41 protein-coding genes, 1 tRNA gene and 1 pseudogene are annotated in these 49702 nt (G+C 60.6%); 18 read left to right on the forward strand and 25 right to left on the reverse strand.

The annotated features are described in order from the left end of the window. Positions 1 to 76 precede the first annotated feature (76 nt). The 12 genes and pseudogenes from CFR80_RS19805 to CFR80_RS09515 all read right to left on the reverse strand — a co-directional run bounded on the left by CFR80_RS19805 (position 77) and on the right by CFR80_RS09515 (position 12674). On the reverse strand, positions 77 to 415 hold the full coding sequence (locus CFR80_RS19805) for a transposase (protein ID WP_258367759.1): 339 nt from the start codon (positions 413 to 415) through the stop codon (positions 77 to 79). Between the two features lie 225 nt (positions 416 to 640). Beyond that, a pseudogene (locus CFR80_RS09465) lies at positions 641 to 1391 on the reverse strand (IS5 family transposase). Positions 1392 to 1556: 165 nt separating this feature from the next. Continuing rightward, positions 1557 to 2693 (reverse strand): WavE lipopolysaccharide synthesis family protein, encoded by a 1137-nt coding sequence (locus CFR80_RS09470; RefSeq protein WP_146221627.1) that lies wholly within the window; start codon positions 2691 to 2693, stop codon positions 1557 to 1559. A gap of 27 nt (positions 2694 to 2720) precedes the next feature. Next, positions 2721 to 3476, reverse strand: a complete 756-nt coding sequence (locus tag CFR80_RS09475; RefSeq protein ID WP_010515219.1) for a glycosyltransferase family protein — start codon at positions 3474 to 3476, stop codon at positions 2721 to 2723. Then, positions 3473 to 5092, reverse strand: a complete 1620-nt coding sequence (locus tag CFR80_RS09480) for a capsular polysaccharide biosynthesis protein (protein WP_010515218.1) — start codon at positions 5090 to 5092, stop codon at positions 3473 to 3475. The genes CFR80_RS09475 and CFR80_RS09480 overlap by 4 nt, the downstream gene beginning before the upstream one ends. Then, entirely contained in the window at positions 5092 to 5493 is a 402-nt protein-coding gene (locus tag CFR80_RS09485) for an HAD-IIIC family phosphatase (RefSeq protein WP_010515217.1), read from the reverse strand. Before CFR80_RS09485 ends, CFR80_RS09480 begins: the two co-directional genes overlap by 1 nt. 143 nt (positions 5494 to 5636) lie before the next feature. Continuing rightward, entirely contained in the window at positions 5637 to 6890 is a 1254-nt protein-coding gene (locus CFR80_RS09490; protein ID WP_242405376.1) for a polysaccharide biosynthesis/export family protein, read from the reverse strand. A gap of 437 nt (positions 6891 to 7327) precedes the next feature. Next, positions 7328 to 8314 (reverse strand): UDP-glucose 4-epimerase GalE, encoded by a 987-nt coding sequence (gene galE, locus CFR80_RS09495; protein ID WP_010515215.1) that lies wholly within the window; start codon positions 8312 to 8314, stop codon positions 7328 to 7330. A 241-nt stretch (positions 8315 to 8555) separates the two neighbouring features. Further along, positions 8556 to 9611, reverse strand: a complete 1056-nt coding sequence (locus CFR80_RS09500; protein WP_010515214.1) for a CorA family divalent cation transporter — start codon at positions 9609 to 9611, stop codon at positions 8556 to 8558. A gap of 121 nt (positions 9612 to 9732) precedes the next feature. Beyond that, positions 9733 to 10134: a DUF3597 domain-containing protein gene (locus tag CFR80_RS09505; protein ID WP_010515213.1), complete on the reverse strand. Its 402-nt coding sequence runs from the start codon at positions 10132 to 10134 to the stop codon at positions 9733 to 9735. Between the two features lie 78 nt (positions 10135 to 10212). Beyond that, the gene (gene ahcY, locus CFR80_RS09510) at positions 10213 to 11511 is read right to left on the reverse strand and encodes an adenosylhomocysteinase (protein ID WP_010515212.1); all 1299 of its coding nucleotides are present in this window, start codon (positions 11509 to 11511) and stop codon (positions 10213 to 10215) included. An 80-nt stretch (positions 11512 to 11591) separates the two neighbouring features. Next, the gene (locus CFR80_RS09515; protein ID WP_083819106.1) at positions 11592 to 12674 is read right to left on the reverse strand and encodes a dipeptidase; all 1083 of its coding nucleotides are present in this window, start codon (positions 12672 to 12674) and stop codon (positions 11592 to 11594) included. A gap of 157 nt (positions 12675 to 12831) precedes the next feature. On the opposite strand from CFR80_RS09515, the gene CFR80_RS09520 reads away from it, so the two are divergent. The 4 genes from CFR80_RS09520 to CFR80_RS09535 all read left to right on the forward strand — a co-directional run bounded on the left by CFR80_RS09520 (position 12832) and on the right by CFR80_RS09535 (position 16849). Next, positions 12832 to 13668, forward strand: coding sequence for an aldo/keto reductase (locus tag CFR80_RS09520; RefSeq protein WP_010515210.1), 837 nt, complete (start codon positions 12832 to 12834; stop codon positions 13666 to 13668). Between the two features lie 274 nt (positions 13669 to 13942). Next, positions 13943 to 15070, forward strand: a complete 1128-nt coding sequence (locus CFR80_RS09525; RefSeq protein ID WP_010515209.1) for a lytic transglycosylase domain-containing protein — start codon at positions 13943 to 13945, stop codon at positions 15068 to 15070. A 36-nt stretch (positions 15071 to 15106) separates the two neighbouring features. Then, positions 15107 to 15724 (forward strand): peroxiredoxin, encoded by a 618-nt coding sequence (locus tag CFR80_RS09530; RefSeq protein ID WP_010515208.1) that lies wholly within the window; start codon positions 15107 to 15109, stop codon positions 15722 to 15724. A 390-nt stretch (positions 15725 to 16114) separates the two neighbouring features. Beyond that, on the forward strand, positions 16115 to 16849 hold the full coding sequence (locus tag CFR80_RS09535; protein WP_010515207.1) for a CbtA family protein: 735 nt from the start codon (positions 16115 to 16117) through the stop codon (positions 16847 to 16849). Here the strand turns inward: CFR80_RS09535 and CFR80_RS09540 are convergent. Next, on the reverse strand, positions 16840 to 18012 hold the full coding sequence (locus tag CFR80_RS09540) for an extracellular solute-binding protein (protein ID WP_110507284.1): 1173 nt from the start codon (positions 18010 to 18012) through the stop codon (positions 16840 to 16842). The two genes, CFR80_RS09535 and CFR80_RS09540, sit on opposite strands and share 10 nt — an antisense overlap. A 244-nt stretch (positions 18013 to 18256) precedes the next feature. Here CFR80_RS09540 and CFR80_RS09545 point away from each other — a divergent pair, with 244 nt between their 5' ends. The 4 genes from CFR80_RS09545 (at position 18257) to CFR80_RS09560 (ending at position 24076) form a co-directional block, all read left to right on the forward strand. Continuing rightward, on the forward strand, positions 18257 to 19378 hold the full coding sequence (locus CFR80_RS09545) for a lysophospholipid acyltransferase family protein (protein WP_010515204.1): 1122 nt from the start codon (positions 18257 to 18259) through the stop codon (positions 19376 to 19378). Between the two features lie 118 nt (positions 19379 to 19496). Then, on the forward strand, positions 19497 to 21770 hold the full coding sequence (locus CFR80_RS09550) for an EAL domain-containing protein (RefSeq protein ID WP_258367760.1): 2274 nt from the start codon (positions 19497 to 19499) through the stop codon (positions 21768 to 21770). Between the two features lie 123 nt (positions 21771 to 21893). Further along, entirely contained in the window at positions 21894 to 23621 is a 1728-nt protein-coding gene (locus tag CFR80_RS09555) for a putative bifunctional diguanylate cyclase/phosphodiesterase (RefSeq protein ID WP_010515202.1), read from the forward strand. Beyond that, a complete protein-coding gene (locus CFR80_RS09560) occupies positions 23618 to 24076 on the forward strand; it encodes a hypothetical protein (RefSeq protein WP_010515201.1) in 459 nt (152 codons plus the stop codon). Before CFR80_RS09555 ends, CFR80_RS09560 begins: the two co-directional genes overlap by 4 nt. 107 nt (positions 24077 to 24183) lie before the next feature. Here the strand turns inward: CFR80_RS09560 and CFR80_RS09565 are convergent, their stop codons facing one another. The 7 genes from CFR80_RS09565 to CFR80_RS09595 form a co-directional block, all read right to left on the reverse strand. Beyond that, positions 24184 to 25206: an NAD-dependent epimerase gene (locus CFR80_RS09565; RefSeq protein ID WP_010515200.1), complete on the reverse strand. Its 1023-nt coding sequence runs from the start codon at positions 25204 to 25206 to the stop codon at positions 24184 to 24186. A gap of 189 nt (positions 25207 to 25395) precedes the next feature. Further along, complete coding sequence (locus tag CFR80_RS09570; RefSeq protein ID WP_010515199.1) at positions 25396 to 26721, reverse strand: UDP-glucose dehydrogenase family protein; 1326 nt, start codon at positions 26719 to 26721, stop codon at positions 25396 to 25398. An 84-nt stretch (positions 26722 to 26805) separates the two neighbouring features. Further along, the gene (locus CFR80_RS09575) at positions 26806 to 27975 is read right to left on the reverse strand and encodes an AGE family epimerase/isomerase (protein ID WP_110507285.1); all 1170 of its coding nucleotides are present in this window, start codon (positions 27973 to 27975) and stop codon (positions 26806 to 26808) included. Then, the gene (gene rfaE1 / locus CFR80_RS09580) at positions 27972 to 29432 is read right to left on the reverse strand and encodes a D-glycero-beta-D-manno-heptose-7-phosphate kinase (RefSeq protein ID WP_010515197.1); all 1461 of its coding nucleotides are present in this window, start codon (positions 29430 to 29432) and stop codon (positions 27972 to 27974) included. The genes CFR80_RS09575 and rfaE1 overlap by 4 nt, the downstream gene beginning before the upstream one ends. A gap of 307 nt (positions 29433 to 29739) precedes the next feature. Then, positions 29740 to 29814: transfer RNA gene (locus tag CFR80_RS09585), tRNA-Thr, on the reverse strand. A 98-nt stretch (positions 29815 to 29912) separates the two neighbouring features. Next, complete coding sequence (dksA, locus tag CFR80_RS09590; RefSeq protein ID WP_010515196.1) at positions 29913 to 30326, reverse strand: RNA polymerase-binding protein DksA; 414 nt, start codon at positions 30324 to 30326, stop codon at positions 29913 to 29915. 111 nt (positions 30327 to 30437) lie between these two features. Next, positions 30438 to 32024, reverse strand: a complete 1587-nt coding sequence (locus CFR80_RS09595; protein WP_010515195.1) for an efflux transporter outer membrane subunit — start codon at positions 32022 to 32024, stop codon at positions 30438 to 30440. A 223-nt stretch (positions 32025 to 32247) separates the two neighbouring features. Between CFR80_RS09595 and CFR80_RS09600 the strand changes: the two genes are divergently transcribed. From CFR80_RS09600 to CFR80_RS09610, 3 genes are all read left to right on the forward strand, one after another. Continuing rightward, positions 32248 to 32964, forward strand: a complete 717-nt coding sequence (locus CFR80_RS09600) for a TetR/AcrR family transcriptional regulator (protein ID WP_029329579.1) — start codon at positions 32248 to 32250, stop codon at positions 32962 to 32964. Positions 32965 to 33287: 323 nt separating this feature from the next. Beyond that, complete coding sequence (locus tag CFR80_RS09605) at positions 33288 to 35492, forward strand: TonB-dependent receptor (protein WP_010515192.1); 2205 nt, start codon at positions 33288 to 33290, stop codon at positions 35490 to 35492. Positions 35493 to 35537: 45 nt separating this feature from the next. Further along, positions 35538 to 36071, forward strand: coding sequence for a GNAT family N-acetyltransferase (locus CFR80_RS09610; RefSeq protein ID WP_181418189.1), 534 nt, complete (start codon positions 35538 to 35540; stop codon positions 36069 to 36071). A gap of 212 nt (positions 36072 to 36283) precedes the next feature. Here the strand turns inward: CFR80_RS09610 and CFR80_RS09615 are convergent, their stop codons facing one another. Both CFR80_RS09615 and CFR80_RS09620 read right to left on the reverse strand, forming a co-directional pair. Continuing rightward, positions 36284 to 37663 carry an ammonium transporter gene (locus CFR80_RS09615; RefSeq protein WP_010515190.1) on the reverse strand — a complete coding sequence of 460 codons (1380 nt, stop codon included), beginning with the start codon at positions 37661 to 37663 and terminating at the stop codon, positions 36284 to 36286. Beyond that, the gene (locus CFR80_RS09620) at positions 37660 to 37998 is read right to left on the reverse strand and encodes a P-II family nitrogen regulator (RefSeq protein WP_010515189.1); all 339 of its coding nucleotides are present in this window, start codon (positions 37996 to 37998) and stop codon (positions 37660 to 37662) included. Before CFR80_RS09620 ends, CFR80_RS09615 begins: the two co-directional genes overlap by 4 nt. A 224-nt stretch (positions 37999 to 38222) precedes the next feature. Between CFR80_RS09620 and CFR80_RS09625 the strand changes: the two genes are divergently transcribed. After that, the gene (locus CFR80_RS09625; protein WP_010515188.1) at positions 38223 to 39926 is read left to right on the forward strand and encodes an alginate export family protein; all 1704 of its coding nucleotides are present in this window, start codon (positions 38223 to 38225) and stop codon (positions 39924 to 39926) included. A 103-nt stretch (positions 39927 to 40029) separates the two neighbouring features. Then, positions 40030 to 41304: a chloride channel protein gene (locus CFR80_RS09635; protein WP_042658915.1), complete on the forward strand. Its 1275-nt coding sequence runs from the start codon at positions 40030 to 40032 to the stop codon at positions 41302 to 41304. Between the two features lie 275 nt (positions 41305 to 41579). Here the strand turns inward: CFR80_RS09635 and CFR80_RS19275 are convergent, their stop codons facing one another. Both CFR80_RS19275 and CFR80_RS09640 read right to left on the reverse strand, forming a co-directional pair. Further along, positions 41580 to 41756, reverse strand: coding sequence for a hypothetical protein (locus CFR80_RS19275; protein WP_010515186.1), 177 nt, complete (start codon positions 41754 to 41756; stop codon positions 41580 to 41582). Between the two features lie 114 nt (positions 41757 to 41870). Further along, positions 41871 to 42725: an aromatic ring-hydroxylating oxygenase subunit alpha gene (locus CFR80_RS09640; RefSeq protein WP_010515185.1), complete on the reverse strand. Its 855-nt coding sequence runs from the start codon at positions 42723 to 42725 to the stop codon at positions 41871 to 41873. 178 nt (positions 42726 to 42903) lie between these two features. Between CFR80_RS09640 and CFR80_RS09645 the strand changes: the two genes are divergently transcribed. The 3 genes from CFR80_RS09645 (at position 42904) to CFR80_RS09655 (ending at position 44911) form a co-directional block, all read left to right on the forward strand. Continuing rightward, on the forward strand, positions 42904 to 43566 hold the full coding sequence (locus CFR80_RS09645; protein WP_110507287.1) for a Rieske 2Fe-2S domain-containing protein: 663 nt from the start codon (positions 42904 to 42906) through the stop codon (positions 43564 to 43566). Further along, positions 43563 to 44183 (forward strand): glutathione S-transferase family protein, encoded by a 621-nt coding sequence (locus CFR80_RS09650; protein ID WP_010515183.1) that lies wholly within the window; start codon positions 43563 to 43565, stop codon positions 44181 to 44183. Before CFR80_RS09645 ends, CFR80_RS09650 begins: the two co-directional genes overlap by 4 nt. Positions 44184 to 44305: 122 nt before the next feature. After that, complete coding sequence (locus CFR80_RS09655) at positions 44306 to 44911, forward strand: hypothetical protein (protein ID WP_010515182.1); 606 nt, start codon at positions 44306 to 44308, stop codon at positions 44909 to 44911. Here the strand turns inward: CFR80_RS09655 and CFR80_RS09660 are convergent. Beyond that, on the reverse strand, positions 44892 to 47048 hold the full coding sequence (locus tag CFR80_RS09660) for an FUSC family protein (RefSeq protein ID WP_010515181.1): 2157 nt from the start codon (positions 47046 to 47048) through the stop codon (positions 44892 to 44894). The two genes, CFR80_RS09655 and CFR80_RS09660, sit on opposite strands and share 20 nt — an antisense overlap. Before the next feature lie 240 nt (positions 47049 to 47288). On the opposite strand from CFR80_RS09660, the gene CFR80_RS09665 reads away from it, so the two are divergent. Next, positions 47289 to 47798, forward strand: coding sequence for a MarR family winged helix-turn-helix transcriptional regulator (locus tag CFR80_RS09665; RefSeq protein WP_232275774.1), 510 nt, complete (start codon positions 47289 to 47291; stop codon positions 47796 to 47798). 241 nt (positions 47799 to 48039) lie between these two features. Continuing rightward, on the forward strand, positions 48040 to 49389 hold the full coding sequence (locus tag CFR80_RS09670; protein WP_010515176.1) for a GntT/GntP/DsdX family permease: 1350 nt from the start codon (positions 48040 to 48042) through the stop codon (positions 49387 to 49389). Positions 49390 to 49702 lie beyond the last annotated feature (313 nt).

Genomic DNA, 49702 nt, shown 5'->3' on the forward strand with positions numbered 1-49702 from the left:
TTCAGCATGAAGGCCATCGTGAACCCGTTTCTCAGAAAGGGGTCGTTTTTGGCTGCCTGTCCCCCTTCCGAAGGGGTCACTTTTCCATGCCGCTTAACAGTATGAACGATGTCCCGCCTTTGGCCTGCGCTTTGGCCCGAGCCTCTCGCCGCCAGCGAAACACCAGACTTGGATGGATCCCATACTGTGCAGCCACCTCCCTTATTGGGCGTCGGCTCTCGTAGGACGCGATGACCACTCGCGCGCGAAATTCAGGGGCGTGCCAGCGGCGGCGATCCGAAACGATCTCGATCCGCGAGGCGTCCGCCAGCCTGTCCCGCTCGCCTGTCTCTCTACCGCTCCTTTGGAGCCTCTCTGCGGTACTACCTGCGACACTCGCAGGTAGTACCGCGTCCCTATCTCTTAAATCGCTCATGCTTCATAGCTGAACAAGACCAGAAGTATTCAGCAAGGCGTCAGTCGCCGGGAGCTTACGCCGAAGGTTCCTCGGCGGTGTCTTGCCCTTAGGACGGACTTCCTCGATCAGTGGTTTCCAGACAGACCAAGCCTGATCAGAAAAGACAGACTGCATCATGCTCATCATAAACAGCTACGCAGTCCGTTCTGTCATTCAAGGCCTAACAGGTCCGAGGCTCAGGACTCATTCTTTGAGATAAAAAATGAAGCTTGCTGCGATCTGGATTGTAGACATGAAGGTGTGACCGCACCGGTCGTATCTGGTCACAACACGTCGCCGGTCTTGCGAACATGTTTTCGATAAGGTGGCGCTTTTTATACAGATGGCAGTTGTAAGGCGGTGTTGATTGCCGGTTCTTTTTGGGGGGAATGCAGGCGGTAATATTCTGTCTGGCGAGAGACCACCTGATCCGGTTGCTGTCATAACTTCGGTTACCGATGGCTTCCGCTGTTTCCTCCGGCAGGTCCATCAGAAAAAACATCTGCCCTTTGAAGTCACTGACCTGTCCAGCAGTCAGATGCAGGCGGACAGGTCGGCTCTGGACATCACACACGGTATGCTGCTTTGAGTTCAGTCCACCTTCTGCTCGTCCGATATGGCAGGAAAAGTCCTTTTTTGAGCAGGGAGACCGCTGTCCGATGCGCTTCGGGATATGTTGCATCGATCATCAGGCATTTTGATCGACCCGTTCTTTCACTCAAAGCTGCAAAGATCCGGTCGAAAAATCAAGACGGCTCCAGCGGACGAATCGGTTATATAAGGTCTTATGCGGACCTGACGCTTCCGGCACATCTTTCCTCTGCAAACCGTTACGAATTACATACACGATTCCATTGAGCACCCGGCGGTCATCCAGGCGCGGCACGCCGAGAGCCAGAGGAAAATACGGTGCAATCCTCTCCCATTTGGCTCCTAAACAGCAAAAACATGTGATTCACAGGCTCATCCCTCACGAGGACCTGTGAACCACGGAACACCGCTCAATTCAATAAATTAATAGATCCTGAACCTAAGAGGTCTTGACGTCTGCTCAAATATAAGAAACCGTTTAATTATTACCGTATTTTCGCAAGAGAAAATTTTATATTATATTTATATTTTAACTGTCTCGATACCAGCGGAGAAAAGAATTGAATGTGTTGCGTCCCCGTCTGAAAAGTGCTGTCCGACGATCATATCCCCAAAACATTCTGTGATCTGAACGTTTTTTCTGTTGGGTGTATATTATATCAATTAAAGATTCTGGAGATTTGATAATTGAATCCAAAATATTTTGACTAATGCACTCGACCCTTGTGTGTTTGCTTATTTTCTTCACAACATGCTGATATTTATTTATGTAGGCCTGAATTTCTGTAAGGTTGGCAACAGTAAAGTTGTCAGCCATCATATATAATGATTCATTTACACTCCGTGTGTCATTATGACGATCCAGTTTAAGAAAAGGAAATTTTTTCTTAAAATACGGAAAATGTATAAATTGTTCTACGGCCAGTCGTATGAGAAATCTTTTTTCTAATACGTTTGTATCCTTCAGAAAGGGATGGTTTTCATAATAAATCGCATCGCAGAAGCTGACGTCCTCGACGTCTTCCCAAAGATTTCTGATGTCTTCAGTGAGTCCAAAATGGAACCAGTCACTGTAATGAAAAGGCATCCTGTACAAAGTTAATGGATTTATTGTAAATATCTCAGGAATTAATATTCTCTGTGTGAAAGAAGCATAATGGCGGCGTACATCATGAGCATGTCTTTTGTAAACATCAATAAATTTTTTGCTCATCAGGCATAGGTCATTCCTTATGCGGAGCGCATATTTCCTTGATGCGTATTTTAGGCCTGCTTTTGCCGATTGTATCTGCAGATTTATGTTATTTAAGCTCTGTGTATCATTTTTTATAGGGGGCAGCGGAAGCGCATCGGGCGCCTTGATAACGATGTCTGCGGTATCGAATAAAACCTTTAAGGCTTCTTTTCGTATCGTATCAATTTTAAAGGCAGCATATGCTACTTCAGGCAGAACATTCTCCCCGGTATTTATTGAAAAGTCTATAAAATCAGAGGATGAAATGGAAACAATGATTTCTGCTTCAGGAAACATCTGGCGCCAATGGCGACATATCAGGGCAGATTCCTGTATGTTCTTTTGCAGCCATGGACCCTGTATGACAATAGAAAGCGGTTCGCCATTTTGATGGATATTATTCAGGTCATTGACGTCAAAATGGTAAACCACTTGCGATTGTCCTATGGGATCTAAATATTATTTGTTCAAATATAAGAATTTTTCTTCAAATTCTTTACCACCATCTTTGGTCAGGGCTTCATATTCGGCTGGCACCCCACAAAAAATGACATTTTCTTTTGGAATGACCGTATAGCGAATGTCTTTTCCGATCTTGATCAGGTGATTGTAAATCGGGGCGACATATAGCTCATTTTTGCTCGGGTTTTTCCGCTCTTCATCCAGTGCCCAGCGGAAGTCGCTGATTGTGGCGAACTGATACAGGCCCGTGCAGCAGAAGTGCGAGATCGGTTCTTTTTCCGTCGTGCGGGTGACCCGGTTCTGGTCGCTTCCGTCGCTTTCGACAAATGACCAGTTATCCCCTTCACCGACAAAGGTTTCCAGATACCCATCTCCCTGTGCGGCTTTTGGCGGGAATGTAAAGCCAGGGCGGAAGGTATCGATATTGAAAATGGTCATGCCTGTGGGACCGGCCTCTGTAACGCCATCCAGTCCCCGTTCAACCGTTTCCGCCTGCCCTGCTGTCATCTCGTCCAGAATGACGAGACGCGCGTTGGTGACGCCAAGAGCTGCCAGACGCTGACGGACAAAGTCAGGCGTATCGAACTCCTTGCGCATGATAAAAGTAAAGGTGTCCTGCCGACCTGCCTTCAGGAAGCCCATGACTGAATAGTCAAAGCAGGTGTAGTTGCCAAGCGGCAGCATATATTTGGGTCTGTCATAACCGGCTTCACGGAAACGGCGGCTCATCCCAACCATTGGAAATATAATCATGAACAGGACTCCATCATATTCTTCAGTCGGAATGTGTTGGCAAGTATCGCCTTCTGCCGCCGCTTGTCTGTTGTGTGCAGGGGAAGCATGCTCAAAAATAGCAGGGCCGTCATGGCAATGGCGGAACGATCCATGCAGGCATAGTTGCCTGCCTTCCGGCTTTTATAGATATCCAGAAGGCGTTGACGTGTGGGACCTATATCAAACGAGAGATCCAGATCGTAATCCGCAGATGTGAGATCAAACCTGTCCGCGATCAGGAAATCATAAAGCCCAAAGACCGAATGCCCCAGCTTGGAGATATCATACCGGGCATCGCCAAACATGGTGATGCGTCCGTTTGATAGCATACCGCGCGGATCGACAACGCTGACGCGCTTGGAGCGGAAATTATAGAAGATGTTCCCAAAATGGAAATCGCCATGCCACATGGTGATATCATCAAGTGAGGTCGGCACGATGGCCGAGATCAGTTCTTCCCCCAGCGTCCGTAACGATGGTGCCAGTTTCCCGCCGTAACGCCATTCCTTTGTCAGCGAAATATCATTATCCCGCGCAAAGGTTTCCAGACGATGCGCCGTCTTGCCCTTGATCATGTCATTGAAAAACAGGGAAGGATAGTCATCCCCGATTTCATAGTTCCGGGGGCGGATGCCCTGCATTTTTTCAAGGAAATCTAGGCAGCTATCCATCATGATTTCCCAAATATGCCCCGGCAGGTTGCCAAAGCAGTACAGTTCGGACATCAGAGGAAAGAACAGGTATTCCAGTTCATAGGAATATGTTTCTTTTTCGCCGGCATCAATGAAATGCGGGGTATAAGGCCGCAATTGCGGTGGAAGATGCTGAAACCACTCGGCTTCCGCAAAGATCTTGCGCTGGGGCAGACCTGTCTTGACAACAGAACGGCCGTCACTGGTTATGCTGTTGAACGACCGTGCCAGCAGTTCCTGACATCGGGACTGGTGATAGGTGTACAGATGACCGAAATCCAGCCAGGTAATGTCATATACCGGTTCCATGGTATATGACGCTGAATATGCATTCAGGGCCTCTATGAAGCCTTGGCCGTTTTCCAGGGTCGTATTGACGATTTTCTTGAAGTGCCCTGCTTCGTGGAAATTGAACAGGCCTGCCACGATATCGGTGGTCCGTTCCGCATCCCGCTGATATTCATGGAATACGTATCGTCCATCAATGACTTCGCATTCACTCCATCGTGCCAGGTGATGGGTGCTGCCGACTGCAAAACCGTTGGCTGGCCAGGTTGATTGCGTATCAATCAATGTATCGCCAAACAGGATATATACGTTGTCGCCAGCTTTTATGGAATTGAGGCCCTGCGCAATACTCTGCAGCACGGATGCCGTGGCTGGCACGCGTTCAATCAGGATATTCGCAGCCTTGATACGCTCGACATCATAATGTGGCAGTACATAGCTTTCGGGCAGCACCATGATGGGTTGCGCATCCATCGCCGCGGCCATCTTCAGTTGGTCTTCGTACAGACGACGACCCCCATTGGGCAGGAAAGCAGGCGGCAGATTTCCGAATTCGGCAATCAGTTCCGGGCAGATGTAAGCGCCGCTTAGAATAATGAAATAAGCGCCTGACATTATACCTGCTCGCGTTCAAGAAGACTGACGATCTGATCGTAGCTCAACGTACGGAATTCAGATGGACGGATGGCCTTGTCATCAATGTAGAAGCCATCGTGACCACACCACGGTTTACCGACGATAATCGAATCATACGGAACATCGTGCCGATCCAGCCATTCGGTAATGACCGGCAGCGTATGTTTCACAATGGCGGAAATGTCACCCTTGTACGTACGCATGTTGCGGCTGGTATGAATGGTAATATGAAATCCGTTCTTTTTATATTCGCGGATTTTCTCAATGATTTCCATGACAGGCGTTGCGTTGCTGTATTTTTTCACGGGATCACTGGATTGATCTTCGTTTTCATATGGCCTGCAGATCGTATGATCCAGGTCGATTACAAGATTCTTCATTTTGCCTCCATGTTTACTATGAGAACGATCCTGTCTGGGGCTGGTTGATAATGTTATCCCCATCATTGTATTCATGGAGAATAAATTGATTATGAATCAATTTTTCCATTATATTTCGCCAGAGAGATATCTTTACGGAATGTCTATCTGGCAAGGCCCCCCATGGATGTTCCTGGGGACAGAATGGTCGTAATCAGACCAAAGAATTTATAAAACTTATTACTTGCCGAGTTGGCAATGTAGATAAGATCTTGGTCCCGCATCATGAATTTATCCGCCAGGAAGTAACTGGCGGGGTTCATCATGTCCAGCTGATAGACCACCGGCGCCGTCGTGGCCTTATCATCGATCGGCATGCCAAGGCGGCGGACGATATCGGCATTTTCAAAACGGAACAGATAAACGGCGTTGGGATCGGCGCGTGAATCCTGCGGGCCGCCATTACGCGCGATGGCTTCTGCCATGGTCAGGGTCGGCATGGTGAACTGGGTCTGGCTGACATGGCCACTGGCCCCGAAAACCGTATAGCTGCGGGGCTTGAAGGTCAGCTGTACCCGGTCCCCCGGTTGCATCAGGATGTTCTGCGCAGGCGTATTCTCGATGGTCTTGAGCGGCAGTTCAGCAATCTTGCCATTGCGCGTCAGACGGACCAGATAATCCTCATCTGGCTGGTGGGACTGGCTTGCGCCACCGGCAAGGGCGATGACATCCAGAATGCGTTCCCTGTTGGGGGTCAGGGCCACGCGGCTTGGCCGGCGTACACCGCCATAGACCATGACCGAATTGGCGATATCGGCCGCGATGCGTACCAGTACCTGCGGCGAGAGGGACTGCTGCTTCAGCCGGGCCTTGATGGCTTCCGCCACCTCTATGGTGGTCATGCCGGCAACATGGATTTCCCCGGCATAAGGCACCCGGATATTGCCGCTGGCATCAACGCTGAGCGGGGGCAGGTTCGATCCCGTAGACGTGCTGGGCATTGTGCTGGCGCCACCGGATGATGTCGTCGAGGCCATCATGCTTGCGCCGCTCAGGCTGAACAGTGCGCTGCCGACTTCATATATCGAAACCTGCAGGATGTCGCCCGGGCCAACCCTGTCATTATGGGTGTAACTGACTGGCGTATTATCCGCATCCAGACTGCTGAACAGCGGTGGATCCTCACTGGCGAGCAGGGTAATGAGGTCCGGGCTGACCTGCACGATCGCATAGCCTACCGTATTGCGCTTGGGGTCACGCTGGGCATGGTTGACCTGTGCTTCCGTCGGGCCGCTATACGGTAACGAATCGCAGCCTGTCAGTAGCAGAAGGGCTCCACCAACCGCCGCAAAATGCCGACCTTTTCGAACTCGCCGTAGAACTGAATCCAGATTTTTCGGAAGACAGGAAATGGTCAAGGCAACACCGCGACTGGAGGTTGAGTGAAGGCGGAGAACAGGGCTGAAGGTATCTACCATGCATTGTGCATGTCTGACGTGTTCGGTCGGCAAATATCTATGGAAAGGCTTTTTATCACGTCATATTTTAACTGGCTACGCTAATTAGTTGAGGTGGTTGCCGCCCTGTAGATAGCAGAAAACCGCGCGAACAGACAGTCTGCCACCCATGTCTGGCAACAGGATGGCAATTCCGGAATCTGTTATGGGAATTGAAGAAATTCTGTCCCGGGCCACAGGGATTACGGCTGGACCAGCTTTGTGCATGGCGGTCTGCAACAGCAATGTAGATAATATTTTAAGTGGGTAACAGGTATGCAGGAAGCGTGGTGTCAGCAGGGCAGGACGCGTGGCGTACAGGATCAGGACATCCCTTCTGCCGGAACCGGCCTGTTCTGCTAACCATCATATCCGTGGGGGTGCCTTTTGCGCCAGTTCAGGGCCGTTCCGACGATGGAATCAATATGCCGGTATCTGGGCTGCCACCCCGTATCCATGCGGATCCGCGATGAATCGGCCACCAGAATGGCCGGGTCTCCCGGGCGGGGCGGGGCCCATTCCCATGGTATCCTGCATCCGCTTACACGTTCCACGCTCTCGATGACTTCAAGGTTGGTCAATCCCCGCCCATTGCCCAGATTGTAGGCGACCGATCTCGTGTCCAACTGGTCGATCACGCGGATATGCGCATCCGCCAGATCGGTCACATGGACATAGTCCCGGATGCACGTGCCATCCCGTGTACTGTAATTGCTGCCAAATATTTGCAGGGAGGACTGCAACCCCAGCGCCGTATCGATGGCAAGGGGTATGAGGTGGGTTTCCGGGCGATGATCTTCTCCCAGCCGTCCCTTCGGGTCGGCGCCGGCAGCGTTGAAATACCGCAGGCAGGCAGTGCGCATTCCATAAACACGGTCAGCCCACAGCAGGGCGCGTTCGATGAAGAACTTGCTGTCACCATAGGGGGACGCCGGGTTAACCGGCGCATCATCCATAATCCGCGACAGATCACGTTCATTACTGAACAGCGCCGCCGTGGAAGAAAAGACAAAGCGTTTTACCTGATGGGATGTACATGCCTCGATCAGGTTCAGGGAACTCATGATATTGTGCCGCAAATAGTGGAACGGCTCCGTAATGGAGCACCCGACCGATGACAGGGCGGCAAAGTGGAACACCACGTCCCAGCTATCCTGCGTTACGGCGTCATGTGTCGCCTGCGCATTGCTCAGGTCGACATGCCGGAACCGGACCCCATCGGGGATGGCAGCACGATGACCCGTGCTGAGGTCATCCAGCACGACAACGTCATGCCCTGCATCCAGCAGGCTTATGACCACATGGCTCCCGACATACCCCGCCCCACCTGTAACAAGACATTTCATGGTCGGGGTCGGTTTCCCTGTCAGGCCGGAATGTAGGGAGGGTAGAAAGAGCCGTAAAACCTACAGGATATGGCCATTGGCAGCAATGTACGGCCTTATGCCTGTCCTGCGCGATAATGACGGACTGGCACAAACGGGGCCCAGTCCCGCGCATGGTTTGCGCGACGGGCTCCGTATCCGTATCTGCCAGCCGGGGTATCATGTCCGCGATGGTCCGATGCGGGCCGGAAACAGGTGGAGCCTACAGCAGCTTCATGATTTTCAGCAGCAGCCACGTGATCATCATGAACACGAAGCAGATGCCACCCGCCTCGACTGTTCCCAGTGAGCCGGCAGCAAGGAACATGCCACCCGTGTTCATGCCGAAAAAACCGGTCACGAATGTTGCGGGCAGCATGAGGGTGGTCACGATGGACACGGTGTACAGGCGGCGGTTGGTTTCTTCCGCCTGTCCGGACGCCAGTTCGTCCTGCAGCGATCGCGCACGGTCCTGCAGGGCCAGAAGGTCATCAAGGGCTGCATGGATCTGGCGCTGCGAACGGTCGCGGATGTCATCTTCCGCCCATTCGGGCAGTTCCAGGTCCTCGTTATGGAAAATGCGGTCCACGGGCGAGATCACGCGCCGCAATTCGGTCGAACGACGCCGGACACGTCCGATCAGCCCGCTTATGCGGCCGAAATCGGTATGCTGGTCCAGCGTCAGCAACAGGTCCTCGGCGCGGTCAAGCTGGTCATCCAGCATGGCGATGTTGCGCCGGACGGTGTCGGCAAATTCCAGCAGGGTATGGTCGACCACTTCGGCAGGGGAGTCGAAGGCCGCCCGCTGCATGGTCCGGTAAATGACCCCCAGGGCCGGAACCGGCTGGCGGCGCGTGGTGATCAGCAGGGTGGGCAGGACCGCGAACCGCCATGCGGACAGGTTCTTGTCATCTTCCGACATGGCATCGTCAAAGCCGGGCAGGGCGCCATAGACGATATCGCCTTCCGCCTCGACATTGGTGCCCCGGTCCGTGCTGCCCAGGGCCAGGCGCACTTCTTCGGGCAGGCAGGGAATGGCCTGGATGTGCGCGCGGCTGGCGGTATGGACAATGTCATAATGCAGCCAGACCCAGGAATCCGGCGTGCCGGGCGGCAGGCCATCCAGCGCGCGGACGATCTGTTCATCCGTCAGGCGCTCGGGCTTCTGGCCCGGCTGGCAGGCAATGGCCCAGACCAGCCCGTTGGAGACAGATGACGCAGAGTCGACAGGCAACCCGGTGGCGTTGTCCATCATGGGGAAATCGGGGACGTTTTCCATCGCGTATCCCTCCGTCATTCTGCCGGTCCGGCCGGTTCTGGTGATCCTGTCTGGCCGATACGAAACGGGCGGCCGGTGGCCGTTGGCCACACGCCCGCCCGTCCGTTACGCCAGCTGCGTCTTATTTCATCAGGTCAGGGGAGACCTTGCCGCCATTTGCCGCCAGCTTCTGCATAACCTGCTTGAGCAACCACACATTCATGGACGCGGAATCGTTCATGTCACCGGTATAGTGCAGTTCCGTCGCCAGTTCCTTACGCGCGGCAAGCGAGCTGTCGAGGCCCAGCAGCTTCAGCAGATCCACGATGGAGGTCTGCCAGTTCAGCTTTTCGGGGTTCTTGGCCGCCAGCGCGCTCAGCACGGCGTCCACGTCCACAGGCTGTGCCGGGGCGGCGGGCGCTGCAGCCGGAGCCGCTGCGGCAGGGGCTGCTGCGGGCGTGGCTGCCGGCGCAGCTGCCGGGGTCGCGGCTGCTGCGGTGTGGCTGCCGAAGATCTTGGACAGGATTGAACCGAAGATGCTCATGGTATCTTTCTCCATTCACATGATGTGGCCCGGCGGATGCCGGACCAGTCACGCGTATGTTAACGATGTTCGAAGCGCTCAGTAACGATACAGGTCATTCTTGAACGGACCGTTGACCGGCACGTCAATGTAATCCGCCTGCTTCTGGCTCATCTTGGACAGATGCGCGCCAACCTTGGCCAGGTGCAGGAAGGCCACCTTCTCATCCAGCTTCTTGGGCAGGGTGTAGACCTTGTTTTCGTACTTGCCTTCCGGCGCTTCCCACAGTTCGATCTGCGCCAGCGTCTGGTTGGTGAACGACGCGGACATGACGAAGGACGGATGGCCCGTCGCGTTGCCTAGGTTGACCAGACGGCCTTCGGACAGGACGATCAGGCGCTTGCCATCAGGGAAGACGACCTCATCCACCTGCGGCTTGATGTTGTCCCACTTGAAGTTGCGCAGGGCGCCGATCTGGATTTCGGAATCGAAATGCCCGATGTTGCACACGATTGCGCGGTGCTTCATCTCGCGCATGTGGTCCAGCGTGATGATGTCCACATTGCCCGTGGCAGTGACGAAAATGTCGCCGCGCGGCGCGGCCTCTTCCATCGTCACGACCTCATAGCCTTCCATCGCGGCCTGCAGCGCGCAGATGGGATCAACCTCGGTCACCAGCACCCGGCAGCCGGCGTTGCGCAGGGACGCGGCAGACCCCTTGCCCACGTCACCGTAACCGGCAACCACGGCAACCTTGCCGGCCATCATCACGTCCGTGCCACGGCGGATGGCGTCCACCAGGCTTTCGCGACAGCCGTACAGGTTGTCGAACTTGGACTTGGTCACGCTGTCATTGACGTTGATGGCCGGAACCTTCAGCGTGCCCTTCTTTTCCATTTCCCACAGGCGGTGGACACCCGTCGTGGTTTCTTCCGACAGCCCGCGCACGTTTTTCAGCAGTTCGGGATACTTGTCGTGCATGAGGATGGTCAGGTCGCCACCGTCATCAAGGATCATGTTGGGGGTCCAGCCGTCCGGCCCCTTTACGGTCTGCTCGATGCACCAGTTGAACTCGTCTTCCGTCAGGCCCTTCCACGCGAACACGGGCACGCCGGTCGCGGCGATGGCGGCGGCAGCCTGGTCCTGGGTCGAGAAGATGTTGCATGAGGACCAGCGGACCGTAGCCCCCAGCGCCGTCAGGGTCTCGATCAGTACGGCGGTCTGGATCGTCATGTGCAGGCAGCCCGCGATGCGCGCGCCCTTCAGCGGCTGGGATGCGCCGTATTCTTCACGGAGGGCCATAAGCCCTGGCATTTCGCCTTCCGCGATCGAGATTTCCTTGCGGCCCCACTCGGCAAGCGAGATGTCCTTGACCTTGTAATCGGTGCTGGTGGTCATTTCTTATCCTGTATTCGTCAATGCGGCACAGGATATACCCCGTTGGGCGCGCGTGATCCAGAGTGCGCGGGATTCCACGTTCACGCGATCGTGCGGGCGACCTCTTCCGCCTGTTTCAGGATCCGCAGGAAATTTTCTCCCCACAGGGCCGCGATCTGGCTGCGGTCATAGCCGCGGCGCAGCAGTTCTGCCGTCAGGTTGGGCGATTCCGATGCATCGGCCCAGCCGCGTATGCCGCCGCCGCCATCAAAATCGGACGAGATGCCGACATGCTTGATCCCGATTCGCTGCACCGCGTAATCGATATGATCGACAAAGTCCGCCACCGTGACCGGGCGCATGTCACGCACGTCGCGCGGTCGCAGGAAGGCATCCATGGCGGTAATGTGGATCACGCCACCACAGGCCTTCAGCGCGTCAAGCTGCGTGTCATCAAGGTTGCGCGGATGATCGCACAGGGCACGGACACACGAATGGCTGGCAAAGACCGGCGCGCGGGACAGGCCAACGGCCTGCAGCATGGTGTCGCGTGACGTGTGCGAGACATCGACCAGCATGCCCACGCGGTTCATTTCGGCCACCGCATCACGGCCAAGGCCGGACAGTCCGCCATGCAGCGTTTCGGGATCATCCAGGTGATGCATGGGCCGTGCCGAGTCGGCCAGCTGGTTGTGCCCGTTATGGGTCAGCGTCATGTAGCGTGCGCCCAAAGCCCGGAACCGGGCGATCAGCGACAGGTCCTCGCCAATCGTATAGCCGTTTTCCACGGCGGGGATGATGGCGACATCCCCAGCGGCATGGGCCGCGCGTACCGCTGCCGCCGTGTCGCACACCTGCACGCCATCGATCCCGCCCGTCTCTCCGATCACGTGCAGCATCGCTTCCGCCCGGGTGGAGGCCGCCTCGTGCCCCGCCACGTCACGCGCGCCCTGTCCCACATAGGCCACAAGGCATGCGGCACTCAGACTGCCCGCGCGCATGCGCGGCAGGTCCACCCGTCGCGACGGCGCGCCCGTGGCGAAGTCGTCGCGGTCCGGCCACGGAATGTCCACATGGGTATCAATGCTCAGCAGCGAGCGATGCAGTTCGACTGCTTCCGTTGCGGATATGTCGGTTGGTGTATCGGTCATGGGGCCTCCAGCAATGGTGATAATGAACCACATGCAGGCCAGTCCTGAAAACTGGGCATAAACCAAAAGTGGTGACCTGTCGTTAGGGTAGGGACCGGCGACACACGTCCAGCCCCCGGCCCGGTCGCCACCCTGCCGCCTGCGCGCCGGGGCACCATAGCCGCCGGGAGCGCCTGACGAAGGAACGACCATGACAACCTCCATCCCCCTGCTAGAACTGAATGATGGCCACAGGATCCCCGCCATGGGGTTCGGTACCTATCCACTGGATAACCCGCAGGCCGAAAAGGCGGTGCGGGAGGCGCTGGATGCGGGGTATCGCCTGTTTGATACCGCGTCGCGCTACGGGAATGAAAGCGGGGTCGGCACGGGGCTGGTCAGTTCCGATGTGGGGCGCGAGGATATTTTTGTCACCACCAAGCTGCGTGGTGCCGATCAGGGATATGACAGTACGCTGCGCGCGTTCGAGCAGAGCCTTGGACTGCTGAAAATGAGCTATGTTGACCTGTATCTCATCCACTGGCCGCTGCCCGCCAAGGACCAGTATGTCGATAGCTGGAAGGCGATGATCCGCCTGCAGAAGGAAGGCCGCGTGCGCTCGATTGGCGTCTCCAACTTCCTGCCTGAACACCTGCAGCGCCTGATTGATGAAACCGGGGTCACGCCTAGCGTCAACCAGATCGAGATGCATGCCGATTTCGCGCAGTCCGAACTGGTCGCCCTGCACAGGAAGCTGGGCATCCAGACAGAAGCCTGGAGCCCGCTTGGGCGCGGCAAGCTGCTGGATAATCCTGTCGTCAAGCGGGTTGCGGACCGGCATGGCAAATCCACGGCACAGGTGCTGCTGCGCTGGGTGATCGATTACGGCGCGATCCCCATCCCCAAAAGTGCGCATCCCGAGCGCATGCGCGCCAACCTGCATACGTTCGATTTCCAGCTGACGGCGGATGACATGAGCGACCTTGCGACACTCGACAGCCCCCACAACCGCACAGGTGGTGATCCCGCCACCTATGTCGAGGAATAAAAGGCTGGTCTGAAGGAATGGAAGTTTCCGGGTGCCGCCTTTTTTCAAAAGGCGGCATTCTTCGAAGCATCCTGAAAAAAGCGTCACCGAAAACTTTTTCATGACCTGCAGGTGCGCATGAACCTGACCTGCCCGATTACGTCATGGACATGTCGGCGGGTCAGGATTGCACAAGCCGAAGCCACGCTGTTATGGTGCGGCGCCCGTCCCGCCGGGCGGGCCATGTTGGCGCGTCCGCCATGGGATCGGGCATGATCGGGATCATACCACCAGCATGGCACCAGCGCAGGCAGTAGCGGCATCTGACGGACATGGCGGCACGACCGCGCAGGCTTCCCCCACACGCCGGTCGCTGCGATGGCTGGCGCTGGGGTTTGCGGGCATGCTGGCCGCCTGTGCCCATAATGGCTCCCACGAGATGAGTGAGGAGCAGATGATTCAGGAAGCCGATTCCTATCGCGCCCGCGCCCACACCACCTATACCCCGCCGGGACCACCGGAAGATCCGTGGGGGCCTTATATCACCGAGGCCTCCCAGCGTTTCGATGTGCCAAATGTATGGATCCGCGAAGTCATGCAGCGCGAGTCGGGCGGACAGCTGTACCATAATGGCCAGTTCGTGACCTCCATGCCCGGCGCCATGGGGCTGATGCAGCTCATGCCGCCCACCTATGACGAAATGCGTGCGCGCTACAATCTTGGTCCCGATGCCTTTGAACCACATGACAATATCATAGCGGGCACGGCCTATATCCGTGAAATGTACGACATTTACGGCTCGCCCGGTTTCCTTGCCGCCTATAACAGCGGGCCGGGGCGGCTCGATGATTTCCTTGATCGTTACCACACCCTGCCCAAGGAAACGCGCGATTATGTCGCGTCCATCGGGCCGCGGATCGTCAGCAGCAAACCGGTCAACCGGTCACAGGCCGACCTGCTGGTTGAAGCCCGCGCCCTTGCCCGCGCGCAGGCGGCGCAGAATGCGCGGGGCGGCCACAGCCGGGGGCGTCAGCTTCTGGCGTCCGTGCCGAAGGGGACGGCTACCGACACGCCATCGCCCGAAGCCGCCGCCGTGCGCGCAGCATGGAGTGCACGTGAACAGAGCGGCGTGGCCCCCATGGCGTCGGCCGGAACCCGGCCGGGGGTCATCAGCATGGCCGACCGCCATGACTGGGTGGTGCAGGTGGGTGCTTATGGATCGGTCGGGCAGGCGCAACATGCGGCGGGACAGGCCCGGGCCAAGATTGCGTTCAGCGGGGTGCATACGCAGGTCGCAACCGTTGCATCGGCGCATGGTCATGTCTATCGTGCAAGGCTGACCGGCCTGTCGCACGAAGCTGCCCAGCAGGTCTGTCAGCGACTGGGCGGGTCAGGATGCCAGATCCTGCCGCCAACCACATGACGGCATTGATCCTGCCCCGCAGGGTGTGAGGACACATTGAGGTATTTCTACAGGCGTTCGCGCTGGTCCCTGCCGGGGCTGTGCCTGCCGCTGGCCGGTGTCATGGCCTTTGCCGGCTTTGTCTGTTTTTCGCCCGCGCGCGCGGCCCTGCCGGTGGGCAGTCAGGCCCCGATGTTCGATGCGCAGGCCACCAGCAATGGCAGCGAGTTTGATTTCCGGCTGGCCGATGCCCTGCGTCAGGGGCCGGTCGTGCTGTATTTCTACCCCGCCGCCTTCACCCGTGGCTGCACCATGGAGGCGCATGATTTCGCCAACGCCATGGATCAGTACAAGGCGCTGGGGGCTACGGTCATTGGCGTGTCCACAGATGATATGCATACCCTCGACCGTTTTTCCGTCAGCGAAGGTCATGGCCGCTTTCCCGTCGCCACTGACCCGAAGGGCCAGATCGCACGGATGTACGACAGTCACCTGCCGCTGGTGAACCGCGCCAGCCGTACGTCCTATGTCATCGCCCCGGATGGCAAGGTGATCTATGCCTACAGCGCCCTGTCACCCAAGGGGCATGTCAGCGGCACGCTCGATGCCCTGAAGCAGTGGCGTGCGGCACAGGGCAATGCCAGCAAGGTCACGTTGCCCGCCAAGCCCCAGTAAGACCCATTTCAAAATAACCATCTGATAAATATGAAAGTTTTGGGTACCGCCTTTTGTCAAAAAGGTGTCGTTTCTTGAAGCTTTTTGAAAACGGCTTTACCAAAAACTTCCTATGATTTCATAGCATCTGATGGACGGATTTCTGAAACAGTCTCTGCGGCCGCAACGTTGACTTGCGCGCCCCGCGCGGTATTGACTGGCATTTCCGTATCCGTAGGGAGAAGCCGGTGGGATTCCGGCACGGTCGCGCCACTGTACACCGCAGCCCCTGCGGAAGTCAGACCTCCCGGCGGATAAAGCTTCATTCCGTTCCGGGACGCGCTTTCCCGACAGGAGATCTGACCCCATGTCCTTCATTTCTTTCCCCCGGCCACATCGGGATATGCCCTGATGGCCGGACGCCTTCTGCTGCGTGGCATGCTGGCGGGCATCATTGCAGCCGCCCTTGCGTTCATGTTTGCCCGTGTCTTCGGTGAACCGCAGGTCAATCTTGCCATTGCGTTCGAAGCCGCCATGGATGCGGCATCAGGTGAGCCGCCGGAACCCGAACTGGTCAGCCGTGGCGTGCAGTCGTCGCTCGGGCTGCTGACCGCCGCCGTCATGTATGGCGCGGCCTATGGCGGGCTGTTTTCGCTGGTGTTCTCGCTGGCTTACGGGCGGATCGGCCGCTTTTCGCCGCGTATGCTGTCCATGCTGCTGGCGGGGGCCGGATTCCTGTCCGTGGTGCTGGTGCCAGATCTGAAATACCCGGCCAATCCCCCGGCCGTGGGGCAGCCGGAAACCATTGGCCTGCGCACGACCGCCTATTTTGAAATGATCGTCTTTTCGCTGTGCGCGCTGACGCTGGCGGTCCTGTCGGGCCGTGTGCTGGCGGTGCGTCTTGGCAACTGGGGCGCCACGCTATGCGGCGGGGCGGTTTTCGTGGTGCTGGTGGCGCTGCTGCAATGGGCGCTGCCCGACATCAGCGAAGTGCCGGACAACTTCCCCGCCGTCGTGCTGTGGCGCTTTCGTGAAGCTGCCATTGGCATGCAGCTTGTGCTGTGGGGCGGCCTTGGTCTGGTGTTCGGCATAATGGCCGAACGCCTGCTGGGGTACGAGCAGCGTGCGGCCCGCCGTTACGGCTGAGCCGTCTCCCCCCCATTGTCGCCACCGCCGGGCTGATCCGGTGTGGCGGCATCTTTCATGACCTTGTCCCATATCGTGTGCAGCTTGGTGTCCATGGCGTCATCCAGCACGGGGAAGGGGTGGCTGGCTGCGATATAGGCGGGCTGCTGGTCCCAGTGCAGGGCGGCTTTCATATCCGCGTCCAGCGGTGCGCTTGTGCTGGCGGGCATGCCCCAGAAGCATGATGACGTTGCCAGCCGGGCCTGCGCGGCGGGGGTGCGCAGGTACTGCGCGAACGCCAGCGCCAGCGCCTTGCGCTGCGATGCCTCGATGATCGAGATGCCATGCTGCCATCGGATGCCGCCCTGTCGCGGCAGGGTGAATGTCAGTTCCGGGCGCTGCGTGGCTGTATCGGAGTGCGCGGTAGGCGTGCTGACCGTGCCACCTTCGCCCACGCCCGCCGTCGTCCATGCGCCGCCGCCCACGACAATATCAACCACGCCGTCGGCCAGCGCCTGCTGCACGCTGGCGGTATCGCCCACCAGTGTCGCATTGGCGCGCAGGGCCGCCAGTTTGTCCTGCAGCGCAGGCAGGTCGGCATCCGTCAGGTGTGCCGGATCCAGCCCCAGCGCCAGGGCGATGTAGGACATGATGGGCAGGTAGCTGTCATAGATCGCGATATGCCCGTGATAACGCGGTTGCCATATCGCGTTGATGTCCTGCATGTCCTGTGTGCTGACATGGGCCTGGTTGAAGGCCACGGCGTGGAAGCCGTATTTTTCCGGCACGGAATACAGCCGTCCCTGGTAGGACCCGCTGGCTGGACTGGCAATGGCGGCGGGAACGGAGTCCGACGGGAAATCCGCCGGGTCCAGCGGCATCAGCAGTCCTGCCGCCGCCAGCTGCGGGGCGGCCGTTTCTTCCATGATCACCACGTCCCAGTCGCCTGCCTGTGACTGGTGCAGGATGGTGCGCACGGCTGAGGTGCTGTCGATATCCTTGAAATGGACGCGCACCCTGTTGGCCTGTTCAAAGGGGCCCAGCAGTTCGGGATCCTCGTGGTCACACCATGTCAGCACATTCAGCACGTCATCGGCCGCCCGGACCGGGGCGGGCTGGATGGCGGCAAGGATGATGAAGGCGGTCGTGGCGGCAAGGGCGCCGCGACGGCTGCATGCGGACATAAGGGACAACTCCTGCAAGGATGGGAGGGCAACATGGACGGGTATGCGACGCGGGTCCAGTCAGGAAGGGCGATGGGTGAGGCAGACGGGCTGCATGGCATGCATGTTGTATCAATGCACCCATAATATGACCGTATGATGAAAGGGTGGATGCGGGTCTGTCCGTTGCGTGCAGGACACGCCCCCTGTTCCGCACGCCTGCCCCATATTGTCCCCCGGCCAGAGGTGGGGCTATGGATAGCCCATGATCGCCGATTTCATCCGCCGCTTCACCCGGCGTCGCTCCCCATCGTCTGCAGCCCCCCCGTCCACGTCGCGCGCCGCCCGTCCGGTGATCGCGCCCCAGCCCGGTTCGGTCGCGGAGCGGCTTATCGCCGCGACAACGGTCCTGCCGTCAGGGCGGATGCGCGCCTATGCCCGCACCGCACGCGGGGTGGGGCGTCTGGCTGCCATTACCGTGTGGGTGCCGCTGTCGGTCGGGTTCGAGGCGGTGCTGCTGCTGGTGCCCGGCACGGCCAAGATCCGGTGGACGCGCATGGTCTGGGGCGGGCTGTGCCTGCTGCTGTCGCTGCGCATCCGTGTGGTGGGGCGCAGGGCTGGTGGCGTGGGCGGCAGGCGCGCGCGGCAGAATGGCGAACGCCCGGTGATCTATGTGTCCAACCATTCCTCATGGCTGGACGTGCCGGTGCTGGGCACGGTGCTGCCGTCCAATTTCGTAGCCAAGGGCGATATCGAGGGCTGGCCCATCATGGGGCTTGTCTCGCGCATTGGCCGGACCATATTCGTCAGCCGCCAGCGCAGTACGACGGGCCGTGAACGTGACGAAATGCTGCACCGCCTGATGGTGGAAGGCGACAACCTGATCCTGTTCCCCGAGGGCACGTCATCCGACGGGTCGCGGGTGCTGCCGTTCCTGTCGGCCTTTTTCGCCATTGCCAAACCCCCGCGCCTGCCCCCGGGCAGGGGACCGGTGGAACCGGAAAGCGAGGCGGAAGCCATCGCCGCACGTCCGGGCATGACGCCGCTGATCCAGCCGGTATCGGTTGTGTATGACCAGCTGGAAGGCCTGCCGGTCAACCATGCGCGGCGGCCGGTATTTGCCTGGTATGGCGACATGGAACTGGGGCCGCATGTGTGGCAGCTGGTCAAATGGCGGTCGATGCGCGCGACCGTACTACTGCACCCGCCGCTGGACCCCAATGATTTCCCCAGCCGCAAGGCGCTGGCGCAGGCGGCGTGGCGGGCCGTGGCGGCAGGCGCTGCCGAACTGCGCCAGAACCAGCCCCAGCCGGAGGGCGAAAGTGCGTATGCCTGCCGCCCGCTGGCGGGCATGCTGCCGCAGGATCTTGAACGTAGCCGGAACTGAGGGCTTTGTGTCAAGATTGAGGCATGTCATGTTTCCCCGGTCCCGTAATCCGTAGTGTATCCCCCCAATCGACGGTCCCGGTGGTTGTCCGCCGCCGGATAGGGTCGGTCTGCCCGGCATGGTTAACGTGAGCCTGCCCGCGCGATCAGGAAATGTGATCTCACATGGCGCGGCGTATCGTGCCAACGTTCTGGAGTTTACGGTGGATCAGCCGAAGATAAGCGCCGATGTCCTGTTGTCCGCCATGGAGCAGGCCATCGATCCCATGGTCGTGATTGATGAGCATAACTGCATCATCTTCTTCAACGCCGCAGCCGAGAGGATATGGGGCCTGTCGCGCGCGCAGGTCATGGGGCAGAATGTCAGCTGCCTTGTGCCACAGGCGGACCGTGCGCAGCATGACAGCTATATCAACCGTAATCGCGAGACAGGCATAGGCCGCATTGTCGGGACGTCGCGTGAGGTCGAATTCCGCCGCGCCAATGGCGAATATGTCTGCGGTGAACTGTCGATTTCGCGTGTGCAGCTCGATGAAACGGACGGGATCTACTATATCGCCGTCATGAAGGACGTGACGGAGCAGAGCCGTCAGCGCAAGATCCTGATCCTGCAGAATGACGTGCTCCAGGCGCTGGCATCCGACCTGAGCGTACAGGAAGTGGGCGACCAGCTGTGCCGCCGGGTGGACGGTTTCGTGCCAGGCGGGGTCGCGGCGCTCATGACGTTCGATGAGGCGCGCAAGGTCGTTGTCACATCTTCCCCCGGCATGCCCGCCCGGTACCGCTCGGCACTGGACAGCATGCAGGTGACGCCGGAGCAGATCGAGGCGATGCGCCACGATCCTGGCTGCAGCAATACGGTGGTGTGGGATGGTTATTCCTCGCTTGCCCGTTCGCTGGGGCTGGTGGGGTGCCGCTCCTCGGCCATCATTTCGCGTTCCGGGCAGGTCGTGGGGATATTCGCCCTGTACCTGCGTGATGATGAACCGTCGCAGGTATGGCCCGAGCGCGTGGTATCGACCTGCATGCCCTTCTGCGCACTGGCGATCGAACAGAACGAGACACGCCAGCATATTGCCCAGCTGTCCAATTTCGACAGCCTGACCGGGCTTCTGAACCGGACATCGCTGCATAATATCATCGAACGCCTGATCATGCGTGGTGGCGACAGCCAGTTCTCGCTGTTCATGGTGGATATCGACCGTTTCCGCGACATCAATGACGCGCTGGGCCATGTCAACGCCGACCGTTTCCTGATCGAGATCGGGCGCCGTATCCGCGCGCTGGTCAATGATGAATATATCGTCAGCCGTTCGGGCGGGGATGAGTTCATTATTGTCGTGCCCGACTGCTCGCATCAGCGTGCGGAGCAGTTTGCCGAAAAACTGATCAATTCCATCGCCAAGCCCCTGCAGGTGGGCGAAAACACGCTGAGCATTTCGTGCTGTGTCGGGATCAGCACGTTCCCTGAAAACGGACCGGACAGCGAATCCCTGCTCAGCCTGGCCGATGCCGCCGCCCGTCAGGCGAAGGAGGACGGGCGTGGCCTGTACCGCTTCGCCGGACACGAAAAAAACCAGGTGGCGCAGGAACGGCTGATGCTTGGCTCCGCGTTGCGGGACTCGCTGGCCAAGGGCATGCTGAACCTGCATTACCAGCCGCAGGTGGAAACCATGACGGGGGGCCTGTACGGGGTGGAGGCCCTGTCGCGGTGGCACCATCCGACGCTGGGCAACATCTATCCCTCCCGCTTTATCGCGGTGGCGGAGGATACGGGACAGATCGAGGCCATTGGCCGGTGGTCGCTGCAGGAAGCCTGTGGCCAGATGGTGAAATGGGACCGCGACGGGGTGCATGTGCCCACCGTGGCCGTGAACCTGTCGGCGGTGCATTTCCGCAACCGTGCGCTGCCGGAATATATCGCTAACCTGCTCAAGCACCATAACCTGACGCCGGACCGCCTGACGGTGGAAATCACCGAAAGCGTGATGATGGATAACAGCACCGATACCGAAGACGTGCTGCACGCCATCCGCAGGCTGGATGTCGGGCTGTCGATGGATGATTTCGGCACGGGCTATTCATCACTGTCGCGGCTGACGCGCCTGCCGCTGACGGAAATCAAGATCGACCGCAGCTTCATCAATGATTTCGAGCAGGATACCAATGCGCAGGCCGTGACCATGGCCGTGATCGGCATCGGTTCGCGCCTTGGCATGACGGTTGTGACCGAAGGTGTGGAAACCGAACAGCAGTGGCGCCTGCTGGAAGAACTGCATTGCGATGTGATGCAGGGCTATCTGTTTGCGAAGCCCCTGCCACCGGCCGAACTGGAAAAATGGTTCCGTGAGCGGCAGGAACAGGGGTCGTTCCTTATTCCCACGAAGGTGTAATATGATGTGCCATATGGTCTGGCGCGGCCGCATGGGTGTATCATGCGGCGGGTCTGTCCCGTTGCCGGACTGATTCCATGACACATTCTGTTCAGTTTTTTATTTTAGGTTCCAGGCAGGAATATGGCATTGCAACACGATGATCGGCTGCGGGCACTGACACACCAGGATGCGGATTTCTGGGCCGACCTCGTTGATAGTGTCCTGATCGTCGCCATTACCGATAACAAGGGCGTCATCACCTATGTGAATGACCTTTTCTGTGAAATCAGTCAGTACTCGCGTGAGGAACTGATCGGTTCCACGCATCGTATCGTCAATTCAGGGTATCATGACGCGGATTTTTTCCGTGACCTGTATCGCACGATCCAGGCGGGGGAACTGTGGCAGGGCAATATCTGCAACCGCGCCAAGGACGGGTCGCTGTACTGGGTGGCGACCACCATCATCCCCAAGAAGGACAGGCAGGGGCAGATCCAGGGCTATGTCGCAAGCCGGTTCGAGATTACCGAGCTTATGAACACCCGCGACCGGCTGTGTGAACTGGCGGAAACCGATACGCTGACCGGGCTGCTCAACCGTGGCGGCTTCAACACTGCCCTGGCCGATGAAATCGCACGCTGTCGCGAACCCGGCAGCACGACGCACCCCGCACTGGTCATGTTTGATCTCGACGGGTTCAAGCAGATCAACGATGTCCATGGCCATCATGCCGGTGATATCGTGCTGCGCGCCATTGCGTCACGCCTGATTGAACTGACCCACCCCGATGACCCCGTCAGCCGTCTGGGGGGGGATGAATTCGCGGTGATCCTGCATCGCACGCTGGAAGACGTGTCGCTGGAGCGGTACATGGACCGCCTGCAGGGCGTGCTGGAACGCCCCATCGACATCGAGACTGTGACCGTCAGCGTTGCGGGCAGTATTGGTGCGGTGCTGCTGGATGGCACCGATACGATGGAAGACGTGCAGAAAAACGCCGACATGGCAATGTACGCCGCCAAGCGCGCGGGGGGCAAGCAGTCGCAGATGTTCACCCGCAGCCTGCGCGAACGCGCGCAGGCCCGTGTATCCATCCTGAGCGAGGCGCGGTGCGGGGTCGAGCGCAACCAGTTCGAGGTATATTACCAGCCGATCCTGAATTGCCGCACGCTTGAAGTGGACCAGATCGAGGCGCTGCTGCGCTGGCAGCATCCTGAACGCGGGCTGCTGGCGGCGGAAGACTTTTCCGACGTGTTTACCGATGCCGGTCTGGCGCAGGCCATGGGCCCGCGCATGATCGAGGCCTTCCGTCGTGACGTGTGCATGTGGAACGAGCAGGGCCAGCCCCCGCGCCAGCTGGCCATCAACCTGTCGCGCATGGACCTGATCCGCGATGATTACCAGCGTGAACTGGAAGAATCGCTCAAGCGTTTCAACATGTCCCCCGACAGCTTCGTGCTGGAAGTGACTGAGGCGATGCTGCATGGCCGCCGGGCGGATCAGGGGATCCGCAACCTGCGCGAGCTGGCGCGGTCCGGCTTCCGCATTGCGCTGGATAATTTCGGCAAGGGCATTACCGTGCTGAACCACTTGCGTGAACTGCCGTTCTCGCAGGTCAAGATCGACCAGACCATGGTCGCCAACATCGTGGGTAATCCCGATGCCTGCATGGTCCTGTCCAGCCTGATCGAGATGGGGCAGGGGTTCCAGATGGAGGTTACGGTTGAAGGGGTTGAAAATCGCGAACAGTTCGATCTGGTCATGCAGATGAAGCCGGAGCGGATACAGGGGTTCTATATCTCCTCTGCCCTGTCGTCGCAGGATATCCTCAAGCTGCCGACGCATTTCGAAGGGGTGATCCGCGCATGACCGACGCACCCCGCACCATTGCCGCGCGGATCGGGGATGATCTGCCACGCATCGACGTGATCGAACTGGCCAATACGCGGCGTATCATGCACGCCGAACGCCATAATGACGGGTCGCGCATGCCCATGTTCATTCCCACCGCGGCATGGGCGAGACTGCTGGAACTGCATTGTACCGGTGACGGCACGCCAGACCGCCCGCGCCTTGCCCCTTCACGCATGATGGATGGGCTGGAACGTGCCCTGGGGCGTATCATGACGGAGGTGGCGCGCCATGACGCCACGGATGATGAACCGCTGCGCCCGGCCTATGCCGTGACATCCGACCTGTTTGGCGCTGAAGGCCCTGTCGATATCCGCATGGTGGTGGACCGGACGACCGGCGTTGCCTGCATGCTAGCGGGACCGCCCGCGGATATCGCCGTCCTCGGTCTGGATGATGTGCCGCAGGGCTGACGGTCCCGCGATTGAAAACGGCCTGTAGAAAAAGTTTTTGGTGAAGCTTTTTTCAAAAAGCTTCGAAGAGCGCCGCCTTTCTGAAAAAAGGCGGCACCCGAAAACGTTTATTGTTGTTTGGCAATCGTTGTCTGCGGTGCGCGATAGTACTGCCGGTACCACTCCACGAATGCATCCACACCTGCCTGCACCGGTGTTGCGGGACGGAAACCCGTCAGCGCCTGCAGGGCGGAACAGTCGGCCCATGTACGTGGCACGTCCCCGGGTTGCATGGGCATGTAATTGCGGATGCAGGACTGGCCCAGCGCCTTCTCAATCGCCTCGATGAACGCCATCAGGCTGACGGGGTGGCTGTTGCCGATATTGATGACCCGGTAGGGGGCAACCGGGCTGGCGCCGGGATCACTTGCGCCCGGCCCGCGGGGCGGTTTTTGCGACAGTAGGCAGATCGCTTCCACCAGATCGTCGATATAGGTGAAATCGCGTTCCATATTGCCATTGTTGTAAACGTCGATTGGCCTACCCGCCAATGTATTGGCCGTAAACTTGAATAGCGCCATGTCCGGCCGGCCCCATGGCCCATAGACGGTAAAGAAGCGGAAAGCGGTTACCGGCAGCTTCCAGATATGTGAATAGGAATGCGCCAGTTCTTCCGTGGCTTTCTTGGTCGCGGCATACAGGCTGAGCGGGTGGTCGCAGCGCTGGGATTCCGAAAAGGGCACGTCCTTGCTTGCGCCATAGACGGATGAGGTCGAGGCGATCATCAGGTGCGCGGGCTGGCACCGCCGCGCCTGTTCCAGCACGTTATAGGTGCCGATCAGGTTGGCGCTGATATAGGTGCCGGGATTTTCGATGCTGTACCGCACGCCAGCCTGTGCCGCCAGATGCACCACCAGTTCGGGATTGCACCGGGTGAAGGCGTTTTCCATGGCCTGCGCATCTTCCAGCATGAATTCGTTGCAGGTGAAGCGTTCGAATTCCCGCAGCATGGCATGGCGCTTCTGCTTCAGCGTGACATCGTAATAGCTGGTCATGCCATCAATACCGGTCACGTCATGCCCGTCGCGCAGCAGGCGGCGGGCAAGGTGAAAACCGATGAACCCGGCCGTGCCGGTAACAAGGATACGCATTCCGTACTCCCCCAAAATCCGGGCAGTCCGTTACGGCCTGCCCGGTTCACATTCCTATGTCATGCGCCGTGGTCTGCCTTCCCGTGATCGGCCTGCAGGCGATGCACCGGGAAGAGTGCATGATCTTCAGGCGGATAATGGGAACACGGACCACGAGACGACTAACGGTAAAAATGGATGGCAGCCCATTCAGGCAGATTTCGGGCCGGTGTGGCCCCGTCCTACGCCGGTATAGGAAAACCCGGCTTTTTCCACATCAGCGGGATTGTAGACATTATGCAGGTCCACCAGCACCGGCATGTGCATGAGGCCGCGCATGCGCGGCAGGTCCAGCGCGCGAAAGGCGTCCCATTCGGTCACGACCGCTACGGCATCCGCCCCCGTGACCGTTTCGTACGCATCGGTGCAGAAGGTAATGCCATCCAGCACCTGCCGTGCCTGGTCCATGCCAACCGGGTCGAAGGCGCGTATGGTTGCGCCCGCATCCTGCAGGGCGCGGGTAATGGCGATGGAGGGCGCATCGCGCATGTCATCGGTATTGGGCTTGAAGGTCAGGCCGAGCAGGGCAATCGTCCGGCCCCGCACGTCACCGCCCGCGGCCTGGATGATCTTGCGGCCCATGGCGCGCTTGCGCTGTTCGTTCACGTGGGCCACGGCTTCGATAATCCTGCCCGGCACGCCGTAATCCTGCCCGGTCTTGATCAGGGCGCTGACATCCTTGGGGAAGCATGACCCGCCAAAACCGGGGCCCGCGTGCAGGAATTTCGAGCCGATGCGGTTATCCAGCCCCATGCCGCGCGCGACATCCTGCACATTGGCACCCGCGCGTTCGCACAGGTCTGCCATTTCGTTGATGAAGGTGATCTTGGTGGCGAGGAAGGCATTCGCCGCGTATTTCGTCAGTTCCGACGTGCGGCGGTCGGTAAACAGGATGGGGGCCTGATTGAGGAATAACGGGCGGTAGATTTCCGCCATCATTTCCCGCGCGCGCGGGGCGGTCGTGCCGATCACGATGCGGTCGGGACGCTTGAAATCCCCGATGGCGGCCCCTTCGCGCAGGAATTCGGGGTTTGACGCCACGGCAAAATCGGCATCGGGTCGTGCTTCGCGGATCAGGCGCTCGACCTCGTCGCCCGTGCCTACGGGCACGGTGGACTTGGTGACAACCACGGTATAGCCCCGCAACTCGGCCGCGATGGCGCGGGCGGCGGCGTACACATAGCGCAGGTCGGCATGTCCATCCCCCCGGCGTGATGGGGTGCCGACGGCAATGAAGACGGCATCCGCATCCTGCACGCCCCATGCCAGATCCATATCGAAATACAGGCGCCCCGCCGCCGCGTTGGTGGTGATCAGGTCCGCAAGGCCCGGTTCGTAAATGGGTACCTTGCCCTGGCGCAGGGCTTCCACCTTGCGTGGGTCGGTGTCGATGCAGCGGACCTCGTGCCCGAAATCGGCAAAACAGGCACCGGTGACCAGTCCGACATAGCCTGCCCCGATAACAGCAATTTTCATTCCAGTTCCTCCTTATCGGGAAACCCGTGCGCCCTCAGGCGCAACGGGCGCGCCAGCGCGGCAGATGATCCGGCCCGGTTGATGTCATGGCGTGGAGTGCGAGAGGTTTTCCGCCGCATCCCTGTGTCCCTGCCCTTCCGTCAGGTCACAGACCGCCCCGTAAATATGGTAAAATGAACTGGCGGGCATATGGTCCATAGGGGTTGTCCCGTCCGCATTCAGGCGGTCGATCCACCCCCCGTTCAGGTGGGATGGAATGTAATGGGTGGCGAAATTCGCCAGTATTCCCGTAATTATGTCAGATGACACCGGTGCAGACCGGTTCGCGCCAAGGGAGCGGATCAGTTCCGTCTGGGGCCAGATGCGCGTGCCTCCATCCACAATCCGTCCGTCCTGTGCGACGGCATTACGGATGACGGGGGGCATGGTGCCTGTCGTATGGGCCAGCGCGGTCAGGTGCAGCCTGCCGGCAGCCTGCCTGATGACTGCTGCGTCCCCGGGTGCGCACAGGCGCAGGTATTCATGCAGCAGCCATGACCATTCCAGCAGGTGGCCAGGTTCCGCCCGGTTCTGGCCCGCGGGATAAAGAGGCTGCCAGTCGGCGCTGAAATCCTCCAGCAGCAGTCCGCTGTCCGGATCGATGAAACGCGTGGTGGCCAGCGTGATCAGCCGTGCCGCGCGGGTATGGTATATTTCCTCCCCCATGGCGTCATACAGGGCCAGCCATGCTTCCAGCAGGTGCATGTGCGGGTTCTGCCGCCGGGTGGCGTCACGGGGCGGCACGGCATCCATGAACCCCGGTCCGGAGGTGTGGAAGATCGTTTCCAGTTCGGTCGCGGTCTCCGCCGCGCGTCGCCTTAATCCCGGATCCCCCGACAGCCGGTATGCCCAGGCATAGGCAAACAGGATGAAGGCATGCGCATACAGGTCCCGTCGCCGGTCGGCCGGCCGCCCGGCGGGGGCGAGGGAGAAAACCCAGCCCGCCGCACCATCGGCACGGTGGTAACGGCGTTCGACTTCCGCGAGGCAGCGCAGGGCCATGTCACCGGCACCGCAGTCGCCACGCAGGGCGGCGCGGCAATAGGTCGCGATCTGGCGCGCCTGCACCATCAGGCGCAGGGCAGGCAGGGGCAGGGGACGCCCGTTGAAATCAAGCCGTTCATGAAACAGGGCGCGCTGCCTGTCGAAACCATTTTCAGACCATAGCGGCAGGGCCTGCCGCACGGCCCATGACTGGAACCGGGCGGGCGTCACGCTGGGATATCAGTCTCGGCTCCGGGCTGGCCGCCCGCCTGCTTCACAAGCGAGGTGGTTGACCTGCCGGGCATGATGTCAACCAGCACGACGCGACCGCCATTGGCTTTTACAATGTCGCCCCCCACCACCTCATCCTCGCGGTAATCCGCGCCCTTTACAATGACGTCGGGCAGGATCATGCGGATGGCCTCTTCGGGTGTGTCCTGGTCAAACAGCACGACCAGATCGACACTGCGCAGCGCGCCGATCACGGTGGCCCGGGCGCGTTCGTCCTGTATGGGGCGGCTGTCTCCCTTCAGGCGGCGGACGGAGCGATCGGTATTCAGTGCGACGATCAGTTTGTCCCCCTGTGTCGCCGCCCCCTGTATGAGCGAGATATGACCGGGATGCAGCAGGTCGAAGCACCCGTTGGTAAAGACAACCCGTGCACCGTGGTGCCGCCAGTCCCGCGCCATGGCGGCAGCCTGTTCCAGGGAGACGAGTTTGCCGGAATCCGGCATGTCGCGCATCAGCGCGTGGCTGAGTTCGGAACGCGATACGGTGGTCGTCCCCAGCTTGCCCACCGCCACGGCGGCGGCCGTGTTGGCAATGGTTACCGCCGTTTCCATGGACTGTCCCGCTGACAGGATGGCCGCCACGGTTGCCACCACGCAGTCCCCGGCGCCGGAGACATCGAATACCTCGGCCGCCCGGCTGCGCACATGGCTGACCGTCCCGTCATCCTGCCACAGGGTCATGCCTTCTTCCGAGCGGGTGACCAGTATGCTGCCGCAGGACTGCGCGCCCGCCGCGCTGGCGGCCGCCGTGATCTGATCGTCCGTGCTTACCGGCAGGCCGGTTGCCCGCGCCAGTTCCTGCCGGTTGGGCGTGACCAGCGTCGCCCCGCGATAGGCCGCAAAGGACGTACGCTTGGGGTCAACGATGATGGGAATGTTCCGTGTGCGCGCGCGGGCGATAATGTGTTCCAGCACGCTGTCATCCAGCACGCCCTTGCCATAATCCGAACAGATCAGGATATCCGCCCCGTCAATGGCCAGATACGCCTGCTTCACCAGTTCGGCCTGTATGGCAGGTTCGGGGGGATGGGTGTCCTCGTTATCAATCCGGACGATCTGCTGGCGTCCGCTCATGACCCGTGTTTTGGTGGTGGTCTGGCGATGGGCGTCGCGCACCAGTCCACGCGTATCGATCTGGTCCCAGCGTGCAAGTGTATGGGACAGCCGGGTGGCGTGTTCATCCACCCCCACCAGACCGACAAGGCGGACGTGGGCCCCGAGCGCTGCCGCATTCGCCGCGACATTTGCCGCCCCGCCTGCCACGATATCAAGGTGTTCATGCACCAGAACAGGCACGGGCGCCTCGGGCGAGATCCGGTCGATCCGACCGGAAATGTAACGGTCCAGTATTACATCGCCCACAATGGCAATGGTGCCGAAATGCATGTTCTCAATCATGAGGAGCCTACCGTTCCCGTAACCGCATGCGCTGCTTTAATATGGGAGCCGCGGAATTCACAAGAAGAAGCGGCTCCACCCGCCCCTGTACGGGTCGGGTCAGGCAGTCGTGACAGCATATTCAGGCCGACGCACCGGGTCGAGGGGCAGCGGGCGTCTTCATGCGCCGCGTGGCAGGTATCCCGCAGGAAACGGGCCGACATATGGCTGCATCTGCTGCTGGCAGCTGACAGTCACGAGCGCTCTGCTCCGGACCTGCAGGAACCGAGGCGGGCAGACATACTGATGGGAATGTAAGGGAAAATCATGGTGCTGCTGGACAGGATTGAACTGTCGACCTCTCCCTTACCAAGGGAGTGCTCTACCACTGAGCTACAGCAGCACTGTATGCGCGCTTCCTAACTTTTCCTGCACCGGCTGGCAACCCCCTTTTGTCGTGTTTCGGCAAATTGGGATCATCCAGCCGGGGGACAGGTGGGATCAGTCGTCGCGGTGGATGCGTTCCATACGTTCGTGACGTTCCTGCGCCTCGATCGAAAGGGTCGCGATGGGGCGGGCTTCCAGCCGTTTCAGCCCAATGGGCTCGCCCGTTTCTTCACAGAAGCCATAGGTCCCGGCCTCGATACGCAGCAGGGCCTGATTGATCTTGGAAATCAGCTTGCGCGCCCGGTCGCGTGTGCGCAGTTCCAGCGCGCGATCGGTCTCGACACTGGCGCGGTCGGTAATGTCCGCTTCGTGAATGCCACCTTCAGACAGGCTGGCAAGTGTTTCGTCCGCTTCCTTGAGGAGGTCCGCACGCCATTTCAGCAGTTTGAGGCGGAAATATTCCACCTGCTGCGGATTCATGAATTCCTCATCATCCGAAGGGCGGTAATCGGGGGGCAATGTAATCATGATGACAGGTCCCTGCGCCGTGGTTCCGTATGGCGGCGTATGCCCATCCAGTCGGGAACGGGGCGGCTTATACTAGCATGGCGCGTGCGCGCCAAGCCTTTAACGCCGGATTCAGGCGGGTTGGTGCGATGTGGCGGGAGCAGGGGTGGCAGCAGGCGTGCCAGCCGTAGTGGACGGCTGCGCGCCCTTTGCCTGCTTCGTGCGCGGTGCCGGTTCGGGGTACGTGGTTTCCCATCCACCGCCCAGTGCATTGTAAAGACGGACAAGATTGCCCGATATGGTGGCCGTACTGGTGGTCAGATCGGATTGCGCGCCCAGGTACTGACGCTGGCTGTCCAGCACGTTCAGGTAGGTGACCATGCCGTGGCGGTACTGGTCCTGCGCCAGTTGCAGGGCATGGTGGCTGGCCTCCATGCGCTGGGTCAGGTTGTCGTGACGGAGCTGTTCATCGGTATAGGCGGTCAGCGCGTTGTCAATGTCGTGCCATGCGCCCAGCACGGTCTGCTGGTAGGTGATGGCGGCTTCCTTCTGGGCGGCCTTGCGCAGTTCCAGCTGTCCGCGCAGGCGTCCGCCCTGGAATATGGGCAGGGTGATGGACGGCCCGACATTCCATGCCTTGGCATTCCAGAACCCAAGGTCGCGGAAAGACAGGGATTCAAACCCGAACCCGGCATTGATCGTCACGCGCGGATAGAATTCGGCCACCGCCTCGCCCACCTGCGCGGTTGCCGCGTGCAGGTTGGCTTCGGCCCGGCGGATATCTGGGCGACGGCGGGCCAGCTCGGATGGCACGCCCACCGGCACGCGCGGCGGCACGGGGGGAATGGCGGAAGCGGTCAGCAGTTCATCGGACAGGGCGCGTGGCGGCTCGCCCATCAGCAGGCTGAGCGCATTGACCTGCGCCACCAGCTGCTGCTCAAGCTGTGGCAGCTGCGCCAGCGTGTTTTCATACTGTACGCGGGCCTGCTCCACCTCCATGTCGCTGGCCAGTCCCTTGGTGTAGCGCTGCTGGTTCAGGTCCAGCATGGATTTGGCCACGTCGCGGTTTTCCATGACGATGCGCAGCTGTTCCTGCGTGTTGCGCAGGTCCATGTAATCACGCGCGACTTCGGCCTGTCGTGAAATCAGCATGCCGCGCCGGGCTTCGTTGGTGGCCTGTGTCTGGGCGGCGGCGGCTTCGTACTGGCGGCGCACGCGGCCCCACAGGTCAATTTCCCATGTGGCGTCAATGCTGTCGCGCCACTGGTTGAACAGCGGGATCTTGGCCTGTCCGGGATGTACTTCGGCCAGTACGGGGGCTTCCTGCATGACGCCGGGATTGCTCTGCACATCGGTCACGATCCGCTGCAGCATCTTGGTGCTGTACTGCTGGCGGGCATACGACCCGGTGGCGGACATGGCGGGGTAGCGTTCGGCCCCTGCAATGCGCAGTTCCGCGCGGCTTTGCGCCATGCGGTAGGCATAGCGGCGGACATCGAGGTTATCGGTGGCGACGCGCTGTTCCAGCTTTGTCAGTTCAGGATCGTGGAAAATGGTCCACCACGCGGTATCGGGATCATCCGGCGTGGTCTGGCTTGCGACCTGCGCAGGTGTGCCATTCGTGCCGGTCGTGGCGATACGCTTCGGGCCGCCGTACTCCTTGGGCGTCCAAGGGGTTGGCTTGTGGAAGTTCGGGCCGACCGCACACCCGGCGGTCATGACCGACAACCCAACCACCGCCGTGCGCCATGAAATTCCCCTACCCACCAACGCGGCCCCCTGTTGTCCCTGAAACAGTTAATATAAATCTGTATGACCTTGGCAGGGTTTTGCTACCATGCCATGAATTGACCGATCAGTTCGGTCAGTCCCCTAGCCTATCGGCTTTCCTCACGGGGTCAATCGAAAGTACGTACCGAATAACGGGAGCAGGATGATTTCCATGGGTACCACGCCAGATCAGCCCGGTCAGATTCAGGCTGAAAGCTGCCCGCTTTCCGGTACGTCGGAGGCCAAGCGCCAGCAGATCCTGGCGGGTGCCGCGCGTGTCTTCGCCCGACAGGGATATGAAGGGGCCAGCATGTCGGGCATCGCGCGCGATGCCGGTGTGTCCAAGGGAACGCTGTATAACTATTTCGAAAGCAAGGCCACGCTGTTCTCCGCCTTCGTGGAACAGTGCGCATGCGAGAAGATGCCCCTGCTGTTCAGCCGGATTGACGAAGGGGCGAACCTGACGGAATCGCTGGAACACCTGGCCGTGGCCATGATCCGGCTGCTGACATCGCCGCTGTCGCTCATGCTCAACCGCATCATCATCTCAGAAGCCGGGAATTTTCCCGATCTTGCCGAAACCTTCTGGAAGCATGGCCCGCAGAAGGCCATTGGCATCCTGTCAGCATGGCTCATGCAGCATAATGATGCGGGCGTGCTGAACATTCCCGACCCGATTTTCGCGGCGGAGCAGTTCTATGGCCTGTGCCAGACCCGGATCGTGGCGCGGGCGCGGCTGCAACTGCCGGTCGACACGGATCAGGCGCATATTGAATTCATTGCCCGTTCTGCCGTGCGGACGTTCCTTAATGCCTATCTACGGGACGCCCCGCGTCTGCCACCGGTGCTGATGGAACGTCCGGCATCCGGTAGCGGTCAGACGTCATAAAAGTTTTTGGGGTACTGCCTTTTTTAAAAAGGCGGTGTCCTTTCGAAGCTTTTTGAAAAAAGCTTCACTCAAAAAATCCTTCGGTTTTTCAGGCTGTTTCACAGGAAAGCGCTTTCGGCTGTCCTGCATCAACGTGCTGACGGAATGGCCCGTGGTTCTGGTTGCTCTGTCCATGGAGCAGGGCGGCCATGTGCATGTTGCATAAAAACAACATTTTTCCAGCTCCGCGCAAGTGTCTGCTTTTAGGGGTTGTTATGTTATATTGTACCAATATACGGCTGGGTCATCCGAAATCTCCTGACTGGATGCGAGCCCACCCTGACATGACGCGTTTATGGTTTTCCCGTCACCCGCTATCTCCCGCCATGCTGGCGGCCATGACCGTGCTGACGCCGGTCTTCCCCCTCGTGGCGCAGACCACGACGGGCACAGGCGTGCTCACGACCGACACGACCACCACGCAGGTGGCGGATACGGATGCCACGCGCCGGTCCTCCGCGCCGGATGCCATGACGGTCACCGCCCGGCTGGACCGCGCGCGCATCCAGCTACAGCCTTCCACCGGGGCCACGGTGCATGCCTTCAGCCGCAAGGCGCTGGAAACCATTCCCGGTGGTGACAATGCCGGGCTGAACAGCGTGCTGCTGCAGGCCCCCGGTGTGGCGCAGGACAGTTACGGGCAGATCCATGTCCGAGGTGACCATAACGAAGTGCAGTTCCGTCTTGATGGTGTGCAGCTACCCGAAGGGCTGAACGTGTTCGGCCAGACGCTGATGACCCGCTTTGCCGACAATCTGTCACTGTCCACCGGTGCGCTGCCGGTTCAGTACGGCTTCCTGCAGGCGGCGGTGGTGGACATCACGACCAAGAACGGGGCCACCAACAAGGGTGGCAACGTGTCCATTTATGGCGGTGCGCGTGACTACTTCTTCCCCTCTGCACAGTATGGGGGACAGCATGGCAGGTGGGATTACTTTTTCACCGCCGATTACGTGCATGATCGCGTGGGCATCGAAAACACCACGCCTTCGTTCAATGCGCCGCATGACCTGAGCAATCAGTACCATTTCCTTGGTCACCTGCGGTACACGGTGGATGAGAACACGCGGATCAGCCTGATTGCCGGTGTGTCCAATGCCGAGTACCAGTTGCCCAATATCGGCGGCCAGCCCATGTTTGGCGATGATTACAGCAGCCTGCTGCCCCAGGCGCCGGGTAGTGATAACCTGAATGAACGCCAGAAGGAAATCACCGATTTCGGCATCCTGTCGCTGCAGAAGGAAATCGGGGCGTTCAGCCTGCAGACGTCGGTTTTCTCACGCTACAGCAGCCTTGGCTACAGCCCCGACCCCAATATGGGCGACCTTGCGTATATGGGCATCAGCCAGCATGCCGAACGGTCTGTCATGTCTACCGGCACCCAGAGCGACGTGACATGGCGCGTGCGACCTGACCACACCATCCGTTTCGGCTTTCAGGTCTTTGCCGAACGCAACATCACCAAGGCGGATGCCACGGTGTTCAATGATGCGGACCAGCAGGTCAACATCCATACGGGCAATGGCCGCACGGGCGACATCTACGGGCTGTATGTGCAGGATGAATGGCGACCGCTTCATAACGTGACGGTCAATTACGGCCTACGTTTTGATGGCGTGGGGGAATATACCAACGAACATCAGCTCAGCCCGCGTATCAATGTGGTGTGGCGCGCGTGGAAGGGGGCGTCGCTGCATGCCGGGTATTCACGCTACTTCACCCCGCCGCCGTTCGAGGTGGTGGGTGGGTCCGACCTGCAGCAGTTTGCCAATACCTCCGCTGCGACCGATGTCAGCCGTAGCGATACGGTCAAGGCCGAGCGTGACCATTACTTTGATGCCGGGATCGAGCAGATCATCCTGCCCGGCTGGCGCGTGTCGTTCGATGCCTATTACAAGCTGGCCCATAACCTGATTGATGAAGGACAGTTCGGTGCGCCCATCATCCTGTCAGGCTTCAATTACCGGCGCGGGCAGGTCAACGGCTATGAATTTTCCACGTCCTATGACCGCGGACCGCTGTCACTGTATGGCAATTTCGCGTGGTCGCGGGCGATAGGTAAGGATATTACCAGCGCGCAGTTCAACTTTGACGGTGATGACCTGAAATATATCAGCCAGCACTGGATCCATCTGGATCATGACCAGCGCTGGACAGCTTCGGCAGGTGGCTCTTACACCTTCTTCTATCGCAGCGGACATCCCACCCGCATCTCTGCCACCATGGTATATGGCAGTGGCCTGCGGCAGGATTCGGACGTGCCCAATGGCGGCGTCATTCCACAATACGCAACGTTCAACATGTCACTTGTGCAGTCCTTCCGCGACCTGTTCCATTCCCGCTTCCTGCGCACCACGCAGTTGCGGCTGGATGTCACAAACCTGTTCGACCATCCTTACATGCTGCGCAGCGGCACGGGTGTTGGTGTCGGGGCGCCGCAATATGGGCTGCGCCGGACCATCCTCACCGGTATTTCGCAGTCGTTCTGACCGGGTGTGTTAGGGTCATCGCGGTACACAGCCGGGATGACCGCAATGCCGTTTTCCATCCGACTGGCGGGCGAAGGTGATGCCCGCCTGCTTCCCGCCATCGAACATTCGGCAGGGCAGGCATTCCGCGCGGTGCCGGAACTGGCATGGGTGGCGGATGATACGGGTATGACCGTTGATGCGCACCGTGCCTGTATCGAGACGTGCACCTGCTGGGTTGCTGTTGATGAACAGGAACGGATTGCCGGATTCCTCAGCGCGCAGCCCCATGGACATGACCTGCATATCCTTGAAATGTCGGTGGCCCGTGACCGGCAGGGCAGGGGGCTGGGCCGGCGGCTGCTGGCGGCGGCGTATGACGGGGCGCGTGCGCGTGGGCTGTCCGGGTTGACGCTGACAATCTTCCGCACCATCCCTTGGAATGCCCCGTTTTATGAAAAGGTGGGTTTTGACCAGTTACTGCCCGCTGCACTGGATGCGCGCCTTGCCGCCCTGTTGCGGGAGGAGGAACAGGCAGGGTTTCCCGCCGGGTTACGCTGCGCGATGCGGCGGGATGTGATGCGGACGCAGGGGGCGTAAAGCGCTTTCTGTCTGCTTCAGGGATGGATGAATGAAAGTTTTCGGGCGTCGCCTGTTTTCAGAAAGGCAGCGTTGTTTCGAAGCTTTTTGAAAAAAGCTTCACCAAAAACTTCTTCATGATAGGCATATTTTTTAATTGGCTGTTCCGCATGAAAAAAGGGCGACCCGTCAGGGCCGCCCTTTGTGCTGGTAGTCAGGAATGGCGACGGGGATCAGGAATTGATCCGTTCGCCATGCAGGCTCATGTCCAGCCCTTCCATTTCCTCGTCGCGCGTGACGCGCAGGCCGATGGTCAGGTCAATCAGCTTGAGCAGGATATAGGTCAGCACCGCGCACCAGGCGATTGTGATGCCAACGGATTCCGCCTGCGCCACGAACTGCGAGAACGACCCGCTGACCCCTTCGGGGCTGGCATCGGTTGCCGAAAGCGGGCCATAGGCGAACACCCCGGTCAGCAGCGCGCCCACGATGCCGCCAATGCCATGCACGCCAAAGGCGTCGAGGCTGTCATCATACCCCATCATGTGCTTGAGGCCCGTCGCCCCCCAGAAGCAGATCACGCCAGCGGCCAGCCCGATCATGAGCGCACCACCCGGCAGCACGAAGCCTGCCGCAGGCGTAATGGCCACAAGCCCGCCCACGGCACCGGAGATGATGCCCAGTACCGTCGGCTTGCCGGTCTTGATCCATTCCGCGCACATCCACGACACGCCAGCGGCGGCGGCGGCGATCTGGGTGGTGGCCATGGCCATGCCCGCACGCCCGTTCGCGCCCACGGCGGAGCCTGCATTGAACCCGAACCAGCCCACCCACAGCAGGGATGCGCCAATGACGGCATAGGTCAGGTTGTAGGGCGACAGGTCATCTTCCCCATAACCCTTGCGCCGCCCGATCACGAGGGCCGCGACGAGGCCCGCGATCCCGGCATTGATATGCACGACGGTGCCGCCGGCGAAGTCGATCGCGCCGATCTTGCTGGCAACCCATCCATCCGGCCCCCAGACCCAGTGGGCAACCGGCACGTACACGATCAGCGACCACAGGATGGTAAAGACACACAGCGCGCTGAACTTCATGCGTTCGGCAAATGCGCCCGTAATCAGCGCCGGCGTGATGATGGCGAACGTCATCTGGAACGTCATCCACACGCTTTCGGGAATGGTCATGGTCGTCGCGGCGGGGGTGCCAGCGGCCATGGTGAAGGCCACGTCGGACCCCTTGCTGATTCCCGCGCCAAGGCCATTGAGCATCACGCGCGACAGGCCGCCGATGAACGCGTTGCCCGACGTGAACGTCAGGCTGTAGCCCAGTACCATCCATACCACCGTCATGATGCAGCAGATGCTGAACGACTGCATGAGGGTGGCCAGCACGTTCTTCTTGCGCACCATGCCCGCATAGAACAGGGCAAGGCCGGGAACGGTCATCATCAGCACAAGGCCCGTGCTGATCAGCATCCATGCCGTATCACCCGTGTCGATCGCGGCGGGGGGCGCGTCGCCCGCCATGGCGGGCAGGCTGCCCATGCACAGCGCAACCGCCGCCGCAGCAGGCCCGAACTGGCGGGCGCTCTTGCCAATCTTTATGATCACAGCGCGTTTTCTCCGGTTTCCTGTGTCCTGATGCGCATAGCCTGTTCAAGGTCGAGGACGAAAATCTTGCCGTCACCAATCTTGCCGGTGCACGAAGCGCTCTGGATCACCTCCACAACCTTCTCGCACTGTGCGTCCGCCACGGCGATCTCAAGCTTGATCTTGGGCAGGAACTGGATGTTGTATTCAGCGCCGCGATAGATTTCGGTCTGGCCCTTCTGGCGGCCATATCCCTTGACCTCGGTTGCGGTCAGGGCATCCACCCCGATGGAATGCAACCCCTCGCGCACCTCATCGAGCTTGAACGGCTTGATGACGGCAATGACGAATTTCATTTCGTTCCCTTCCTGCCTGGCCCCTGAAACATCGTTTCGCTGTCTCTGTTCCGTACAGGTAACCATATCCCGAAGCAATATGAACTTGCTAGCGCCTTTAGGCACGGTTGTGCAGTGGTCGCGTGTTGCCATTATCTGCGCGTCGTGTTCCCGGTTTTCTGTTTGCGCTGCGGATAAATGTCCGTATTGGAAAGGTTTCGTAACGAAAGGCGCTTTTCCACTTCATGTCTGATCTTCCCGTCCGCGCGGTACCGCGGCCTGTCCGGTCCAGGGGGCAGTGGTCTTTTTCCGCCCTGGCCCTGCCGGTATCCGGTGTCCTGGCATGGGGCGCGCAGGACCATGCGGCCCGTGCGTCGGTCCCGCAGCCGGGACAGGGGACGGCGGAAAACATCCATGTGCATGCCGCCCCCGTGCCCCCGGTCGAGTATCTGCCGCAGGCCAACCCCGTGGGGCAGCCCATCCGCATGCCGGCCACGGTGCACCACCCGTCGGGTCACCAGTACGACTGGGGCGTGTTCAACCGTGACAATGGGGAAGCGGCCGGGTTCGGCCCGGTCGGCCGCTATGGCGTGGCGCGCTGGGCCGAGGACTGGAGCACCCTGCGCAACCGGGCGAAGCGTGACGACCCTTTCGATGTGCTGAAATACATTCCCCTGACCCGCAGCGGGAGCGCGTGGATCAGCTTTTCGGGTGAGACACGCGCACGTAACTGGTTCGAGAACCGCCCCGTACTGGGGGCTGCGCATGTGGCCGATTCCGGGCGCTTTACCGTGCGCAACCTGTATGGGGCCGACCTGCATCTGGGCACGCATGTGCGGCTGTATGGCGAACTGATCAATGCCGATGCGGGTGGCTGGCGTCCGTACGGGTATGGCAGCACCTATCGCAAGCAGCTTGATGCGCAGCAGGCCTTTATCGAGGTGAAGGGCCATGTGGCGGGGGCAAAGGCGGGGTTCATGTTCGGCCGTCAGGCCTTTCTCGATATGCCGGCCTATGTGCTGTACTATCGCATGTCCTCCTCCGTGCCGCTGGCGTGGAACGGGTTCCGGGCCTATGCCGCGTGGTCGCGGGTGCGGGTCGATGCGTGGGATTTCGTGGGGACCGACATTTCGCCACATGGCATGTTCCACGATACGGAGGATTACAGCACCCGCCTGTATGGCGTGGAGACCACATGGGCGCCGCCTGACTTCACCTTTCTGGGGCAGGCGGGGTACTCGTTCCTCGATCTGTTCTATTTCGGCACCAAGGCGGGCGGGGGGATCAGTGGCGTGTCCGCGCCGTCGTTCGCGGTGCAGCAGGGCATGGCCACGCGCAACAATTTCGGTGGCCGGTGGCATGGCATCGCGGGACCGGTCGAATTCTCGGTGGGGGGCATATGGCAGGGCGGTGCCTTTCGCGCCACGGGACCGGACAGCCCGTCGCGTCCGATCAATGCCTGGTCGTTCAGCAGCAATGCGGGCTACCGGCTCCCGCATGACCGTTTCCATACCTTTGTCGGCATGCAGGCGGATGTGTTTTCGGGCGGGGATGCGCGGCGCAATACGGTGGGGACATACAGTCAGCCCTTCAACCCGCAGCTGACCTATGTCGATGCATCCCTGACCGTATCCGAATCGAACATGGTCGATATCGGGCCGGAGGTACGCATGACGTTCTTCAGGTCGCTCAGTGTCATGGCGCGTTACCCGCTGTACTGGCGCTACAGCACGCAGGCCCCGGTCTCGCGGCCGGGCGCGTTGCAATATGCTTACCATTACAACGGGTCATTCATCGGCATGGCCCCGCAGGCCACGCTGACATGGCAGATCGGGCCCCATCTTTCATGGGGGCAGACCCTGTCGCGTTTCATGACCTCTGCCGCGCTTAACCATGCGGGGGGAAGCAGTGGCACCTATTACATGTCCAATCTGTCCTTCCGCTTCTGAAACCTGTCTTGCGTCCGGACCCTGATCCGGCATACCCCATGCAATCATGACCGCACCCGCTTCCTCCCCCGTTCCGCCTGCCGCTTCCACGCCCTGGCCGGTCATGGCCATGGCGGTCATCTGCACGGGTATCCTGTCCGGGATCGGGGGGACGGTGCTGTCGCTGCTTCTGCATGCGATCCAGCATGTCGCCTATGGCTACGGGCAGGCGGGGGGGCCGCATAATTTCCTGCTCGGTGTCAGCGCGGCACCGTACTGGCGGCGTATTGCGGCACTGTCGGTTGCCGGTGTGGTGGCTGGCGTGGGCTGGTGGGCGCTGGGCCGTTTTGGCAGGCCGCTGGTCAGCATTGCCGCGGCCGTGGGCAAGACGGGGCTGGGCAAGCCCATGCCGCCGCTGTCCACCGTGGTCCACCTGCTGCTGCAGATCGTGACCGTGGCCCTTGGCTCCCCGCTGGGGCGTGAGGTGGCGCCGCGTGAACTGGGGGCGGTACTGGCCACCGGCACGGGCCGCCTGCTGGGACTGGCGGCAGAGGACAGGCGCATCATCATCGCCTGTGGCGCGGGGGCCGGCCTGTCAGCGGTGTATAACGTGCCGCTGGGTGGGGCGCTGTTCATACTGGAGGTACTGCTGGGCAGCGTGGGGCAGCGCACCGTGCTGTGCGCGGCGGCGGCGTCAGCTATCGGGGCATTCGTGCCGTGGGCGGTGCTGGGTAATGTGCACCAGTATGAAATCGGGCCGATGGCGGTGACCGCCCCCGTGGTGCTGTGGGCGATCTGTGCCGGTCCGGTTATTGGCGTTGGCGCGCATATGGCCAAGCGGCTGATGGGCATCGTGCAGAACCGGGCGGCAAAGGGGCCGTCACGCATTGGCTGGTGTCTGGTGGTGTTTCCCGTGCTGGGGGTGCTGACATGCTTTTACCCGCAACTGCCGGGCAACGGGCGCGGGCCGATGCAGCTGGCGCTGTCGGCGCGGCTGGGTATGGAACTGGCCGCCATTGTGCTGGTGCTCAAGGTCGTGGTGATCATGGGCGCGTTGCGCGCGGGGGCGGCGGGTGGCCTGCTGACACCCAGCCTGACCATGGGGGCGTTGCTGTCCACCGTTGTGGCAGGGGCCTGGAACATGGTCCTGCCGGAAGTGGATGAGGGAAGTGTCGCGTTGCTGGGGGGGATCGCCTTCCTTGGAACGTTCATGTCCATGCCGCTGACGGCTGTGGCACTGGGGATCGAGTTCACGCATCTGGGCCATGACATGTGGATCCCGGTTTTCCTGACATCCGCCGGGGCGCTGGTGGCCTTCCGGGTATGTGGGCGGGTGGTCGGACGCCCGGTTGCCCAGACACAGCCCAGCGCGCCGGGCAGCATGTCGGCCCGTTCCTGACCTCCGGAAGCAACCGGTTGATAAAACAGAATAAAAGTTTCTGGGTGTCACTACGAAGCGTCACCAGAAACTTTCTCATGTCTGTCCGATATTTTCCGCGCCGTTCCTGAACGAAAGAAAGGCGACACCGTTCCTGATGCCGCCTTTCCCTGAGGACAGTTGCCGTTTTCGGTTATGACAGACCGTCAGCGCCATTCATTCCACGCGACCCTGTCCCGATACAATGGGGGGCACACTCACGTTTCAATGACATCACGGCATCGTAACCCCAGGGTTTATTTTTCCGCGAACGGGTCGAAATCGCCGTCGTTTTCACGCACGCTCCACCACCCTTTGTTCCACTGTTCATAGGCGGGCAGGGTTTCGTCAAAGGGGTTTTCGATCAGCGGTTCGCCCCTGGTGGCGGCGGCCTTGCCCTGTTCAAAGGCATCGGGCGGGGTCTGGTCGGTCATCGGTGGTTTTCCTGACTTGTCTCTGTCTGGTGATGCGTGACGCTTACACCATGTCTTAAGCGCGGGCAGCCCCACGCGGCGGAAGGGGGTAATGCGTCAGGCGCAGGTGTTCGGTCAGGCCGTCGTGCCATATGTCATCCCGCGGTCACGCAGCCACCGGCGGTAGGCGACCGACATGCGGTCCGCCATGGTGGGGATTTCCGCCCCCGCTGAAAGGGGCAGCCTGCGGGGGCGCTGGTTTTCCAGTATGATGCGGTCCTGCAGGAAGATGGTCTGCTGGAATTCGACCAGGTCAGCCTGCGGCGCGTCATCATCAAGCAGGAACATGACCGGGTGCGCGCGCGAACATTCCTGCGTCATGGGCTGCACGAACAGGGCAATGACGTCAAAGCGTTCGGGCTGCGCGGGACAGGTCTTGTACAGCAGCGTCACGAATGGCCCCGCCACCCGGTACAGGTATTCGGTATTGATCCCGTCGGTGGCGGACAGGGCGGCCTGTGGCTGGAAGAAATGGCAGTCCGTGGCCCAGACCTCGTTGCCGCCTTCACGCAGTTCAATGGTGTAGCGCGCGACTTCGGTATGTGGCTCGGCACCCAGGATGTTGGTGTGGACGAAGGGAAAATGCGCCATGTCGAGAAAGTTCTCGACAATGCGCGGGGCCGATGTCCGCACCGTGAACACCCCGCAATCCACCAGCCTGCGGTCGGGTTCCAGTGCTTCGTCAATGGCGGGAATGTCGCCTGCGGGCGTGCCGGGACAGGTCCACAGGCAGCCGTGGCGGGCGCGTACGGGCAGGGTACGCCTGTCCGCCACGTCGCAGGCGAAGGGATTGCCCTGCGCATCCTGACCGAAGGTGATGTGGCGATCGAGCAGCATGGTATCGGTCGGGGTGGTGCGCAGCTGTGACAGGGGACTGATCACATACCAGTCGGACAGGATGGTTTCATCGACGGCGGTGATCTGTGTCATTGCCCGGTTCCTGTTTGCAGTATGCCATCGCATGGGGTGCGATTGCCGTGACGGTGGCGTAATGTTAGCGCTCAGCATAATGGTGCGCCATAGTGGCGTGCAAAGGAAGATACGCTGTCAGCCCATGCGGTGACAGTGTGCGGTCATCCGGACGGGCTGGAAAGGGAGCGGGGAACGTATGGAAAGATGGCAGCCGGTCAGTGTCCTGTCCAACATACGCCGTGGCGAGGTCGCGGGCGTGCGGATAGGGGGTCATGAAGTCGTGCTGTGGCGCGAGGACGCGCAGGCTGCAACCCTGCATGCGTGGGAGGACCGCTGCCCCCATCGCGGCATGCGGCTGAGCTTTGGCTTCGTGCGTGATGACGCACTGGGCTGCCTGTACCATGGCTGGCAGTTCGGTGGTGCCGCGCGGTGCAGGCTGATCCCCGCCCACCCACGGGTGCGCGTGCCCGCTTCGATCCATGTGCGGACCTATACCGTGCGCGAACATGCGGGTCTGGCATGGGTCAGCATGGAAGGGGCGGAGGACTTTCCCCACCAGCAGGCGGACTGGCCGGAGCACGCGCAGCCGGTGCGCACCGTGCATGTGCATGCGCCGGTAGGGCAGGTGCGCCATGCGGTTGGCCTTGCGCCCGACGGAGGTATGGCGTGGCATGGACCGGTCGGTCTTGCGGTGCATGAACCGGTCGCGGGACAGGCCATGCTGCATGTGGTGCGGGCGGCGGACGGGCCGTCTGCCCTGACGCTGTCGCACTGGGCCGAACGGCTGCGTGATGCGGTGGAAGGCGGGGCGCAGACGGCCCCCGTCATGGCGGAACTGGCGGCGGGAGCGACGGCATGACCTCTGGACTGACCCTGTATGACTGGACGCCGGATGTGCGCTGTTACGCGGTGCGCCTTGGCCTGTCGCTCATGGGTGTTGCGTATGATACGCAGGCGGCGGATATGGATCTGCCCACGTTCCAGCGCCCCGTGGGGCTGCGGCCGGGCGAACGGCCGCCAGTTCTTCTGGTGGCGGGTGATGTGCGTATGACCCGTCCGGGCACCATCATGCAGTTTGCCGCCCGCCAGCCAGCGGTTGCGCGGGCATGGCTGGACCCGGCGCATGAATGGGCGATCCTGGACTGGCTCGATTTCGGGACGATGGCGCTTGATGCACTGGCGGCGGCGCGGGATCTGGCCTTTGGCACCACGCTGCCGGTCCTGCCGCCCATGGGGGCGCTGGTGGCCGCCCTGCGCCGGATGGAAGACCACATGAGTGCGCGGGCAATGGCGGGCCATGAGTGGTTCGCCGCCCCCGCCGCCAGCATTGCCGATGTGCTGCCATTCGTGGTGTTTGCGCTGTCGGCAGACCTCGAAGTGGAACGCGACACCTGTCCCGCGCTGCGGCGCTGGGCGCATCGCATGCGCGGGCTGCCGGGTTTTGTGGTCATGCCCGGGGTGCCGGACTATGCCTGACGCCGTACATCTTTGGATACATGACTGCATTTCCACGTTATGGAATACGGGACGCCGGTCCGGGCGCAGGCCTGCCGGCAGGGATTCACACCCGATAAGAAACTGAGGAAAGAACAACACATATGAACGTGAAGCTGTTTGCACCCCGTCGCATTGCGGCGGCACTGGCCATTACCATTACGGCAGGTGCCACCAGCCTGTGTGGGGTGTCACATTCCGCCATGGCGCAGGCTGCCCCGGTTATCGTGGGCAACCAGACGGCGACTGCAACCGTCGAAAGCGTGGACCACGAAGCGGGCATGGTGCTGCTGCGTGACAAGGCGGGCAACCTGGATACCGTGCGCGTGGATCCCGACCTGCGCGCCAAGCTGCCGACCCTGCATGCCGGCGACAAGATCGGCCTGCGTATCGTGCGTACCATCGACGCCGTCATCGCTCCGCCGGGCGCGCCGATGCCCGAATCAACCGAAAGTGCGGCAGGCACCCGCACCGGCCCGCACCCGCATGGCATGATGGTGTCCTTCAAGCGTGAACGCGTGAAGGTGACGGGCGTCGATACGTCCCGCAATCAGGTCGTGTTTGTCGATCCCGATGACATTACCCGCGTCGTGCTGGTGCGCCAGAAGCCGATGCAGGAATTCCTGAAGACCCTGAAGCCGGGTGACGAAGTGGACACGACGGTCATGGACGCGGTGTCGTTCTCGGTGCTCAGCCGGCTTCCGTCCTGACGGCCGCAAGCGGCGGACGGTGGGCGGCAGGATAATCTTCCGCCCATTGCAGTGGGCCACGCTGGTCAAGGAAGCCGGGAATATCCTGGATGATCCGCGCCGCCTGCTCCAGGCACGCCATGGCCTCGACCTGTGCCGGGGGGCGGAGGGTGATCGCGTCGGGCGGGCATAGCGCATCAGCCGCCCGCCGCAGTCCCGCCGCCGTCAGCAGCGGGTTGTGCGCCAGTTCGGAAAACGTATCCAGCGCATCGTAAATGGCCACCTGCTGCGCCCCGGTTATGTCGGGGCTTGTGGCTAGCAGGCGGATACGCTCCACCAGCCGGCCCAGCGACAGGGTGGCAAGGGCTGCATCTATATATTCATGGATCATGGCGGGCCGGGCGAAGAAGGACAGCCGCATCGCCAGGCGCAGTACTTTCTGCAGTTGCAGGTTTTCCCACACCAGCCATTCCTTGCCCTGCCTGCGGCCCGACAGCGCCAGTCTGCGCAGGCTGCGTGTCAGCGACGTGACAAGGCGTGCGGCGTCCAGCCGATGGTTGGGCGGCAGGATGACCCGAAACGACAGCACCAGCATGATGCAGCCCATAAGCAGCGCCATCCACCCGTTCAGCAGGCTGACGTCATTATAGTAATGGATCGGGTTGTTGACCTGCAGCATCACGGTCGAGAACACGCCATAACCAAACCCGCCAACCCCGAATTTCGGGTGGAACTGCAACCAGATCCCCGGCAGCAGCATGATGCACAGCGACAGCCACAGCAGCGGGTAGCCGTCGATCTGCGGCAGCAGGTAGGTATGGCATAACAGCCCCGCCGGAACCCCCAGTGCCGTGCCCGTAGCCATAAGCCCCGCGGCACGCGATGCGGAGGGAAGGGTGGACAGCAGGCTGGCTGCCGCCACCACGTACAGCATCATGGTCGGCGCCGCCGTCCAGTGCAGGACGTACCAGATCAGGCACGCAGACATGGTGATCAGCATACCGCGCGCGCCGTTGCGCAGCGCCGTTGGCCATTCCAGATAGGGTTGCAGCCGCAGCCTGCGCCCGGCGCTGCCCCGGCGCGAAAGATCCTGCAACGCGGTTTCGATCTGGCCCAGCAGGTCCTGTATGTCATCAAGGAACAGCAGCGATTGCGGGGAATGCGTCTCACGCGCCTGCGCGATCATGAGGTCGCGGGTGTGGCGGATGCGCGCGCACCCTTCCATCCAGCTGGCTTCCAGTGTCCTGTCCGCCGTCCGGTCCATTAGGAACTGCAGCATGGATACGATTTCACCATGCACCGTGCGGTCCTGTTCAGTGTCGGATGCGGTGATGGTGTGGGGATGGTAGGACGCCACGATGCCCGACAGGCGCGCCAGTCCCGCGCGGATTTCACGTTCGCGCACACTGATGTCGTAATTGTCGGTGGCCGCGTATTCCACCGCGTCGGACAGGCGCCCGATCCGTGCCAGCATGGCCGCCCGGCTGTCGTGAAAATTGGTGGGCAGGGAACGGAACGTGCTGCCCGGCCCGGCGTCCGGGTTCTGTGCCGGCACGTTGGTGTAACCCTGGTGGAACGCTAGGATATAGCTGACCGTATCACGGAACAGGGCATGGATCTGCACGAACAGCGTGTCCGACCGGCGCGGCGATGTGACCATGAACACGGCCGCCGTCGTCACGATTCCCACCACCACGGCGGACAATCGTGACATGGCGCTGAGGAAGATGCCATCAGGATCCCCGAATGCAGGGGCCGAGATGATGACAATGGTATAGCCCGTCAGCACGGCGGCATAGGCACGGAACAGCCGCAGGAAGGTGGCCGCCATGCACGCCAGCCCCACCGTGACCGAAAGCCCCATGAAGTACAGGACCGGGGACTGCACGAACACCGCCATCAGCCCCACGCTGATGGAAGCGCCGATAATGGTCCCGATCACACGCCATACGCTTTTGGAAACCAGCGCGCCCACCGTCGGGTTGGCCACGATCATGACAGTCGTGACCGAACTCATGGGGGACTGGAGCTGGAAGCTGAATGCCAGAAACAGCGCGATGGCAACCGACAGCAGTGCGCGCGCGCTGAACGCCGCCGTAGTGCGGAGCGTAGCCCACTGGGCATCGTCGGAAAAATGGCGCGTAAGGCTGGACAACATGATTGGGTGCCGACTCCCGGCTGCGGCGTGTGGGGCATCCTGATACCGCATGCCGCAGGAAGATAAAGGGCAGGGAACCCGATTTATTGTATGACAATTAATGCCATGTCAATTATATCTGTGCTGCATATCGGTGCCGCCGGGCAGCCATCGCATAAATGGGTCATGATCAGCCCATGCGGGCATGCTATCGGGCAGGCAGAAGACTTCGGCGGGGTCTGACACCAGCAGGGGATGCGCATGGCTGACCGTTCACCATTACCTGATATAGAGGGCGCGGGCTTTCAGGACATGCGGATGACGTTCCTGACCATGCGGCTGGCCAATACGTGGCGGCTGGGTCTGGACCGTGCACTGCGCCCCGAAGGCATGAGCATGGCGATGATGCGCCCGCTGGCGTATCTCATGATGCTGCCCGACCGTGTCAGCCAGCGCACGCTGGCCCATGCCATGAATACCGACAGTTCGGCGCTGGTGCGCGTGCTGGACCTGCTGGAGGAAGAAGGGCTGGTCGAGCGCCACCCCGATCAGGAAGACCGGCGCGCCAAGAGCCTTGTGCTGACCCCGCGCGGCAGGCGCAAATGCGCGACCCTGCACCGGATCTGCGCGGCCATGGAGGCACGGGTGCTGCAGGACGTTCCCGCCGACAGGGCCCGCGACATGATGGACGTCCTGTCGCACGTGCTGCGACAGGCGGAAGGCGTGATGATGGAGCCTGCCGGCACGCCGTGCCGTGAGAGTGGCCCCTGACAGCAGGCTTGTCCCAGACCAGAAATCATAAGGAAATTTCCGGTGCGGCTTGTTTTCAGGGAAAAGCGGTGATTCGAAATTTTTATGATTTTATATCAAAGACTTATTATAATAGAGTCCCTGACTGACCTGTATCAGGTCGTCCTGTCCGGTCCTGCTGTAATAAACATCATGTCCGTCGTGGCTGGCTGATGCCACGATAGGCCACGTGCCGGGACATGGAATTGGGGGATAGGCATCAATGTCGGTCGGAATGGCCCTGTTACTGGCTGTTGTGGCCATATGCGTTGTCGTTTTCCTGATTGAACGGGTCAAGCTCAACCCGTTTCTTGCGCTGCTGATCGCGTCCATGCTGCTGGGCTTTGCCGCGGGTATGCCGGCGGCGCGGGTCGTGGCCTCGTTTGAAAGTGGTTCGGGGCAGGTGCTGGGGCAGATTGCCTCGGTCATTGCGCTAGGGACCATGCTGGGCAAGATGCTGGAAGTGTCGGGCGGCGCGGACCGGATCGCCATGACGGTGGTGGCGCTGGCGGGACCGCGACGGCTGGACTGGGCCATGATGGTGATCGGCCTGCTGGTGGGGCTGTCGGTTTTCTTTACCGTGGGCTTCGTCATTCTGGTCCCGCTGGCATTTTCCATCGCGCGGCAGACCGGGCGGCCCATCCTGCATGTGGCGCTGCCGGTTACCGCCGCCCTGTCCGTGGTGCAGGGATATATGCCGCCCCATCCGGGCACCATGTTCGCGCTGGCGGCCTATCATGCCGATATTGGTCGCCTGATCTGGATGGGTGCTGTGGTCAGCGTGCCCGTCGCGATCGTGTCCGGTCCTGTCTATACCCGCTTCATCGTGCCCCGCCTGTCAGCCGATGCGGGAGCAGATGCGGCACATGCCCACGGGCATGATGCCCCCCGCGCGCAGGCGGATCTGCCGGGATTTGGCATTACACTGTTCACCATTCTGGCGCCCATGGTGCTGATGCTGGCGGGATCGGCCACGCGGTTCATGGGACCATCCACAGGTAGCTGGGCCGTGGTCCTGCGGTTTGTGGGGGACCCCAATGTGGGGCTGGCGCTGGCGGCGCTGCTGTCGTTCTGGACGCTGGGGCTGCGGCGGGGACTGACGCGTGAAAAAATCCTGGCCTATTCCAATGAATGTCTTGGCCCGCTGGCCAGCCTGCTGCTGATGATTGGTGCGGGCGGTGGCTTTGGCGCGGAACTGATGGACAGCGGCATTTCCGATGCGATTGCAGGCGCTGCGGTGGACATGCATGTGCCGTTGCTGATCCTGGCATGGGGACTGGCGGCAGGCATGCGCGTGGCGGTGGGGTCCGCCACCGTCGCCATGAGTACGACCGCCGGAATTGTCGCCCCGATCATGGCGCATGGTCAGGGTGTGTCCCCCGAGCTGCTGGTGCTGGCGACGGGGGCGGGGGCCGTCATGTTCGGCCCGATGAATGATTCGGGTTTCTGGCAGGTGCGCGATGCGCTGGGCCTTACGGTTCCGCAGACATTGCGCACATGGTCCGTGATCGAGACCCTGATTGGTGTGGTGGGACTGGTGATGTGCATGATTCTGGGGTGGTGCGGGCTGTAGGTTACGCGCGGGACGCGGTGTCCCTTTTGCTTGGGGCTGTTTAACAACAACTCATTGATAAAAATGGGATAAAAGTTTCTGGATGTCGCCTTTTTTCAAAAAGGCGACGTTTTCCGAAGCTTTTTGAAAAAAGCTTCACCAAAAAATTTTGGTAGATTCACAGGGTATTTCATAAGACGACTGCTTCAAACAGTTCCTTATTGTTCTGCAGGTATGGGCCTATCCTAAATTTCGTGTTTGGGCGTTTGATGCGAAAGAAGGAGCAGCATCATGGCCCGACGCAAGAAACCCATCATCCCTGACGATGTTCTGG

The sequence above is a fragment of the Komagataeibacter oboediens genome (genome assembly GCF_003207815.1).
GTDB lineage: Bacteria > Pseudomonadota > Alphaproteobacteria > Acetobacterales > Acetobacteraceae > Komagataeibacter > Komagataeibacter oboediens.

Bases quoted from the DNA above. Each gene is read 5' to 3' on its own strand.
- CFR80_RS09625 (WP_010515188.1), top strand. From the start codon at position 38,223: ATGTCTGATCTTCCCGTCCGCGCGGTACCGCGGCCTGTCCGGTCCAGG.
- CFR80_RS09515 (WP_083819106.1), bottom strand. From the start codon at position 12,674: ATGTGGTTCATTATCACCATTGCTGGAGGCCCCATGACCGATACACCA.
- CFR80_RS09500 (WP_010515214.1), bottom strand. From the start codon at position 9,611: ATGGAAAACGTCCCCGATTTCCCCATGATGGACAACGCCACCGGGTTG.
- CFR80_RS09550 (WP_258367760.1), top strand. From the start codon at position 19,497: ATGGTTAACGTGAGCCTGCCCGCGCGATCAGGAAATGTGATCTCACAT.
- CFR80_RS09555 (WP_010515202.1), top strand. From the start codon at position 21,894: ATGGCATTGCAACACGATGATCGGCTGCGGGCACTGACACACCAGGAT.
- CFR80_RS09485 (WP_010515217.1), bottom strand. From the start codon at position 5,493: ATGAAGAATCTTGTAATCGACCTGGATCATACGATCTGCAGGCCATAT.
- CFR80_RS09480 (WP_010515218.1), bottom strand. From the start codon at position 5,092: ATGTCAGGCGCTTATTTCATTATTCTAAGCGGCGCTTACATCTGCCCG.
- CFR80_RS09570 (WP_010515199.1), bottom strand. From the start codon at position 26,721: ATGAAAATTGCTGTTATCGGGGCAGGCTATGTCGGACTGGTCACCGGT.
- CFR80_RS09505 (WP_010515213.1), bottom strand. From the start codon at position 10,134: ATGAGCATCTTCGGTTCAATCCTGTCCAAGATCTTCGGCAGCCACACC.
- CFR80_RS09540 (WP_110507284.1), bottom strand. From the start codon at position 18,012: ATGTCCGCATGCAGCCGTCGCGGCGCCCTTGCCGCCACGACCGCCTTC.
- CFR80_RS19275 (WP_010515186.1), bottom strand. From the start codon at position 41,756: ATGACCGACCAGACCCCGCCCGATGCCTTTGAACAGGGCAAGGCCGCC.
- CFR80_RS09650 (WP_010515183.1), top strand. From the start codon at position 43,563: ATGACCTCTGGACTGACCCTGTATGACTGGACGCCGGATGTGCGCTGT.
- CFR80_RS09665 (WP_232275774.1), top strand. From the start codon at position 47,289: ATGGCTGACCGTTCACCATTACCTGATATAGAGGGCGCGGGCTTTCAG.
- CFR80_RS09520 (WP_010515210.1), top strand. From the start codon at position 12,832: ATGACAACCTCCATCCCCCTGCTAGAACTGAATGATGGCCACAGGATC.
- ahcY (WP_010515212.1), bottom strand. From the start codon at position 11,511: ATGACCACCAGCACCGATTACAAGGTCAAGGACATCTCGCTTGCCGAG.
- CFR80_RS09670 (WP_010515176.1), top strand. From the start codon at position 48,040: ATGTCGGTCGGAATGGCCCTGTTACTGGCTGTTGTGGCCATATGCGTT.
- CFR80_RS09645 (WP_110507287.1), top strand. From the start codon at position 42,904: ATGGAAAGATGGCAGCCGGTCAGTGTCCTGTCCAACATACGCCGTGGC.
- CFR80_RS09660 (WP_010515181.1), bottom strand. From the start codon at position 47,048: ATGTTGTCCAGCCTTACGCGCCATTTTTCCGACGATGCCCAGTGGGCT.
- rfaE1 (WP_010515197.1), bottom strand. From the start codon at position 29,432: ATGATTGAGAACATGCATTTCGGCACCATTGCCATTGTGGGCGATGTA.
- CFR80_RS09560 (WP_010515201.1), top strand. From the start codon at position 23,618: ATGACCGACGCACCCCGCACCATTGCCGCGCGGATCGGGGATGATCTG.
- CFR80_RS09475 (WP_010515219.1), bottom strand. From the start codon at position 3,476: ATGATTATATTTCCAATGGTTGGGATGAGCCGCCGTTTCCGTGAAGCC.
- CFR80_RS09535 (WP_010515207.1), top strand. From the start codon at position 16,115: ATGGCCGGACGCCTTCTGCTGCGTGGCATGCTGGCGGGCATCATTGCA.
- CFR80_RS09595 (WP_010515195.1), bottom strand. From the start codon at position 32,024: ATGACCGCCGGGTGTGCGGTCGGCCCGAACTTCCACAAGCCAACCCCT.
- CFR80_RS09655 (WP_010515182.1), top strand. From the start codon at position 44,306: ATGAACGTGAAGCTGTTTGCACCCCGTCGCATTGCGGCGGCACTGGCC.
- CFR80_RS09600 (WP_029329579.1), top strand. From the start codon at position 32,248: ATGGGTACCACGCCAGATCAGCCCGGTCAGATTCAGGCTGAAAGCTGC.
- CFR80_RS09605 (WP_010515192.1), top strand. From the start codon at position 33,288: ATGACGCGTTTATGGTTTTCCCGTCACCCGCTATCTCCCGCCATGCTG.
- CFR80_RS09610 (WP_181418189.1), top strand. From the start codon at position 35,538: ATGCCGTTTTCCATCCGACTGGCGGGCGAAGGTGATGCCCGCCTGCTT.
- CFR80_RS19805 (WP_258367759.1), bottom strand. From the start codon at position 415: ATGAGCGATTTAAGAGATAGGGACGCGGTACTACCTGCGAGTGTCGCA.
- CFR80_RS09640 (WP_010515185.1), bottom strand. From the start codon at position 42,725: ATGACACAGATCACCGCCGTCGATGAAACCATCCTGTCCGACTGGTAT.
- dksA (WP_010515196.1), bottom strand. From the start codon at position 30,326: ATGATTACATTGCCCCCCGATTACCGCCCTTCGGATGATGAGGAATTC.
- CFR80_RS09565 (WP_010515200.1), bottom strand. From the start codon at position 25,206: ATGCGTATCCTTGTTACCGGCACGGCCGGGTTCATCGGTTTTCACCTT.
- CFR80_RS09525 (WP_010515209.1), top strand. From the start codon at position 13,943: ATGGCACCAGCGCAGGCAGTAGCGGCATCTGACGGACATGGCGGCACG.
- CFR80_RS09635 (WP_042658915.1), top strand. From the start codon at position 40,030: ATGGCCATGGCGGTCATCTGCACGGGTATCCTGTCCGGGATCGGGGGG.
- CFR80_RS09620 (WP_010515189.1), bottom strand. From the start codon at position 37,998: ATGAAATTCGTCATTGCCGTCATCAAGCCGTTCAAGCTCGATGAGGTG.
- galE (WP_010515215.1), bottom strand. From the start codon at position 8,314: ATGAAATGTCTTGTTACAGGTGGGGCGGGGTATGTCGGGAGCCATGTG.
- CFR80_RS09545 (WP_010515204.1), top strand. From the start codon at position 18,257: ATGATCGCCGATTTCATCCGCCGCTTCACCCGGCGTCGCTCCCCATCG.